The following is a 57671-nucleotide window of genomic DNA, read 5'->3' as shown; positions in this document are numbered from 1 at the left end:
GGGGCGCTCACCATGCTGATGCCGACTCCCGCAACCAGCTCCGATCTCGATATTTCCCCCGCCGGTAGCCAGACCGTCACGGTCTATCACGGGGATAACCTCTGGACGATTGCTGAAGATATTGCCCCTGGCCTCGACAGCCGCGATGTCATCAACCAGATTATGGAAATCAACGACCTCACCACCGCCAAGCTGGTTCCCGGCCAGAAGCTGGTTGTGCCAACCTATACCAAGTAAGCAGGCAGTCTGGGCTATCTGGGCTCGGGCGTGCCAGGCTTTGAAACAAAAATGCAGAGCATGGGGCCGGTCGGTACACTGAGGGAGTGACTGAAACTTCCTACACCCTCGACGCCCTGCCCCTGCGTGATGACCTTCGCGGCCGTTCCCCCTATGGGGCACCCATGATTGACGTTCCGGTAACCCTCAACGTCAACGAGAACACCCACCCCATGCCGCAGGATGTTATCGACGCCATCACCCGGGATGTAGCTCAAGCGGCGGTGACCCTCAACCGGTACCCTGACCGCGAGTTCGACACCCTGCGCGAGGAACTGGCCTCCTACCTGGGCCACGGCCTGACCCCTGCCCATATCTGGGCAGCTAACGGCTCTAACGAAATCCTCCAGCAGATTATGCAGGTTTTCGGTGGCCCCGGTCGATCAGTCATGAGCTTCGTGCCCACCTACTCCATGTATCCCCTGCTGGCAGACGGAACCAACACCGCCTTTATCGCTGGCCACCGGGCCGATGACTACTCCCTGACCAAAGAATCAGCCGTCCAGCAGATTCAGGAACACCAGCCCAATATCGTCATTCTCTGCTCACCCAACAACCCCACCGGCACCGGCCTGGACCTAGAGGTCATTGAAGCGGTCTACGAGGCAGTCTACGCCTACGGGGGTATCGTCGTCGTGGACGAAGCCTACGCAGAATTTGCCCAGGACAGGTCTAAGAACGCCCTGACCCTACTCCCGGGCCGCCCCCACCTGATCGTAACCCGCACCATGTCGAAGGCTTTCGCCCTGGCCGGTGCCCGCCTGGGCTACTTTGCGGCAGACCCGGCCGTGGCCGACGCCGTCCGCCTGGTCCGCCTGCCCTACCACCTCTCCGCCGTCACCCAGGCCACCGCCGTGGCTGCCCTACGGCACCGCACCCAGCTGCTGGCAAACGTCGACGACATCCGCTCCCAGCGCGACCGAATTGTTGAACATCTCACCAGCCTTGGTCTGGAACCGGCAGTCTCTGATTCCAACTTCGTCTTCTTCGGCGGGCTCAAGGACGAAAAGGCCGCCTGGTCCTACCTGCTGGAACAGGGCGTCCTGGTCCGAGATAACGGGATTCCCGGCTACCTGCGCGTCACCGCCGGAACCAAGGACGAAACCACCGCCTTCCTAGACCACCTAACCGACTACATCAACCGGTTCGAACGCTAGGCCCGGCCCCGGCCCCCGAACCCTAAAAACATCACCAGAACCCCCCCCACGTGAAGAGGTAACCATGGCAGTACCCACCACCAGCTCCACCGGCCTTGGCCCCCGCATTGCCAAGATGGAACGCAGCACCAGCGAGTCCTCCGTCAGCGTCGAAATCAACCTCGACGGCACCGGCGTCTCAGACATCGACACCGGCGTTCCCTTCTATGACCACATGCTCACGGCCCTGTCCAAGCACTCCCTGATTGACATGACCATCAAGTGCTCCGGCGACACCCACATCGATGTCCACCACACTGTTGAAGATACCGGCATCGTCCTGGGTGAGGTACTCCGCCAGGCTCTGGGTGATAAGGCCGGGATCCGCCGCTTCGGTACTGCCACCGTCCCCCTGGACGAAGCCCTGGCCTCCGCCGTCGTTGATATCTCTGGCCGCCCCTACCTGGTACACACCGGGGAACCTGCCGGTTTCGAATACCACCTGATCGGCGGGCACTTCACCGGGTCGATGGTGCGTCACGTCTTTGAGGCCTTTGCCTACCATGCCGGTATCTGCCTGCACATCACCCTGCTGGGTGGCCGCGACCCCCACCACATTGCCGAAGCCCAGTTCAAGGCCCTGGCCCGCGCCCTGCGCGAGGCTGTTGAGCCTGATCCCCGCCACGCCGGTATCCCCTCCACCAAGGGGGCCCTCTAAATGGTTGAGGCGCAGCAGAAGCCGACCGTCACCGTCCTCGACTACGGGGCCGGAAACGTGCGCTCGGCCGTCCGGGCCCTGGAAGAAGCCGGGGCGCATGTGGTTCTTTCCCGCGCTGAGGCCGATGTCTTGGGTGCCGACGGGCTCCTCGTTCCCGGTGTTGGTGCCTTCAAGGCTGTCATGGACGGCCTGCGCCAGGCAGACGCTATTCGCATGATCGGACGCCGGGTGGCCGGTGGCCGCCCCGTCCTGGGTATCTGCGTGGGCCTGCAGGTCATGTTCGAAAAGGGTGTTGAGCACGGAATCGAAGCCGACGGCCTGGGCGAATGGCCCGGTACGGTAGAGAAGCTCAAGGCCGATGTGGTGCCCCACATGGGCTGGAACACCGTGCGGGTGCCCGAGGGCTCCACCCTCTTCAAGGGCATTGAAAACGAACGCTTCTACTTCGTTCACTCCTACGGGGTGCAGGACTGGACCTTTGACCAGAACAACGAAGCCATGTTGCCGCCGCAGGTCACCTGGGCCAACCACGGCGGTGACTTCATTGCCGCCGTTGAAAACGGCCCCCTGGCTGCCACCCAGTTCCACCCTGAGAAGTCAGGGGAGGCCGGGATCCGTCTGCTCAAGAACTGGATTGCCTCCCTGCCCGTCACCGGCCGTCTTCCCCAGGAGGGCTAGGCCGATATGTCAGCAACAACCTCTGGCCTGCTCCTGATGACTGTGGGCATGATGTTTGTGGGCGGCGCCTACTCCTTCTATAAGCAGAAAATTACCTGGGTCGCCCAGGCTGTGCTCCTGCTTGTTGGCCTGGCCTTTGCCGGTTACGGCCTGTATGTAGTGATGAACTACAGCTCATAAAATTGACCTCTGATTGAATAAACCCCTAGGAGAACACATGACTCAGCGACTCGAACTCCTTCCCGCTGTTGACGTTGCCAACGGCCAGGCTGTGCGCCTGGTGCAGGGCGAGGCCGGTTCTGAAACCAGTTACGGTTCCCCCGTTGAAGCTGCCCTGGAGTGGCAGAACGCTGGTGCTGAGTGGCTGCACCTGGTTGACTTGGACGCTGCTTTTGGCCGTGGCGATAACATTGCGATCCTCACTGAGGTCGCCCAGGAGCTGTCCATTAAGATTGAGATGTCTGGTGGCATTCGTGATGACGAGTCCCTGGAGCGGGCCCTGTCACTGAACCCGGCCCGTATTAACCTGGGGACTGCTGCCCTGGAGAACCCGGAGTGGACCCGCAAGGTGATTGCCCAGTATGGGGATGTCATTGCGGTGGGCCTGGACGTGCGCGGGGAGACTCTGGCTGCCCGTGGCTGGACCCAGGAGGGAGGCAACCTCTGGGAGGTCCTGGATCGTCTGAACGAGGACGGCTGTGCCCGCTATGTGGTCACTGACGTCACCAAGGACGGCACCCTGCAGGGCCCCAACCTGGAGCTGCTGCGTAAGGTGGCTGAACGTACCGATAAGCCCGTGGTGGCTTCTGGCGGCATTGCCACCCTCGATGACATTGCTGCCCTGCGCACCATGGTGCCCTTCGGCGTGGAGGGTGCGATTACCGGTAAGGCCCTGTATGCCGGTAAGTTCACCTTGGGCGAGGCCCTGGACGTTGCAGGTCGCCCCTAGTGACTGACTTTTCTGATCGCGTCCACCGCGCCCATACCCATGGGCACGGCAACCCCGGAGACCCTAGTGCACCCCGCCGGGAGCTTCCTGCCCATATTGCTGCCCAGCTGGCGTCCGCCGGTCAAAAGACCGATACCGGGGGCCAGCCCTGGGAGGGGCGCAACCTGGGGGAGGGCACTAGCCACACCCACCAGTTCCCCGGCGATGACGGCAGAACCGACCCCGCCCTGCAAAAAGTTCTCGATGCTTTCGCCGCTGGCGAGGTCGATGAGGTGGCCGTGGTGGATGCCCTGCGGTCGGTGCGGATTTTTGCCCCGGTGGTGGCCCAGCTGTCGCAGGCTGAGATTACGGAGCAGGGGCTGGTGTCAGATAAGGAATCTGACATGGCCCTGGTTTCGATTCAGGCCCCGGATGGGCGTAAGGCCCTGCCCGTTTTTACCCATGTGGATGCCCTGACCAGCTGGCATGATCTGGCCCGCCCGGTAGCGGCTGATATGCGGAAGACAGCCCTGTCTGCGGTGGAAGATGAGAACCAGCTGATTGTGGTAAACCCGGGGGCACCCCTGACCTTTGTGGTGCGTCGTCCGGCCTTTTGGGCGATTGCCAAGGGGGAGCCCTGGGTGCCGTCCTACCGGAACCCGCAGGTCGCTGAGATTCTTTCTGACCTGGTGACGCCCCTGCCGGGTGTTGTGGCTGTTGAGTTGGCTCCCGGGGCGGGGGTCTATAGCCAAACGGAGGACGGCCGGGTGCTTGCCGGTGGCGGGCACGGGCCGGAACTCAAGATCACCCTCAAGCTCCTGCCCGGACTAACCCAGGAACAGGTTAACCGTACGGTCGCTACCCTGCAGCAGGGCCTGGCCGAGCACCGGTACCTGGCTGAGCAGGTTGATTCGGTGCAGATTTCCCTGACTTCAGCCTAGGGGCCAGCCTTGTCGATACAGGAAAGACGCCACCTGCCTTAGCCGCCGTGTGAGGCGGTAGGGGCGGTGGCGTCCTTCTTTCCTTAAAAGCTGGTGTCTTAGAAGACGGGGCCGGTGAATTTTTCGCCGGGGCCCTTGCCGGGTTCGTCGGGAATGATGGAGGCTTCGCGGAAGGCCAGCTGGAGGGAGCGCAGGCCGTCGCGTAGGGGAGCGGCGTGCTGGGAGCCGATTTCGGGGGCGGCTGCGGTGACGAAGCCGGCGAGGGCAGTGATGAGCTTGCGGGCTTCATCGAGGTCCTTGAGCTCGTCGGCGTTGTCTTCGGCGGCCAGGCCGCACTTGACGGCGGCGGCGCTCATGAGGTGGACGGCGGCGGTGGTGATGACCTCGACGGCGGGCACCTCGGCGATGTCGCGCATTTGGGCGTTGACTTCTTCGATCTGCTCGGCGGTGAGTCCGTCGGGGAGGTTCTGCTCCTGGGCGTCGCCTGGGGTTTCTTCAAAGCGGTAGCTGGTTTCGTTGCTCATAGTTACTAGAATCTCACACCTTTCCCCGCGACCGTGAATCAGGCGTCACACGCCATTAACCCTTGATAATCTGGCCATAACCCAGTAATGTTAAGGCCTGTATGCAAGCGGAACTTCTGTTCCCACCTGCTCCACCGCGCTAGGTGGTCGGGTTACTCCCCAGTGTTCCTCCCTGGCTTATCAGGTGGGCGGACGGCAGGGCGGCGGGTAACCGCGTCCTTGCCCCGGCGCTGGGGTTGGGTTTTGAGTCCCCGTTTGCTTGCCGCAACCGGGGGCTTTTTGGTTCCCACAGAAATTCACGGGGGTTTACCCCCAATAAGCAACAGGAGCTTTGTCATTAGCGATCCACGCATCAACGACCGTATTCGCGTTCCGGAAGTCCGCCTTGTCGGCCCCGGCGGTGAACAGGTTGGTATTGTCCGTGTAGAAGATGCACTGCGTCTTGCTCAGGAGTCTGACCTCGACCTGGTTGAGGTTGCCCCGAACGCTAAGCCGCCTGTGTGCAAGCTGATGGACTTCGGCAAGTACAAGTACGAAGCCGCAGTGAAGGCACGTGAATCTCGTAAGAAGCAGGTTAATGCTTCTTTGAAGGAAATTCGTTTCCGCCTCAAGATTGATACCCATGACTACGAAACCAAGGTGGGACACGCTCGTCGTTTCCTCGCCGGTGGTGACAAGGTCAAGGCTATGATTCAGTTCCGTGGTCGTGAACAGCAGCGCCCCGAGATGGGTGTGCGTCTGCTCGAGCGTATGGCTAATGACCTGGTGGAGGTCGGCACTGTTGAGTCGAACCCCCGCGTTGATGGTCGTAACATGGTGATGGTTCTTGCCCCGCTGCGCGGTAAGCAGGAGGCTCGCCGTGAGAGCCAGAAGCAGGGCGGTCGCAAGGGTCGCGAACGCATCAACACCACTGAGGCTACTCCTGTGACTAATTCGCTGGCTGATGCTATGCCGGCTGAGTTGAAGGCGCAGGCGCAGGCCGAATAAGGAACTGTTTGGCGATTGGGTGCGTGCTCGTGTAGGGTTGCGTGCTTGGTCGTCGTCCGTTGCTTGCGGGTTCTCTTGTGGGACGCGTAGGGGGCGGGCAGATCACCCTTGTAAACTTCCCTACCTGTTAGGGTTGTTAGTTTTTCAGTTCCTCACCCTGTGATTGGGGTGGGGGTAGAACGATAAGGAGAATCGGCTCATGCCGAAGCAGAAGACCCACTCTGGTGCTAAGAAGCGCTTCAAGCTCACCGGTACTGGCAAGGTTAAGCGCCAGCAGGCCAACCGCCGCCACTACCTGGAGCACAAGTCCTCCCGTCTGACCCGTCGTCTGGCTTCTGACCAGATCGTAACCGGCGGTCAGGCTAAGGTCATCAAGAAGATGCTGGGCAAGTAAGCTCTTACTTCTTCGTGAAGCTTCGCCCCTTGTGGGCGCACCAAAAGTAGATATTTTCTCTCCTGCACCAGCGGTTGTTTGAGCTGGGTAGGACATAGACGTTAGGAGACACACGTGGCACGTGTGAAGCGCGCGGTTAACGCGCATAAGAAGCGCCGAGTAATCCTTGATCGTGCATCAGGCTACCGTGGCCAGCGTTCACGCCTTTACCGTAAGGCTAAGGAACAGGTCACTCACTCACTGGTATACAGCTACGACCACCGTCGTAAGAAGAAGGGCGACTTCCGTCGTCTGTGGATCCAGCGTATCAACGCAGCTGCACGCGCTGAGGGCCTGACCTACAACCGTTTCATCCAGGGCCTGAAGGCTGCTGAGGTTGAGGTTGACCGTCGTATGCTGGCTGAGCTGGCTGTTAATGAGCCTGCTGCTTTCTCAGCTCTGGTTGAAATCGCTAAGAACAACCTGCCTGAGGACACTTCAGCTCCCAAGGCTGCCTAAGTCTTTTTAGGTTTGTCTTTCCCCATCTAGCAGGTGGGGTGCGGACGCCGCCTCCCGCTTTCCTGCCCCTGGGCAGGGGAGCGAGGGGGTGGCGTCCTTGTATTTTTGCGGTATCTGTTGGGGCTGGAGCGTCGGGCACACAGCGAACGCCCACCAGATTCTCGCAGTGTCTACGCCTATGATGGGCGCAGCGAGAGTCTGGTGGGCAGTCAGATTCTTAGCGGGGTCGTCCACTGATAAGTAGAGGGCCCTGACTGCCCATAGCTGGGTTGTTAGGGTAGTTCCTTTTTCTTGGCTGGAAAAGAAATACTGGTACCTTACCTGTAAATTTCTCGTCTATGCCCTACCTTGAGCACCAATATGACCAGTTCCCCGTGTTCTACTTCGTAGATAATTCTGTAATTTCCTGTGCGGATTCGGAGTTCACCGGCACCACCCTTGAGTTGAATTGCTCCCTGAGGGTAGGGGTTGCTCTGGAGGGCTTCTATTGCTGTGATTATTTGTCGGGCTGCCTGCCGATCCAGCTTCTTGAGGGTTTTGGCTGCGGTAGGGGTATAGGTGATGGTGTAGGTCATGGACGCCGGTTACAAGCCAAGTTCTTTGAGTAGATCCTCGTGACTGATTCTTTCATTCTCTGAGCGTGCTTTTGCGGCGTCTGCGATATCGGCCTGGTCTTCGAGGGCTTGGATGGCGCGGTCAAAAAATTCAGGGGATACCACAATGGCCCGGCGTTTTGTCCCGCGTGAAGTGAGCTCTACGGGAGCTTTTTGTGCTGCCGCAATGTAATCGCTTTGATTGGCACGGAACTCTGAGAGGGTTGCTGTAGTCATGATTTAAAAGTACATCTTGTACAAGATGGTTTCAAGGGGGGGAGCTATTTCTGTATTGAAAAGCCCACCCCGTTATTGTCCGTGGGAGGACGGCGGCGGGGTGGGCTAGACGCCGGAATTAGTGCTCAAAAGAGGTCTGAATGGCTACCTGTATTGAGCAAGACGAGAACCAGCTGATCCTCAATGCGTTCATATATAAGTAGCCAGTCTGGTTCGATATGGCACTCGCGGGTATCGGCGTAGTTTCCAGTGAGCGCGTGGTCTTTGTGTTTTGCGCTGAGTTGCTTGCCCTCGGCGAGAGCCTCAACAATATCGGTGAGTTTCTGAAGGTCTTTTCCACGCTTTTTAGCGGCTTTTAGACCCTTTTTGAAAGCATTGGTGGTGATGATCTCGTATCTCATAGGTCGTCAATGAGAGTTTTGAATTCCTCGATCGACCTAATCCGGGGAGTGTTTGGGTCCTGGGCGAGCCGACGCCCTTCTTCGATGGCAGCAATAGTTGTCGCGTTGAGGTAGGGGCGCCCAACGGTGAAAGGTATTCTTCTTTCGCGAAGGGCCTGCTTCATGAACATGTTGATTGCTGTAGACATGTTTAGACCTAGTTCGTTGAAGAGTTCCTCTGCCTGGCGTTTAGTCTCTTCGTCGGTTCTAACGCTAATGGTGGTGCTCATAGTCGCTCCTTTCTTGCATTTGTGCGACATAGTTCTACATTAGCAGGAACTCATTAATGATTGAAGAGTCATCAGGTTCGAGGAAATAGGTGAGCAAAAAGCAAGTATGAGATGCTCGAGGCGCTTGGGCCATGGTGTGCCGAAGCTTGTCTGCTGACAGAAAAAGCCCACCCCGCTTTCGTCCGTGGGCGGACGGCGACGGGGTGGGCTTCTGCGCTACCTGAAGTGTGCGGTGGGCTGGGGCCTTGTTAGTTGACCCAGGTAATGACCTCTTCTGCGGGCTTGCGGGTCTGGGGCCAGGGGAGTTCTTCGGTGCGGTAGCCGAGGGCGAGCATAGAGACGATGCCTTCGGTTGCGGGGTCGATGATGCCGTGTCCAGCCAGGAGGGCGTTGGCCTTGTCGGCGTTGAAGCCTTCGATGGGGCAGGAGTCAACGCCGATGAGAGCGGCTGCGGTCATCATGTTGCCCAGGGCAATGTAGGTTTGCTTGGCGGCCCAGTCGAAGAGGGCTCGGTCGGTGGTGAGCCCCATGTCGTTGACCTGGAAGCTCTTGTAGGTTTCGAGGGCCTTAGCGTGGTCTTCGGGGGAGAGGTTACGGGAGGCGAGTGACGCCTGCATATGGGGGCCGTCGTGCTGCATGTTGCGGTTGGCGAGGAGCAGGATGAAGTGGCTTGCGCCGCCGAGCTGGCGGGCTGCACCCCCAGCTGAAGGGTTTGAGAGCTTCGCGGATTTCGGGGTTTTGCAGGACGACGAAACGCCAGCCTTGGGCGCCGACGGAGCTGGGGGAGAGGCGGGCGATTTCGAGGATGTAGTTGATGTCGTCGTCGCTGATTTTCTTCTCGGGGTCGAAGAACTTGATGGCGCGACGGCGATGGGCGGCGTCGAGGACGAGCTACTTGATGTCTTGGTTCTGCACGGGCTGTACCTTTCGTTGTGGAGCTGGTGGATGCTTACACGTCAACAAGAAGGGGAGGGGGTTTATTCCGGGGGAGGGGAGCCAGTAATGCACTGCAGGTATCTGGGCTAGAGAGATATCAGATATCTGAAACAGCAAATGGTTCCTTAACCAAAATGGCAATGAAAAATTCATGGGGACTTCCCTACTAGAATTTGAGTAGGAACTGGAACAGGTGGGTATGGCTAGTTGAGCTTTACCCACCGGAAAGAAAGACTAAATGAGTCAGGAACTTGAGCGGGCAGAGTTGCACCGTGCCCTATGGAAAATTGCGAATGACCTGCGCGGTAGCGTCGATGGGTGGGACTTCAAACAGTATGTTTTGGGGTTCATGTTCTACCGCTTTATCTCGGAAAACCTCACGGCTTACCTTGATAGCGAGTTAGAAGAGGGCGAGTCCAGTTACGCAACCCTGACCAATGTCGAGATTGCTGAGAACCCGGAGGCTATCGAAGATACAGTTGAGGAAAAGGGCTTCTTTATCTTCCCCGAGGACCTTTTCGAGAATGTTCGTCAACGCGCTAACCATAACAATGACAACCTGAATGAAGAACTACAGGACATTTTCAAGCGTATTGAATCCTCAGCTAGTGGCATTCTGAGCGAAGAAGATAACAAGATTCGTGGTCTTTTCGATGACCTGGATGTTAACAGTAATAAGCTAGGGTCTTCTATTCCTAAGCGGAATGACCTGTTGCGGAAGTTGCTCAATGAGGTGGGTAACTTCAAGTTGAGTAGCTTCGCTGATTCCCATAACGATACCTTTGGTGACGCTTATGAGTACCTGATGGGTATGTATGCTTCAAGTGCGGGTAAGTCGGGCGGTGAGTACTATACCCCGCAGGCTGTGTCTGAGTTGCTGGCGCATATTGCTGTGGCGGGTAAGGATAAGGTTAATAAGGTCTATGACCCGGCCTGTGGTTCCGGTGGCCTGCTCCTGAAGTTTGCCAAGGTCTTGGGTAAGGAAAACGTCAAGGAAGGTTTCTTTGGGCAGGAGATTAACCTGACTACCCGTAACCTGGCTGTTATCAATATGTTCCTGCATGACCTCAACTATGCGAACTTTGATATCGCCCACGGGGATACCTTGCTTGACCCGGCCCACCGCGATATTGAGCCTTTTGAGGCGATTGTGTCGAACCCTCCCTATTCTGTGAAGTGGGAGGGTGACGCTAATCCCCTGCTGATTAACGATGAGCGATTCGCTCCGGCTGGTGTGCTGGCTCCTAAATCGAAGGCTGACCTAGCCTTTACCATGCATATTTTGCACTGGCTGGCAGAGAACGGAACGGCTGCCATTGTTGAGTTTCCCGGTGTGCTGTACCGCGGGGGAGCGGAGGGCAAGATTCGTAAGTACCTGATTGATGGTAACTATGTGGACGCCGTGATTCAGCTTCCGCCGGACCTCTTCTTTGGCACCACCATTGGCACCTGCATTATTGTGCTCAAGAAGTCGAAGAAGGATAACAAGACTCTCTTTGTGGATGCCTCGGCCCTTTTTGAGCGGTCAGGTAATAAGAACACTCTGACTGAGGCCCACCGCCAGCAGATTTTGGATGCGCTCGCAGGGCGTCAGGACGTAGACTACTTCGCCCAGCTGGTTGATAACAGCACTATTGCTGAGAACGACTACAACCTTTCGGTATCCTCCTATGTTGAAGCTGAGGACACCCGTGAGGTCATCGATATTGTTGCGCTGAATGCTGAGATCGAGCAGATTGTTGCCCGCCAGGCTCAGTTGCGTATTGAAATTGACGCTATCGTGGGAGAACTCGAGGCAGGTGTAGACCATGAGTAGGATTGCTGAGCTCATTGAAGAACTTTGCCCAAATGGAGTTGTTCATCTATCGATGGGGGCAACTGGAACCTTTACGCGAGGCAGCGGTATTCAAAAGAAAGACTTCCTTGAACAAGGATTTCCTGCAATACATTACGGTCAAATATTTACTCGATACGGGTTGTGGGCCTCAGAAACTTACATTTTTGTTGACGAAGCAGTTGCTGGTAAATCTAAGCTAGCGCAACCTGGTGATGTTGTAATCGCTACTACAAGTGAAAACGATGAAGACCTTGCTAAAGCAGTTGCATGGATAGGTAATTCGCCGGTTGCTGTAAGCAGCGATGCTATGATTTACTCTCCAGAAAACCTTAATCCAAAATTTGTTTCTTACTTTCTAAACTCGACAGACTTTCAGAAGCAAAAAGAAAAATTTATTACCGGAACAAAGGTTAGAAGAATATCATCACAGAACTTTTCTAAGATTAAAATTCCTGTGCCACCGCTGGAAATTCAGGAAGAAATTGTTAGAATATTAGATAGATTCACCTTGCTGGAGGCTGAGCTGGAGGCTGAGCTGGAGGCACGGAGAAAGCAGTATGCCTTTTATCGGGATTCTCTCTTGAATTTTGAAAATAGGGGGGGGCAAGATGATGTGCCCTGGAAATGTTTGGCGGATATTTCATTTATCGGTACGGGTTCTAGGAACACAAACCAGGCTACTTCAGAAGGCAAATACCCATTTTATGTGCGTTCGCAAACGCCACTCGCAATTGACTTCTTTGATTTTGATGAGAAGGCGATTATTACAGCAGGGGATGGCGTTGGTGTTGGTAAGGTTTTCCACTATCAGGATGGAAAATATGCTCTTCACCAGCGAGCCTATAGAATCGTTATTCAAGATCCCAGCGTCGAGCCAAAATTTGCGTTTTATTATATTCAAAATAACTTCAAGCGTTATCTCGAAAAAACAGCTGTCCACGCTTCTGTAACTTCTTTGCGTAAACCTATGTTTGAAAAGTATCAAATTCCAGTTCCTTCAGTAGGTGATCAACAAAGGATTGTTAAAATCCTGGATAAGTTTGACGACCTGGTCAACGACATTAGCTCCGGCCTACCCGCTGAAATCGCTGCCCGTCGCAAACAGTACGAGCACTACCGCGACAAGCTCCTCACCTTCAAAGAACTCCAACCAGAAGCCGCCTAAGCCCCCCCAGCACCGTCGCCCCGGCCCACCACACCCCACAGGCCAGCCGGGGCGACACCGTCCTTACCCCACAACCACACGCCTCTGAACCAGCCACGAAAGAAAAACCATGGCCATCAAGCACAACCCAGCCCACACCATTACCCCCATCCTGCTCACCGAAGAGCACACCGTCGCCAGCGAAATCCCCGTCACCGCCAACCAGGAACTCACCTACCAAACCGAAGCCCAACTCGAAGCCCAACTCATCGCAACCCTCCAAGGCCAAGCCTACGACTACCTCCCCCTCCACACATCAGACGACCTTAAAAACAACCTCCGCACCCAACTCGAAAAACTCAACAACCACCAGCTCACAGACACCGAATGGGAACGCTTCTACACCACCGTCGTAGCCAACCCCACCGCCAGCCACACCGACAAAACCGAAATCATCCAACGCGAGCCCATCCAACCCTGCGTCCTCGACGACGGCACCATTAAAAACTTCAAACTCATCGACCGCCGCGACATCCACAACAACACCCTGCAAGTCATCAACCAATACGTCACAGACGGGGGAGCAGCCCCAAACCGCTACGACGTCACCATCCTGGTCAACGGCCTACCCCTCGTCCACCTAGAACTCAAACGCCGCGGTGTTGAAATTCAAGAAGCCTTCAACCAGATTCGCCGCTACCAGAAAGACTCCTTCTGGGCAGACACCGGCCTCTACGACTACATCCAAATCTTCGTTATCTCCAACGGCACCAGAACCAAGTACTACTCCAACACCGTCCGCTACAAACACGTAGACTCCCAACGATCACAGCGTCGCCGTCGCCAAGCTAGCGCCGACTCCTTCGAATTCACCAGCTGGTGGGCCACCGACAACAACAAACGAATCAGCGACCTCATCCCCTTCGCAAAAACCTTCTTCGCCCGGCACACCCTGCTCAACATTCTCACCCGCTACTGCGTCTTCACCGTCGACAAAGACCTCCTGGTCATGCGGCCCTACCAAATCGTGGCCACCGAAAAAATCCTGCGAAAAATCCTCATCGCCACCAACTACAAAAAACAGGGAACCATCGACGCAGGCGGCTACATCTGGCACACCACAGGATCCGGCAAAACCCTCACCAGCTTCAAAACCGCCCAGCTCGCCAAAGACCTCGACACCGTACACAAGGTCATCTTCGTCGTTGATCGCAAAGACCTGGACTACCAGACCATGAAGGAATACGACGCTTTCCAAAAGGGCGCCGCGAACTCCAATACCTCAACGAAGATCCTCAAAGGTCAGCTTGAAGACCCCGGGGCCCAAATCATTATCACCACTATTCAAAAACTCGACCAGTTCATCAAGAAGAACCCCGGCCACCCCATCTTCGCTGAACCCGTCGTCCTTATCTTCGACGAATGCCACCGCTCCCAATTCGGTGACATGCACACCGCAATCACTCGCAACTTCAAGAAATACTTCATGTTCGGGTTCACCGGCACCCCCATCTTCGACGCCAACGCTAAAAAGAGTGGGAACATCAAACTCCGTACCACCCAGGATGCCTTCGGCGAAAAACTGCACACCTACACCATCGTCGACGCTATCGGTGATAAGAACGTGCTGCCCTTCCGCGTCGAATACAACAACAGCGTCAAACAAGCAGAAAAGGTTGACGACGCAGAGGTATACAGTATTGCCACTGAAGCTGCTATGCGCTCACCCGAACGCATTAAACCCATAGTGCGCTACATTCTCGACCACTACGACCAAAAAACAAAGCGCAACGAAACTTATCAGCTCAAAGACAAGCGCCTTGAAGGGTTCAACTCAATCCTGGCCACAGCCTCCATCGACGCAGCAAAGGTCTATTACAACGCCTTCCAAACAGAGCAACAGCAACGGCTAGAAGAGCACGGCATAGAACCCCTCAAAGTCGCAATCATCTACTCTGCCGCACCACACAACGACGACACCGATGACTTCCTAGCAGAGGAATCACTGAACCCCAGCGAGCTCGATATGGGCTCATTCATGTTCCTGCAAGACGCCGTATCTGACTACAACCAAATGTTTAATCGGTCATTTGATCTCTCAGGCGACGGTTTTGATAGGTACTACAAAGACGTCTCAAAGAAAATGAAAAACCGGGAACTAGACCTACTTATCGTGGTCAATATGTTCCTCACCGGCTTTGACTCAAAGACCATCAACACCCTGTGGGTCGATAAAAACATGAAATCCCATGGCCTGATTCAGGCATTCAGCCGAACCAACCGCATTCTCAACTCGGTCAAAACCTACGGCAACATCGTCTGCTTCCGAAACCTCGAAACCGAAACCGACGAAGCACTCGCCCTCTTCGGCAACAAAGACGCCCGCGCCACCGTCCTGCTCAAACCCTACGCAGACTACCTCGAAACCTACCGAGAAAAACTTGACCAGCTCAACAAAGACTTCTCCCTAGAAAGGCTGAGCTCAGGAGAACTAGGCGAACAAGCGCAGAAAGAATTCGTCAAACTTTTTGGCGAGGTGCTGAAACTCCGCAACATTCTCTCAGCCTTTGACGAATTTGAAGCTGACGACACCCTAGCCCCACGCGACGTGCAAGACTACCAATCGCACTACCTCGATATCTACCGCACAATGCGCGATCTTAGCGAGAACAACCCTGTAGATATCACCGAAGACCTTATCTTCGAAATCGAACTCATCAAACAGGTTTCGGTTGGCGTTGACCATATTCTCATGCTGGTCAAGCAGTACCAGCAGAGCAACGGAACCGATGAAGAAGTCCGTTCCCAGATTAACCGTGCCATCGATTCAAGCCCCACCCTGCACAACAAAAAGGACCTCATCGAAGACTTCCTGAACAAGGTCTCCTTCGACAAGGACGACGTGCAGGGCGAATGGAAGAAGCACATTCAGGAACAATCAACTGCTGAACTCGACAAAATTATTGAAGAAGAAAAACTAAACCCAGAGCCAACCAGAGCTTTCATGGCTGACGCCTGGACATCTGGCGAACTCCCCGTGCATGGGGAACGTATCGGTCGACTGATGAAGGCCACCGGCTCCCGCTTTGCCAAGCCAGCTCATGGTGAAAGCCGCGCTACCCGAAAGGAACGCCTCATCAAGCGTCTACAGCGGTTCTACGAGCGATTCAGCGAAATCATAAGCTAGGTATACCTTCAGTTTTAAAGAGATCCAGCCCGCTACCACCTCTTAGAGGTGGTGCGGGCTGAACGGTTAAGAAAAGACTACCAGCTAATTCGTTAGCCAAGCTAATGATCCCCGTAATGAGTTCGGCAGGCATAAATAATCAGGACGGTACGCCCGTCAAGCTCAGTAACCTCGTAGACCAGTCGATGCGTCTGATCAATTCGTCGCGACCATAGCCCAGAGAACTCCCCTCGCAAGGGCTCAGGTTTCCCGATACCAGAAAATGGTCCGTTCCGTGTGATGTCCTTGATGAGGGCATTGATACGTTTAAGAGTCTTTCGATCTTCAGACTGCCAGGAAACATACTGCTCCCAGGCTTCATCTGACCACAGCTTATTCATCAATAAGCTCGCGTTCTGTGAGATTACCTCCCTTAACCTGAGCAACCGACCGGCGCAACATGCTCACATTGGCCTCGGAATAAAACGGGTCTATCGATACCTCAAAGGGAATCCTCTGCTCCCTAGTCATTTTCTTCGCAAACATCGAAAAGGCAGCAGAAACCGTAATTCCCAGCTCCTGACACAAGACCTCAAGGTCCCTCTTAGTCTGCTCATCCAAACGAACATTCACCACGCTAGTAGCCATAGCGTCCACCTTTCGTATATTCAACGTGTACTCATTGTATGCCTTTTAGTGGTAACTGGAAAGGGTGCTGCCCATACCTTACAGCCCTCCCCACCCCACCGCGTCCTTCCCCACAAACCCACAAGCCAACAAACAAGCCGTGAGACAATAGACCCTATGGATTTCAAAGAACGCCTCAGCACCCCCGTCGTCATGGAAAACCCCCAGGCAGACCGTGTCAAAGACATCGCTAAACTTGCCACCCGGGTAGCCCGCACCAAAACCGGGCACTTCCTGGTCGAGGGGCCGCAGGCCGTCCGCGAAGCCCTCAAAGCCCACCAGGCCAAGCCCCTGCTCGACGCCGTCTACATCACCGAACGCGCATACGACCGCCACCCCGACATCGTTGACCTGCTCGAAGACGTCCACGGCACCCCCACCCCCGAGCCCGGCCGCAAGGTCTTCATGCGCATGGTGACCGAGCCCGTCCTCGCCGCCATGGCCGAATCCGTCAGCCCCCAGGGCATCATCGCCGTCGCCTTCCAGAACGACATCGCCCCCTCCGACATCTGGGGTGAGGGAGCCATCAACCCTAAGCTCATCGCCGTCCTGGCCCGCGTACAAGACCCCGGCAACGCCGGCACCATCCTGCGCGCCGCCGACGCCGCCGGCGCCGACCTCATCGTCACCACCAAGGGTGCAGTTGACCTCTACAACCCCAAGGCAGTGCGCTCCACTGCAGGCTCCCTCTTCCACGTGCCCGTTATCCAGGGCATCGACCTCGAAGACTTCGCCGAAGATGCTAAGGCTCAGGGCATCGGCGTCCTCGCAGCGGACGGCTACGGCCGCGTCTCCCTCGATGACCTCCAGGACGCCGCCTTCGCCCTGCGCAACGGCGTCGAACCCCGCAAGAAGGTCAAGTACGACCTGGCCAAGCCCACCATGTGGCTCTTCGGCAACGAGGCAGCTGGCCTGAGCGACGAAGAAAAAGCCGCCGCCTCCCTGCGCGTGGCCGTGCCCCTGCGCGGGGCCGCCGAATCGCTGAACGTCGGCATGGCAGCTGGCGTCTGCCTCTTCGCCTCGTCTCTGGCGCAGAACCGCAAGGGCGACTAGTGGGGGAGCGCACCAATACCGTCTACCCGGTGCAGGTGGTCGGGGCCGCCATCGTCGATTCTTTGACCAGCCCTACCCGCCTGCTAGTCGGCCAGCGATCGGCCCCGCCCGCGCTCGCGGGTCTGTGGGAGTTTCCCGGCGGCAAGGTCGAACCCGGCGAGGCCTGCGAGGACGCCCTGCTGCGCGAACTTCGTGAAGAACTGGGCATCACCGCCCGGCTCGGTGCCGAAATCACCGGCCCCCACCCCCAGGGCTGGGTGCTGAACGAGAAGGCCGCTATGCGGGTCTGGTTCGCAGACATTACGGACGGACGCGCCGCCGCCCTTCAAGACCACGCCGAGTTGCGCTGGGTTCAGCTTGATGCCACGGTGCTGGAGCTGCCCTGGATTCCCGCTGACTTCCCTATCGTCGAAAAACTACTAGCAGAACCCAGCGCCCCCTAAACCGGCAGGCACCCAGGGCCACCCGCTTGGCCCCGGCTATCTCCCCGGCTGTTCATAGGGCAGACGGCCCCCAGCAACCTGCCCGTCTTTGCACTAAACTATTGTCTTGATGCCCTGGGCGCGGAAAGCGCCCGTTCCAGACAATGTGAAGAGAAGTACACATGACTGAATCTTTGCCCGAGGTGCCCCAGAACCCCACACCCTTCCAGGTGCTGGCCAACATCCGCGCCATCCTCGAAAAAGACCCCGAAAACGGCCTAGCAACCGTCCGCGACGCCTTCGCCGCCGAGTTCGAACGCGCCCAGAAAGAAATCGCCGAACAAACCCCCACCTTTGAAGAACTCAAGCGCGTGCGCCTAGACTTCACCGGCGACAAGGCCGGCTTCACCCTGGCAAACAAGCAAATGCGCGACCTCGCCAAGGAACACAAGGCTGAGGTCGGCAAGATCATGGGCCAGGTGCGAGGCCGCCTCACCAAGGCTCTCGAAGCCCGCAATGCTGAGCTAGAAGAAGAGCGCGACGCCCGCATTCTCATTGAAGAAGCAGTGGACGTTACCGCCCACACCCCCCGCCGTCGTATCGGTGGCCGCCACCCCATCAGCGTCCTGCAAGAACAAATGTGCGACATCTTCGTCGGCATGGGCTGGGAAATCGCCGACGGCCCCGAACTCGAATCAGAGTGGTACAACTTCGACTCACTGAACTTCAAGCCCGACCACCCGGCCCGCGAACTGCAAGACACCTTCTTCGTAGAGCCCACCAGCGCCCACCTCATGCTGCGTACCCACACCTCCCCGGTGCAGATGCGCTCCCTCCTTGAACGTGACCTGCCCCTCTACGTCGTCTGCCCCGGCCAGGTCTACCGCACCGACGAACTCGACGCCACCCACACCCCGGTCTTCCACCAGATCGAGGGCCTGGCCGTCGACAAGGGCCTCACCATGGCCGACCTCAAGGGCACCCTGGAGCACATGGCCCGCGCCATGTTCGGCGAAGAAGCTAAGATTCGCCTGCGCCCCAACTACTTCCCCTTCACCGAGCCCTCCGCAGAGCTGGACGTCTGGCACCCGGACGCCAAGGGCGGCCCCCGCTGGATCGAATGGGGCGGCTGCGGCATGGTCAACCCCAACGTGCTCCGCGCCGCCGGTGTAGACCCCGAGGTTTACTCAGGTTTCGCCTTCGGTATGGGCATCGAACGCACCCTCATGTTCCGCAACGGCGTGCAGGATATGCGCGACATGATTGAAGGCGACGTCCGTTTCTCACAGCAGTTCAAGATGGAGATCTAACCCAATGCGAGTACCCCTTTCCTGGCTGCGTGAATACGCGCCCGTCCCGGCCGACGCACGCGCCGAAGATGTTATGGCTACCCTGGTCAAGGTTGGCCTGGAAGAAGAAGACGTTCACCGCCCGACCGACGAGCTGACCGGCCCCATCGTGGTGGGTCAGGTGCTCTCCATGGAGCCCGAAACCCACTCTAACGGCAAGACCGTGAACTGGTGCCAGGTGCGCGTTGTGCCCGAGGGCCAGAAGCAGACCCTGACCGGTAAGGGCATTGAAGAGTCCGGCGTGCAGGGCATTATCTGCGGCGCCCACAACTTCAAGCCCGGTGACAAGGTTGTCGTGACCCTGCCCGGCGCTGTGCTGCCCGGCGGGTTCGCCATTACCGCCCGCAAGACCTACGGCCACAAGTCAGCCGGTATGATCGCCTCCGTCAAGGAGCTCGGCATCGGCGAGGACCACGGCGGTATTCTGGTGCTCTCCACCCTGGGGCTTGACCCCGAGGTCGGCACCGACGCCATGGAACTGCTGGGCCTCTACGACGAAGCTGCTGAAGTGAACGTCACCCCCGACCGTGGCTACGGCTTCTCCATTCGCGGTATCGCCCGCGAATACTGCCACGCCACCGGCAACGACTTCGACGACTTCGTCCTCGACCTGGCAGCCAAGGCCTCGGCCGCTAACTCCTCCGGTGTGCCCGTCACCCTGACCGACTCAGCTCCCATTCACGGTAAGGACGGCGCCACCCGCTTCGTCACCCGCACCGTCACCGGCGTGAACGCTGCCGCCCCGGTGCCCACCTGGATGTCCTCCCGCCTGCGCCTGGCAGGCGTCCGCTCCATCTCCCTGCCGGTTGATATCTCCAACTACGTCATGCTGGAAACCGGCCAGCCCCTGCACTTCTACGACGCAGATAAGCTGGCAGGCGGCATTACCGTGCGCCGCGCCCAAGCTGGCGAGAAGCTCATCACCCTGGATGAGAAGGAACGCGAACTCCACCCCGAAGACCTGCTGATTACCGACGAATCCGGCCCTATCGGCCTGGCCGGTGTCATGGGTGGGGCCTCCACCGAGGTGTCTGACTCAACCACCACCATCGTCATTGAAGCCGCCCGCTTTGACGAGGTCTCCATCGCCCGCACCGCCCGCCGCCATAAGCTCTCATCAGAAGCCTCCAAGCGCTTCGAGCGCGGCGTCGACCCCCAGATTCAGGCAGCAGCTGCCCAGCGTGCCGTTGACCTGCTGGTTGAACTGGCTGGCGGCACCGCTGGCGAGGGCGTGACGGACGTCGGCGGCAGCTTCGAGCCCACCGTCATCACCCTGCCCGCCGACTACGCCGCAGGCCGCATCGGCATCGACTACACCCAGGAGCAGATTGTTGGCTCCCTGGAGCAGATTGGTGCCAGTGTTGAGGTCACTGAGGGCTCCTACCAGGTCACCGTGCCCTCCTGGCGCACCGACCTGGGCGCCAAGGAAGATTTGACCGAAGAAGTTGCCCGTCTGGTTGGCTATGACCTGATTCCCTCCACCCTGCCCGTGGCCCCTCCCGGCCGTGGCTACACCGTCGAGCAGACCCTGCGCCGTCGGGCCCTGAACGCCCTGGCTGCCTCAGGCTTAACCGAGGTCTTCGCCTACCCCTTCGTCTCCGACGAAGACAACAACCTCTGGGCAAGCCCCGTAGCCGGTGAAAAGGTGGACTCCATCCGCCTGGCCAACCCCATCTCCTCCGCCGAGGGCTGGATGCGCCGTTCCCTGCTGCCGGGCCTCACCCAGGTGCTCTCCCGCAACCTCTCCCGCGGCTTCAAGAACCTGGCCATCTACGAAACCGGCTCCGTCTTCATCCCCGGCCCCCAGCTGGGTTCAGCCTCCATTCCCGGCCTGGGCGTCAAGCCCGCCGACGAGGTCCTGGCCGATCTCAACGCCGGTATCCCCAGCCAGCCCCGCCACATCGCCGGCCTCTTCGCCGGTGCTGAGCACGAGGAAACCCCGGGGGCAACCGCCCGCGCCTTTGACTGGCGCGACGCCCTGGATTCCGTCCTGCTGGTAGCCGACGCCGCAGGCGTGAAGCTCACCGCCGAAAACGGCGAACACCAGGCTTTCCACCCCGGCCGCACCGCCGTCCTCAAGAACGCTGCCGGTGACGTCATCGCCTACGCCGGTGAACTGCACCCCAAGCTCCTGGCCAAGCTCAACCTGCCCGAGCGCACCAGCGCCTTCGAGCTCAACTTCACCGCCCTGATCGCTGAGGCAGGCGAGGCAGTGCAGGCCACCGGCATCTCCGGCTACCCGGCTGCCAACCAGGATGTCGCCATGGTCGTCGATGCCGCAGTTCCGGCCGCTGACGTCGCCGCCGCCCTGGCCGAGGGCGCAGGGGAGCTGCTGGAGGACGTCCGCGTCTTCGACGACTACCGCGGCACCGGTATCGAAGAGGGCAAGAAGTCCCTGGCCTTCGCCCTGCGCTTCCGCGCCACCGACCGCACCCTGACCGCCGACGAGGCCTCCGCAGCCCGCGAGGCAGGCGTCGCGCTCGCCGCCGAACGCTTCGGAGCCACCCAGCGGGCCTAACCTCGGCCCGCTTCCAGGCCAGGACGCCGCCACCCACCACTTCTGCCCCTGGCAGGGGAGGAGGGGGGCGGCGTCCTGGCCTTTAACCTGAAGAAGTCTCAACCCTGGGCTGAAGATTTGCTGATAGCTGTCTCAAAAGAATGCTCAGTAGGCTACAAAAGGCTAGAATGGGTATCTACCCTACCCGCCAGCGACCTGTACCGGCGAGCGTCCTGGCCCTACCCGGCCCCAGCGCGAGGGCCTCTTGACTTGGGCCTACAAAGATGGCCAACCCCCACAACCCCTGGAGAAGCACCGTGAGCGACCAGCGAAACCTCGACGAACAGTACACCACCGGGGAAGAAGCCCGTAACGATGACTTCTTCACCTTCACCGAGGGCGATGAAGAGGGCATCTACGACGAACCTCGCGGCCCCCTTGTCCCCAAGCTGGCAGCTGCAGGCATCATGCTGGTTGCGACCGTCCTGGCCCTCATCTTGCTCATCGGTGGTGTGCGGACCTTCAACGAGGCCCGCGCTAATGAAGGCTACGAGAACCGCTCCTGGGTGATGACTGGCACCCTTGAGGAGGCAACCCGCGATCTGCAGTCGGATAGCAACGTCGGTATTTACACCGGCACCCTTCCCCAGGATGAAGCCCTGGCCGGGAAGACCTTTGTGTCTGACATTGCTGACCCTGCCGCTGTTAGCCCTGGTGCTTCGGTGAAGTTCCGCGGTAGCCAGACGGGTACTGTGAAGGCTGATTTCCCTGAGACGGTGGACGCCCTGCTGGTGCAGGTGGGTGACGGCCAGTTGACGGTGGCTCGTACTGGTCATGAGGGCACCTTGGTTCCGGTGACGAGTGATACGGTGGGGGACCAGAAGCGGGCGGCTATGATTCGTTTGTTGGGTGCGATTCTGGTGTTTGGTGCTGGTGTGGCGGGTACCTTTATGGTGATTCGTAAGCGCAAGTCCGCGTCCCTCTAAACACTCCGCTCCTTTCCCTAGGTACCATCTAAATCGGAAAAGACCACCAGTCCAGTGGTCTTTTCCGTTTTAAATGGTCCTTTCCTGGGGGAGGGGTGGCGCTGGGTTCACATGACGAAACGTAATGCATAAATATTTACTGTTATGTAAAAACATGCAAAAATAGGCCTATGACTATTACCGTAGCTGTCACAGGTGCCACCGGGTACGCCGGTGGCGAGATCCTGCGCCTTCTGGCCACCCACCCCCATGTCGAGGTGAAAACCGTCGCCGCCCACTCGTCCGCAGGTCAACGCCTGGGCGACCTGGCCCCCCACCTCCGTGCCTACGCCGACCTGGTCGTCGCCGACACCACCGCCGAGGCCCTGAGCGGGCACGACGTCGTCTTCATGGCCCTACCGCACGGGGCCAGCGCCGCCATCGCCGCCCAGCTACCTGAGAACACCCTGGTCATCGACGCCGGGGCCGACCACCGGCTTGAGGACGGCGAGGCTTGGGTTAAGTTTTACGGGTCCGAGCACTCCGGCACCTGGCCCTACGGCCTGCCCGAGCTACCCACAGCCACCGGCAAGCAGCGCCAGAACCTGGCGGGAACCAAGCGGGTTGCTGTTCCCGGCTGCTATCCCACCGCCTCCATTCTGGCCCTGGCCCCCGGGTTCGCCGCTGGCCTGCTGGAGCCCACCGACGTCGTCATCGTCGCCGCCTCAGGTACCTCCGGGGCGGGGAAGAGTCTCAAGCCCCACCTGCTCTCAGCAGAAGTCATGGGTGGCATGAGCCCCTACGGGGTGGGCGGTTCCCACCGGCACACCCCCGAAATCGAAGAAAAACTGACCCAGATCGCAGGGGAGCAGGTGCAGATTTCCTTTACGCCCACCTTGGCCCCCATGCCGCGAGGGATCCTGGCTACCGCTACCGCCCGCGTCCGCCCCGGCGTGACCGAAGCCCAGCTCCGAGAAGCCTGGCAGGCAGCCTACGCCGACGAAAAGTTCGTCCACCTGCTGCCTGAGGGCCAGTGGCCCACCACTAAGAGCGTGCAGGGATCTAACCACGCAGAAATGCAGCTGGCCTTCGACGAGCACGCCGGGCGCGTGATCGTCACCAGCGTTATCGACAACCTCGCTAAGGGCACCGCAGGTGGTGCCATCCAATCAATGAATATCGCCCTCGGCCTGCCTGAAAATGCAGGTCTGCTGCAGGAAGGACTTGCACCGTGACCCAGCACCACATCGATGGAATTTCAACTTTTGGCGTGACCTACCCCCGGGGTTTCCGCGCGGCTGGTGTGCCCGCAGGTATCAGCACGGTAGACGGCAAGAAGGACGTTGCCGTGGTGGTCAATGACGGCCCTGACAAGAATGCCGCTGCCGTCTTCACCACCAACCGGTTTGCGGCTGCCCCTGTGCTGTGGAGCCGTCAGGCGATTACCGACGGCCGGGCGGACGCCGTGTTGCTGAACTCCGGCGGGGCCAATGCCTGCACCGGGGCCCCGGGTTTCCAGGACGCCCACGAGAGCGTCGAATACCTGGCTGAGCTGCTGGACGTTTCAGCCGGGGACGTGCTGGTCTGCTCCACCGGTTTGATTGGTCAGCGCCTGCCCATGGAGAACCTGAAGGACGGCGTAGCCCGCGCGGTTGCGGCCCTGGGGGTGAGCCCGGAGTCGGGTACTGATGCCGCTGAGGCGATTATGACCACCGATACCGTCTCTAAACAGGCTGCGATTGAGGTTGAGGTTGAGGAGGGCGGCTCCTACCTGATTGGTGGCATGGCCAAGGGGGCAGGCATGTTGGCCCCGGGCTTGGCGACCATGCTGGTGGTAGTGACGACGGACGCCCTCATCTCACCTGAGAACCTGGACACCGCCTTGCGGGAGGCCGTGCGCCTGAGCTTCAACCGGGCCGACTCAGATGGCTGTATGTCAACTAATGACACCGTGATCCTGATGAGCTCCGGCGCTTCAGCCATTGAGCCTGACCTGGGCACTTTCACCGAGGCCCTGACCAAGGTGTGCCAGGATTTGGCCCTGCAACTCATTGGCGACGCCGAGGGCGCCAGCCACGATGTTCACGTGCGTACCCTGAACGCCGCCACGGAGGCGGAGGCTGAAGAGGTCTCCCGGGCCGTGTCCCGCTCCAATCTCTTCAAGACCGCTATTTTCGGTAACGACCCTAACTGGGGCCGTATTCTCTCCGAGGTCGGCACTACGAGCGCCACGTTTGAACCTGAGAATGTGAACGTCACCATCAACGGGGTGCAGGTCTGCACCGGCGGCGGGATCGGGGAGGACCGCTCCCTGGTTGACCTTGCCGCGCACCGCAAGGTCACGGTTGAGATTGATTTGGGGGCCGGGGAGCACGAAGCTACCATCTGGACCAACGATCTCACCCACGACTACGTCCACGAAAACTCCGCCTACTCCAGCTAAACCCAAGGAAAGGGAAAACCCACCGTGGCAGAGCAGAATAACGCCCAGGCCCGTTTCGATACCGCCCAAGATAAGGCTAGAACCCTCATGGAGGCCCTGCCCTGGATCCAGCAGTTCCGGGGGAAGGTCATGGTCTTCAAGTACGGCGGTAACGCCATGATTTCTGAGGACCTTCGTGCGGCCTTTGCGGAGGACATGGTCTTCTTGCGTACGATCGGTATCTGCCCGGTGGTGGTTCACGGCGGCGGCCCGCAGATTACGGCCATGCTGGACAAGCTGGGTATTGAGAGTGAGTTCCGTGGCGGGCTGCGGTACACGACCCCCGAGGCTATGGACGTCGTCCGTATGGTGCTGACGGGCCAGGTGGCCCGCGAGCTGGTGTCCCTCATCAACGCCCACGGCCCCTACGCGGTGGCTATGAGCGGGGAGGACGGCGGCCTCTTGCGGGCCCGCCGGATTGGCACCGTGGTGGACGGCCAGGAGGTCGACCTGGGCCTGGTGGGCGAGGTCGTGGGCGTCAACACCACCGCTATTATGTCCATGATTGAGGCCGGGAAGATTCCGGTGATTTCGTCCGTCGCCCCGGAAATGCACGACCCAGAAAAGTACCCCGACCACTCCCACGGCCTGGCCGGGCTGACCGGCGAGATCCTCAACGTCAATGCTGATACCGCAGCCGCCGCCGTCGCTGCCGCCCTGGGAGCTGAAAAGCTGGTCGTCCTGACCGACGTGGAGGGCCTCTACGCCAACTGGCCGGACAAGGATTCGCTGATTTCCTCCCTGACCGTCTCTGAGCTGCGCGAGATGCTACCCTCCCTGGTGTCGGGCATGATCCCCAAGATGACGGCCTGCCTGCAGGCGGTTGAGCACGGGGTGCCTCGTGCCTCCATTGTGGATGGCCGTCTGCCCCACTCGCCCCTGCTCGAAATTTTCACCGACCGGGGTATCGGCACCCAGCTCACCCCTGACGACGCCCAGGACGCCCCCTGGCACCACCCGGCCCCTGATTTTCAGCTCAAGCCCGTCACCTACTAGGAACCCACCATGACCCAAGAAACTCTTCTGGCCGACTACCGGCATGACCTGCTCGGCGTTTTTGGTGACCCCAGCCTCGTTTTGGTTGAGGGGCAGGGTTCCCGCGTGACCGACGCCAACGGGAAGGTCTACCTGGATTTGCTGGGCGGTATTGCCGTCAATGCCCTGGGCCATGCCCACCCGGCCTGGGTGCAGGCCGTGAGCGACCAGGCCGCTACCCTGGCCCACGTCTCTAACTTTTTCACCACCCCGCAGCAGATTTCCCTGGCCCAGCGGCTCCTACGCTACCTGGGTACTGATGAGGGTCGTGTCTTCTTCTGTAACTCCGGTACCGAGGCCAATGAGGCCGCCTACAAGCTGGCCCGCCGCCACGGCAACCTCACGGGCAAGGGCACTATCCTGGCCCTGGATCACGGCTTCCACGGCCGCACCATCGGGGCCCTGTCCCTGACCTGGAAGCCCGCCTACCGCCAGCCCTTTGAACCTTTGCCTACCGGTATCAAGCACATCCCGGCCACCCTCGAAGCCCTGGAAGAAAACCTGACCGACGACGTCGCTGCCCTCATCATCGAACCTATCCAGGGGGAGGCGGGCGTCCTGCCCCTGCCCGAGGGCTACCTGACCCGCGCCCGCGACCTCACCCGCGCCCGCGGGGCCCTGCTGATCGTGGACGAGGTCCAGACCGGCATGGGCCGCACCGGCCGCTGGTACGAGCACTCCCGCGAACTCACCGGCGAGGCCCTGCCCGACGCCATCACCCTGGCTAAGGGCCTGGGCGGCGGCTTCCCCATCGGGGCCATGATTGTGGTGGGCGACGAGAACGCCACCACCCTCGAAGCCGGTATGCACGGCACCACCTTCGGCGGCAACCCCCTGGCCACCGCCGCAGCCAGCGCCACCCTGGACGTCCTTGAAACTGAGGGCCTGCTGGCCGCCGCAACCGAGCGGGGGGCCACCTTCCGAGCCGCCATCGAGCAGGTCGAAGGCGTGGAGGCAACCCGTGGGGCAGGCCTGCTGATTGGGATCGTCCTTGAAACTGATACGACGGACGGCGGCGCCCCCCTGGCACCTGCCTTTGTGGTAGTTGCCCGCACGGCAGGCTTCATCGTCAACGCCCCCGACGCCCGCACCGTCCGCCTGGCCCCGGCCCTCACCATCACTGACGCCGAACTAGCCGAGTTCACCGCCGCCTTCCCCCAGATCCTGGCCGAGGCCCGAAAGAACTAGAGACGAAGCCACCCCAACCTGCCGGGTAAACCTACACCCTATACACAAACTGCATAAATATCAGAAACTATGCATATAATTGAAGTTCAGCGGCCACCCCGGCCCAAACACCAAGGAGACATCGTGGTCCGTCACTTCCTCAAAGACACCGACCTCACCCCCGCCGAACAGGCCCAGGTCCTAGAACTCGCAGCAGCCATGAAAGCAGACCGCTACGGCTTCAAACCCCTAGCAGGCCCGCAGACCGTCGCCGTCCTCTTCGACAAGACCTCAACCCGCACCCGCTTTTCCTTCCACGCCGGAATCGCAGACCTCGGCGGCAACCCCCTGATCGTCAACCCCGGCGAAGCCCAACTCGGCCACAAGGAATCCGTCTCAGACACCGCCCAGGTCATCTCCCGCATGGTCTCCGCCATCGTCTGGCGAACCTACGCCCAGGCAGGCCTAGAAGAAATGGCCGAAAACTCCCGCGTCCCCGTCATCAACGCCCTCTCCGACGACTACCACCCCTGCCAAATCCTGGCCGACCTACAAACCATCCAGGAACACAAGGGCCAGCTTGCAGGCCTCACCATGGTCTACCTGGGCGACGCCGCCAACAACATGGCCAACTCCTACCTGCTGGGCGGCGCTACCGCAGGTATGCATGTGCGCGTCGCAGGGCCCGCAGACTACCTGCCCGCCGACTCCGTCGTCGTCGAAGCCCAGCAGCGGGCAGCCGAAACCGGCGGCTCCATCCTCGTCACCACAGACCCCGCCCAAGCCCTCGCAGGCGCCGACGTCGTCATCACCGACACCTGGATCTCCATGGGCCAAGAAGACGAAAAAGAAGCCCGCGCAGAAGTCTTCACACCCTACACCGTCAACGCCGACGCCATGGCCCAGGCAGCCCCCGACGCCATCTTCCTCCACTGCCTACCCGCCTACCGAGGCTACGAGGTCACCGCCGACGTCATCGACGGCCCCCAATCCGTCGTCTTCGACGAAGCCGAAAACCGCCTCCACGCCCAAAAGGCCCTGCTCACCTTCCTCCTGGTGGAATCCGGCCTCGCCACCGACGCCCGCACCGCCCTCTAAGCCCAGACCCCTACGAACCACACCACCTACCCACCCCTGTCTACCTGAAAGAACAGAATGGCTATTCCATCAACAAAGACCGCACGACAGGCCCGCATCATTGAGGTCCTGCAAACCCACCGGGTGCGCTCGCAGGCTGAGTTGGCCCAGATTCTGACCGACGACGGACTGAAGGTGACCCAGGCAACCCTGTCCCGGGACCTGGTGGAGATCGGGGCGGAGCGGGTGCGCGACGAGAAATCGGGGCTGATTTATGCGGTGCCGAACCACCCGGTGCGCCGCAGCTCCCAGGACGGCCCGGACGCCCGCCTAGTCTCCCTCTTCAAGGAACTGCTGGTGACGGCTGAAGCCTCAGCCAACCTGGTCATTTTGCGGACGCCCCCCGGTGCGGCCCAGTTCCTGGCCTCAGCGATTGACCAGGCCGGGATCGAGCCGATTCTAGGTTCAATTGCCGGGGATGACACCGTCATGGTGATTACCCGCGACCCCGTCGGCGGGCAGGACGTCGCCAACCTCTTCCTGGAATGGGCCGCCTAGGCGGTGCCAGGTGAGTAGTTCAGCCTAGAACAGCGCAGAGCCCCCGGTCTTCATGGTGAAGACCGGGGGCTCTGCTACTACCTCAGTGTGCGGGTGCAGGTCTGCTGGCCTGGCGTGGCCTAGTGCCGGGTTAGGCGTCGAAGAGTTGTTTCATCTCGTCGAGGTTGAAGAATTCTGCCACTTCTGCGGGGGTTTGGACGCCGAGGGTTTCGTCAGCTCCTGCGTCGAGCAGGAGGCGGGCGATGGGGAGGTTGTTGCGGAAGGCGGCGCAGACGAGGGCGGTTTGGCCTCGTTCGTTGAGGCGGTCGAGGTCGGCTCCTTCGTTGATGAGGAGCTGGACGAGGTCGATGTGCTCGTGGTAGGCAGCCAGGATGAGGAGGGTGTCGCCCTTGCCGTTGGTGAGGTCGACGGGGACGCCCTGGTCAAACAGGGATTTGAGGGCTACGGGCTTGTTGTCCCGGGCCAGGTCAAAGACGGAGTTGAGGAACTCGATCTCCTGTTCGCTGAGGCCGGTTTGTGCTTCTGTCATACCTTCACTTTCTCAGAGAGTGGGGGTTTTCTGCAAGCTTGTGGGGGCTGTGAGTGGGGTGGGCGGCCTTATTTGGACTGGGCGTTGAGCGTGGTGGGTGTGACCTGTATGGCAGAATGGGCTGAGTTGTTCCCTGTGACGAAAGGCTGTGTGCGTTGGTTCTTGCTTCTGGTGATCGTGATGGTTCTGCGAATCTTGCGGCCCTGTTGGCTGCCCGGGCTGAGGATGATTCTGTGGCCTTGACCTGGGTGGGGGGTGAGTTGAGTTACCGGCAGGTGGTTGAGCTGACAGGGTCTGCCCGGGTGTGGTTGGCAGAGCGTGGGGTGGGCCCGGGGGACCGGGTTGCCCTGGCCTTGCCGAATGTTCCGGCTATGGTGGCCCTGTATTTTGCGACCCTGTCTTTGGGGGCGGTGGCTGTGCCTTTGCACCCTTTGTTGGCTGCCCGTGAGGTGGCTTTTCAGGTTCAGGACGCTGGTGCCCTCCTGCTGGTGGCTGGGGCGGGGACGCGCGTGGCTGAGGAGTCTGACCAGGTGGCTGAGGCGGTAGGGGAGGGCACCTGCTTGGAGGTTCTGGCCCTGGAACCTGACTTTGGGCCTGCCCCTGTTGAGGGGTGGCAACCGTCCCCGGTGGCGCCGTCCGACCCCGCTGTTCTGCTCTATACCTCGGGCACGACCGGGGCCCCTAAGGGCGCTACCTTGACCCACGCGAATATGCTCTCAAACGCTACGACCTGCGTGGATGTTTTTGGTTTTACCTCTAGCGACGTGATTTTTGGGGGCCTGCCCCTTTTTCATGCCTTTGGGCAGACGGTGTCGATGAATGCGGTGGTGGCTGCGGGGGCAGCGATTGCCCTGCTGCCCCGGTTTTCTCCGGGTGGGGCAGCCCAGCTGTGCGCGAGTGCCGGGGTGACGGTACTGGCGGCTGTACCGACCATGTATAGTGCCCTGGCCGCCCACCTGGCCACGGATCCTGCCGTGGCGGGGCAGCTGCGGGGGGCGATTCGTTTTGGTATCTCGGGCGGGGCTGCCCTGCCGGCGTCGGTTCACGCGGAGATTGAGAAGCTCGTGGCTTTCCCCATCTATGAGGGTTATGGCCTGAGTGAGACTGCACCGGTGGTGAGCTTCAACCAGGCGGAGTTCGGCCTGGTCATTGGGTCTGTGGGCAGGGCCCTGCCCGGGGTCCAGGTGCAGGTGCGTGATAAGGACGGCACCGCCCTGCCTGCCGGGGAGCCGGGCCAGCTGTGGGTCAAGGGACCCAATGTCATGGCTGGTTACTGGGGTAACCCGGAGGCCACCGCCGCCGTCATGGACGGCGACTGGTTCGCCACCGGCGACGTCGCCCGCCTGGATTCTGAGGGCAATATCTTTATCGTGGACCGGCTCAAGGACATGATTCTGCGGAACGGTAACAGTGTTTACCCGCGTGAGATTGAGGACGTTCTCTACACCCATGAGGGGGTCCGTTTAGCTGCTGTGGTGGGCCAGCCCTCAGAGTCTGTGGGTGAAGAGGTTGTTGCTGTGGTCGTGCCCCGCGAGGAGCTGGACGAGGAGGGCCGGGCCGGGCTGCTGGCGTCCTTAGATGCCCTGGCCCGTCAGAACCTGGCAGCCTATAAGTACCCCCGCCGGTATGTGCTCAGAAGTGAGCTGCCCTTGGGGCCCACCGGCAAGATCCTCAAGCGGGTTTTGGCTGATGAACTGGCTGAAAACCCAGCCAACTAACCCAGCTCTCTCACCCCGAATCTAACCGGCCTGCCGTCCGTAACGAAAGTACGTAAGCCCCTGCCTCCCATCAGATGCTCAAGATGGTGGAAGGCAGGGGCTTACTGGTTGAGGGGGAGCCGTGGCGCCGGGGCCGCCGGGTTAGGCGACCTGGCCCATGGCGCGGCGGGTGACCATGTTGGCGCTCAGGGAGGCGCCGAGCAGGATCATGCGGAAGGTGCGTTCGGCGGAGTCGGTGAGCAGTTCTTCACCGTTGACGAGGGCGTCTTCCAGGTCCATGGGGAGGGGGATGATGGAGGCGTAGGCGTCGATACCGGCTTCGTGGACCTTGTAGGCTTTCTTGCCGATGGAGCCTGCCAGGGCGAGGACGGGGGCCCCGGTGCCCTGGGCGCGGGAGGCGATTTCGGCAGGTACCTTGCCCTTGGGGGTCTGGAAGTCGATGGCGCCTTCAGCGGTGACGATGAGGTCGGCGTGGGCGATTTCTTCGTTGAGGTTGATGCCTGCTAGTCCGGAGTCGATGAGGGCTTCGAAGCGGGGGGTGAGTTCTGCCCCGATGAAGGCCATGCCTGCGCCGAGGCCGCCGGAGGCGCCGGTACCTGCGCCGGTGTGGAAGTCGATGGATCCGGGGGTGCCGGTCATTTCTGCGTGGGTGACGGCGAGCAGGTCGGCCCAGTGGGTGAGGGCGGCGTCGAGCTGTTCGACCTGTTCGGGGGTTGCGCCCTTTTGGGGGCCGAAGATGCGGGCGACGCCCTTGGGACCGGTGAGGATGTTGTGCTGGTTGAGGGCCAGGACGATGCGGGTCTCAGCCAGGCGGGGGTGCAGGCCGCTGTAGTCGATGGTGGCAGCTTCGGTCAGGTGGGCGCCGCCGAGGGGGATTTCCTGGCCGTCGGCGTTGAGGATTCGGGCGCCGAGGGCGGAGAGGGCACCGGCGCCGCCGTCGGAGGTACCGGAGTCGCCGCAGCCGACGAGGACGGTGTGGACGGCGGGGTTGTCGAGGGCGGCTGCGATGAGCTGGCCGACGCCGTAGGTGGTGGTTTCTGCGGGGTTACGCAGGTCGGTGGGGACGAGGGAGAGGCCGGCTGCTGCTGCCATTTCGACGACGGCGACGCCTTCCTGCCCGCCGCCGAGCAGGGCGTAGTGGGAGCGGACTTCTTGGCCTACGGGGCCGGTGACGGTGGTGTGGATGATTCGGCCGCCGGTGGAGCCTGCCAGCATTTTGGCGGTGCCTTCGCCGCCGTCGGGGATGGGCATGGTGATGGTGTTGACGCCGGGGATGACGCGGCGGATTCCGGCTGCGATGGCGTCGGCGACGACGTCTGCTTCGAGGGAGCCCTTGAAGCCGGAGGGGGCGATGAGGATGCGCTGGGGGATGGTCATGGACATGGTGTTTCTCCTTTGGGGTTGGTGGGCGCTTCCGGTGTGTGGGTTCTGCCAGCCGGTTTGGGGCCGGTTTTTGGGTGCAGAAAGGGAAGCTAGTGTCCTGTTTGGGTGAGGATGCCCGGTGTTTGGGTTGGTTGACGTGAAGTTTTAGAGGTAGAGGGGCAGGCCCATTGCTGGCCAGATGTAGAAGGCGAATCCGGCGATGAGGGCTGAGTGCAGCGGGGCGAGCCAGATGCTGAGTTTGAGGAGGTCAGCTGAGGTGTAGGTGGTGTGCCCGTCGATGGAGGCGAAGAGGGCAACCGGCTTGGCGCTGGAGGTGAGGGTGTGGCAGAAGCCTGCTGCTGCGGTTGAGATGAAGGCTGCTGCGACGGGGTTGACGCCCAGGGGGATCGCTGCGGTGATGATCAGGGGGACGAGCACGGCTGAGCGGGCGCTGCGGGACTGGATGACCAGATGGGCGACGGTGGAGAGGGCAATGACGAGCAGGACGAAGGCTGCTGCACCGCCGCGTCCCATCCCTGAGACCGGGGCGAAGATCGCTTCGGCCAGCCAGGTGGCGGCACCTGAGTCTGAGAGGGCGGTGCCGATGGCCAGGGTGGTGGCCATGAAGACCAGCATGGGCCAGGGGGCTTTTTTGAGGGCGGGGCCGAGTTTGACGGCTCCGAAGACGGGGGCTGAAGCTGCCAGGGCGCCGAGGACGGCGACGATGACGGGGTCCAGGCCGTGGAAGGATTCGGTGCACCAGAGGGCGATGGCGATGGCCAGGGTGAGGGTGATGTTCTTTTCAGCCTGGGTGAGGGAGCCTCGTACGGGGGTGGATCCTTCGGTTTCGAAGTCGGCCAGGGTGATGTGGATTCGCTTGTCGTCGCCGTCGCGGGTGGGGAAGAGGATGAAGACCAGTTCGGTGACGAGCAGGGAGGCTGCGAGGCCGAGGCCGGAGCCGAGGACCATCCATTCGAGGAAGCCGATGGTTTCGAGGCCGTAGGCTGCGAGGATTTCAGCGGTGACGAGGTGGGCGCCTGCGCCGATGAAGGAGGCGACGGCTGAGACGAGGATGGTGGAGGGGGCCAGGATCCCGAGGGCCTTGATGAGTTTGGTGCGTTCGGGCATGGCTTCTGCCATGGCCTGGTAGATGGGCAGGGCCAGGGCGGCGCGGCCGGAGGGGGAGGGCACCAGGTAGACGGTGAGGAAGAGGGCTAGGTTGTAGAGGTGGGCGAGCTGGCGGGGGGTGCGGGCTAGGGCGACGAGGCGGGCGGTGAGGCGTCGGGTGAGGCCTGAGGCGGTGAGGGCCTGGGCCATGACGACGGCTGCGACGAGGAGCCAGACGGCGCTGGTGCCGAAGGAGGCGGTGAACTGGTCGGTGGTGATGATTCCGGTCAGGACCAGGGCGACCGCTGCTGCCAGGGAGACGTAGGTGTCTGAGAGGGGGGAGAAGACCCAGGCCCAGATGGCGAGGATGAAGATCGCTAGGGTGAGGGCTCCTTCGAGGGTGAGGGATTCACTGGTGATTCCGGTGTAGCCTGTTCCTGCGATGAGGAGGACGGCGACGAAGAAGGAGATGAGGAGCTTGTTGGTGATGAAGCTGGGCTTGGTGACGGGGCGCTCGTCGAAGAGGGCGGGCGCTTCTGCCGTGGGGGCGGTGGAGGTGTAAAGAATTTTCATCATACGAATCGGTATCCTGCCCCTCGGACGGTGACGATGTAGTCGTCGCCGATTTTCTTGCGGAGGGCGCGTATATAGACGTCTACGATGTTGGAGCTGGGGTCGAAGTCCATGCCCCAGACCTGGCCGAGGAGTTGTTCGCGGGAGAGCACCTGGTTTTTGTGGCGCATGAAGGTTTCGAGGAGGGCGAACTCGCGGCTGGTGAGTTCGGCGCTGGTGCCTGCGACGGTGACTTGGCGGGAGAGGACGTTGAGGGTGAGGTCGCGGTGGGAGAGGGTGCTGGCTGAGGTTTCTTCGCGGTTGGTGTCAAGTAGGCGCAGGCGGATGCGGGCGAGGAGTTCAGCGAACTGGAAGGGCTTGGTCATGTAGTCGTTGGCTCCGTTTTCGAGTCCTTCGAGGGTGTCTGAGACGGAGTCGCGGGCGGTGAGCATGATGATGGGGGTGGTGATGCCGTCGGCGCGGAGGGATTTCATGATGGTGAAGCCGTCCATGGAGGGCAGGCCGACGTCGAGGATGATGAGGTCGAAGTCGCTGACTTTGGCGAGGGCGTAGGCGCTGCGGCCGTCGTCGATGAGGGTGGAGGTGTAGCCTGCTGACTTGAGGCCCTTGACGATGAAGGATGAGATGCGGGGATCGTCTTCAACGATGAGGATATGGCTCATGGTGGTTGTCTTTCTGGTGGGCGCCAGCTAGGCGGTGAAGGTGTTGACTTCGGTGTCGATTTTGGGGTTGGTGTTGCCTTCGGGGGCGGGGACGGTGAGGCCGAAGATGGAGCCGTTTTCGTCGTCGGGTTGGGCGATCCAGACGGAGCCGTTGTGGGCTTCTGCAATGGATCGGACGATGGCCAGGCCGAGTCCTGCTCCGATGGAGTGTTTGGTGGCGGTGGCCGGGTTCTTCTTGTTGTTGCGTTTGAAGCGTTCGAAGAGGGTGGCTGCATCTTCTGGGGAGACTCCGGGGCCTCGGTCGCGGACCCAGAGGTTGAGGACGCGGTTGTCGCCGGTTCCGTCGAAGGCGGATCCGAGGGAGATGGTGGTTCCTTCGGGGGAGTACTGGGCGGCGTTGGCGCAGAGTTGAACGAGGGCTTGGGTGATGCGCTGCTCGTCGAGGTTGGCTTCGCCTTCTGCGATTTCGGAGATGGCCCAGTGGTGGTTGGTGAAGGCTTGGACCTTGGAGTCGAGGGTGATCATGAGGTCGGCGACGTCGACGGGGTGGGGGGAGACGAAGTCGGGGCGTTCTGATTTTGCGAGGGTGAGCAGGTCTGAGACGATGCGGGCCATGCGTTCGAGTTCGTCGTCGACGAGCATGAGGGTTTGGTTTTGTTCCTCGGTGCGTTCCATGAGTTCGAGGTGGCCGCGCACGATGGTGATGGGGGTGCGGAGTTCGTGGCTCACATCGTCCATGAACTGGCGTTCGATCATGGCTGATTCTTCCAATCGGTCGAGCATCTGGTTGAAGGTGTGTCCCATGGCTGCTACGTCGTCGTCGCCTTTTACGTGGACGCGGCCGCTGAAGTTTTTGTCGTTGATTTCTTGGGCGACGGTTCGCAGGCTGCGGATGGGTTTGGTGATGCGGCTTGCGACGATCCAGGCGATGAGGACGCTGAGAATGACTCCACCAACTCCTACCCAGATCATGGTGATCATGGTGTGTTGGGCGGCTTCGAGTTCTGGCTGGATGAATTCGACGACGATGAGGTTGCCGGTTTGGGTGCCGGCGTCAGTGTTGAGTGTGATGTCTACCTTGCCCCAGTGGATGGGGCCGGCGGGGGTTTGCTCAATGCCGGAGGTGTTTGGGTTTTGGGTGATTGAGGCGAGTAGTTCGGTGTCTTGGTCGGGGTGGTAGCTCTGGTCGTGGGCGTAAGTTTTTTCTTCGAGGCTGATGACCTGGGTGGGGGTGACGCCGATGATTTCTTCCCGGTAGCCGGTGGCTTGGCGGTTGATGAAGGAGGTGAGCATGGCGTCGAGGCCGGTGAAGGGTTGGGCGGTGGCTGGGTCGACGCCGATGTCTGAGAAGTTCCGGAATTCGGTGATTTCGGATTGGATGCTGGCGTCGGCGTTGGAGCCTACTTCGTTGATGAGGATTCCTCGGACGACGAAGATGAGGCCGGTGACGATGATGGTGACGATGAGGACCATCCAGGCGATGATTCGCAGGCGGACGGAGCCTGAGTATTGTTTGGGTGCTTTGCGTTTGGGGGCGCGGGGGGCGCTGGTTTTGTTAATCATCGCCGTCGTCGCCTCCGTCGTCCCAGCCGTCGTCGTCCCAGCCGTCGTCATCGCCGGGGGCTGGCGCGGGGGCCGGTGCCGGTGCTGGCGGGACGTAGACGGGGGCGGGTGCGGGTGCTACTTCGACGGGTGCGGGGGCAGGTGCGGGGGCTACTTCGACGGGGGCCGGAGCGGGTGCCGGGGCTACCTCGACGGGGGCCGGGGCGGGTTGCTCTACAGGAGCGGGTGCTGCTTCTTCTGCGGGGGGTGCTTCCTCTGCCGGGGCGGGTGCCGGTTCTTCAGCGGGTGCTTCGGTGGGCTCGGCGGGGGCCTCGGTAGTGGGGGCGTCGCTGGGCTCGGCGGTGGTTGCTTCGCTGGTGGGGGTGGCTGATGTGGTGGGGGAGCTGGTGCGGTCAAGGACGATGGGTTCAACCTTGTCGCCGAGTTGGCCGCGGAAGCTCATCATGAGGGTGAGCAGGGCGACGACGGCGATAGCTGCACAGAGCAGGATTCCGAACATGTATTTCTTGAGCATGGTTCTAGTCTGTCAGCTGTGTTTAAAAGTTCTGTGAGTTTTCCATTAAGGTTTTTTCATGTTGGTGGTGGTGCTTACTTGAAGCGGGTTTTGCTTCGGGGGAAGATGAAGTATGTCGTGTGCCGACCAGACCGTTTTGCATAATTATGTTAGTCGGTGCATAATTATTGATAGACGTGCGGGTAACCCCCGCTCCCGCGTGAACCTATATCAAGGAGACCCATGAAAGAGCGCATCGTCCTGGCCTACTCAGGCGGCCTAGACACCTCAGTTGCTATCGGCTGGATCGGCGAAGCAACCGGAGCTGAAGTCATCGCAGTAGCGGTCGACGTAGGCCAGGGTGGCGAGGACCTTGAGACCATCCGCCAGCGAGCCCTCGACTGCGGCGCTGTAGAAGCCTACGTTGCAGACGCCCGCGATGAATTCGCAAGCGACTACTGCATGCCCGCCCTCAAGGCTAACGCCCTCTACATGGACGCCTACCCCCTGGTATCTGCAGTCTCCCGCCCCGTCATCACCAAGCACCTGGTAGCAGCCGCCAAGCAGTTCGGCGCCACCACCGTTGCCCACGGCTGCACCGGCAAGGGTAACGACCAGGTCCGTTTCGAGGTTGGTATTCAGACCCTGGGCCCCGACCTCAAGTGCATCGCCCCCGTGCGTGACCTGGCCCTGACCCGCGAGAAGGCTATCGACTACGCAGAGAAGAACAACCTGCCGATCGTCACCACCAAGAAGAACCCCTTCTCTATTGACCAGAACGTCTGGGGTCGCGCGGTTGAAACCGGCTTTCTGGAAGACATCTGGAACGCCCCCACCAAGGACGTCTACGACTACACCGACGATCCCACCTTCGCCCCGACCCCCGACACCGTCGTGATCTCCTTCAAGGAAGGTATCCCTGTAGCTATTGATGGCCAGGCTGTTACCCCGCTTGAGGCGATCGAGATCATGAACCGCCGCGCCGGTGCCCAGGGCATTGGCCGTATCGACATTGTCGAAGACCGCCTGGTTGGCATTAAGTCCCGCGAAATCTACGAGGCCCCCGGCGCTATGGCCCTCATGGCAGCCCACAAGGAACTCGAAAACGTCACCATTGAACGCGAGCAGGCCCGCTTCAAGAAGATGGTCGGCCAGCGCTGGACCGAACTGGTCTACGACGGCCAGTGGTTCTCCCCCCTGAAGAAGTCCCTGGACGCCTTCATCAACGACACCCAGAAGATGGTCAACGGCGATATCCGCATGGACCTGCACGGTGGCCGCGCCGTTGTGACCGGCCGCAAGTCAGAGACTTCCCTCTACGACTTCAACCTGGCCACCTACGATGAGGGTGACACCTTCGACCAGTCCATGGCCCGCGGCTTTATCGAAATTTTCGGTATGTCCTCCAAGGTCGCTTCAGCCCGCGACCAGCGCCTGGGCCTCTAAACCCAGCTGTGCCCCAGCCGCCCTACCGACCGCGTCCTTACCCCGCTGTGGGGTAAGGACGCCGGTGGGCGGCTTTTGCCGTATTCCGCCCGTTTTTCTCAACCCGCAAAGGTAAAACTTATGTCTGCTGATAAGCACGGTACTAACGACGGCGCCCTCTGGGGTGGCCGCTTCGCTGGTGGCCCTTCTGAGGCGCTTGCTGCCCTGTCTAAATCAACCCAGTTCGACTGGCGTCTAGCCCCCTACGATATCGCCGGTTCCCGCGCCCACGCCCGCGTCCTGGCTAAGGCCGGCCTGCTGACCGACGAGGAACTGACCGGCATGATTGCCGCCCTCGACCAGCTGGACGCCGACGTCCGCTCCGGCGCCTACACTCCGGCTGAGTCGGACGAGGACGTCCACGGCTCCCTCGAAAAGGGCCTGATTGAGCGGGCAGGGGCCGACCTCGGCGGTAAGCTCCGCGCTGGCCGCTCCCGCAACGACCAGATCGCAACCCTGGGCCGCATGTACCTGCGCGACCACGCCTCCATCATCGCCACCGGCGTCCTGGCCACCATCGACGCCCTCATCGCCCAGTCCGAGACCCACCCCTACGCCCCCATGCCCGGCCGCACCCACCTGCAGCACGCCCAGCCCGTCCTGCTCTCCCACCAGCTGCTAGCCCATGCCTGGGCGCTATCCCGCGACCTTGACCGCCTGATTGACTGGGACAAACGCGCCGCTGTCTCCCCCTATGGCTCCGGGGCGCTCGCGGGCTCTTCCCTGGGCCTGGATCCCGAAGCTGTAGCTGCTGACCTGGGCTTCAACTCCGCTACCCACAACTCCATTGACGGAACCGCTTCCCGCGACGTCTATGCGGAGTTCGCCTGGATTGCCGCCATGATCTCGGTGGACCTCTCCCGTATCTCCGAAGAGATTATTCTCTGGGCTACCAAGGAGTTCTCCTTCGTGACCCTGCACGATTCTTTCTCGACCGGCTCATCGATTATGCCGCAGAAGAAGAACCCCGATATCGCTGAACTTGCCCGCGGTAAAGCCGGCCGTCTGATTGGTGACCTCACTGGTCTGCTGGCAACCTTGAAGGCCCTGCCCCTGGCCTACAACCGCGATTTGCAGGAAGATAAGGAGCCGGTCTTTGATGCCATTGACCAGCTGGAGGTCCTGCTGCCCGCAGTCTCCGGCATGATTGCCACCCTCACCTTCAACACTGACCGTCTGGCTGAGCTGGCCCCCCAGGGTTTTGCCCTGGCGACGGACGTGGCCGAGTGGCTGGTGCGCGAGGGTGTGCCTTTCCGTGTGGCCCACGAACTGGCCGGTGAGGCTGTGCGCGTCTGCGAAGAGAAGGACTGCGAGCTGTGGGACCTGACCGACGAGGATTACCTGGCCATTTCCCCGGCCCTGCACGCTGGCGTCCGCGAGGTGCTCACCGTTGAGGGGTCGCTGAATTCTCGTAGCGCCCAGGGCGGCACTGCCCCGTCTGCTGTTGCAGCCCAGCTGGAGGTGCTTAAGAGTGAGCTAGAACCTGCTCGTGCTTTCGCAGCCCGCCCCCAGGTCATCAGCTAGGCTAAGAGCATGATTAAGCCCGTTGATTCTTCCCTGCCCCTTGAGAAGCAGATTCCTGCTGCCTGTGCGCAGATTCAGGACTACCCCAAGGAGGGCATCCTCTTCTACGACGTGACCACCCTCTTCGCTAATCCGCAGGTGTTCCGGGCGTCTATGGAGGAGCTTGCCCGCCGTTTCGAGGGCCAGTTTGATATTGTCGCTGGTGTTGAGGCGCGTGGCTTTTTGATGGCTTCGGCGATTGCCTACATTGCGGGTACCGGCGTCATGACGGTGCGTAAGGCTGGTAAGCTGCCGCGCGATACCTACATGAAGGAATACTCCCTGGAGTATGGCCAGGCTGCGATTGAGATCCATAAGGACGATATCCCGGCAGGTTCTCGTGTGCTGTTGGTGGACGACCTGCTGGCTACCGGCGGCACCCTGGAGGCAGCTACCCATTTGATGAAGATGGCTGACCTTGAGGTGGCTGGTATTGGTGTGCTCTTGGAGTTGGACGGCCTGGGTGGCCGCTCTGTTCTTGAGCCCCACCGCCTCGAGGCCCTGTCCCTGGTAGCTGAGTAGGTTCCTGCCTTTCTGCCTCATCTTTTCTGAGTCCGCACTGGTGGCCTGCCCGCCGGTGCGGATTTTTGTGTCCTTTTCTGCTGGCCATGCCCGTGAGGCCCTGCGTTTTCCCCTTGGATCTTTGGCGCAAACAGCGGGTTTGGTGGGCTTTTAAGATTCGCGGATGCGGGTCAGGGCAGGGGGTAGTAATGAGCGAGGAGGACGTTCTGTAGCGGTCCAGTTGGTGGAAAAGTTTCCGATTGTAGACTCGCTGGATTTTTTCTGAAAATATCCTTGCCAAAGTTGGGGGGGGGGGGGGGGTAATTTTGAATTATCACAAAAAATCGCACTGCCAATGGGCTGAACTATGAGGCTTATTGTATTCTTTGGAGGAACAATGCAGAATCATATTTCTTCTGTTGCTGGTGGTTTTGTCTCCACAACCCTTTTGAAAAGGTGCTGTTGAAAACTTGATGATATCGCCTGCGAAGATTATATTGTTGAGTTTAATAATAACGCCTCTCAGCTAGAGGAAACAATCAAATCGTTGACTGAAGAAAATGATTTCTTTGAATGCTTCCTCGGTTATGGTTGGTGGATTTTTATAATTGAATTCAAATATTACTGTGGCTTTTCAGAAGCTGAGTATGGTTTTGGGGAAACATGAAAAAAGCTGGCGTTTCAACCGATTGCTATGCTCAAATAATTAAAGTACGAGGGGTAACTTGTTATGAAACAATATAGGGCTTTATTGTCCACTGCTGTTGTTGCAGCGGTATTATTAACTTCATGTTCAGCTGGGGAATCTAATAATTCCAGCGCAGAATCAAGTTCTTCATCAACTAGCCTAGCCGCTACTTCCACTAATTCTCCGTCCAGTGGTTCGTCAACTGAAGGTACTGCGTCTCCATCTTCTACAGGAGCGAGTGGTGGCCAAACTGCTTCAAATGGGAATATGTCTAGCTTGCTGACTGCAGTAGAATCAGTGGAGAATCTTTCAAACGGGGCCGTGCGGAAATTTTCTGCGTCAGGGTCTATTACCGACTTTAATCAAAACCAGGTATTGATTCTAAATAATAAATCTTCTGTTTCGTATGTAGCAAAGGTTTCCTTGGATAGCGGCGCAGAAGAGCAGAAGATAGATATTTCTGATGCCGAAGTTCCAGAGGGATATCAGCTAATTCAGATATTAGACGCTGCGTTCGTTGGAGATTCCATCGTGCTGAGATACGAAGCAAATGAGGGTGCCGATAAATACAACTCGGGTGAACTTATCAACGCTGTTGCCCAGTTTTCTGCTGATGGTAAGCAGGTAGGAAAGACTATCTTTACTAGGGATAACCCGCTTTCACCTTCTTATGGTAATGCCCCATGGGTTGCAGGCGTCCCTGGGGAATCCATCGTTTTGACAGTTCCAACTGAGCTAAATTTCTCGGATGGGGCTGCGCAGGGAAACGTGGCAATCTTTGAAGGTGGTAAGGAACCTCGGTTGCAGACCCTTCAGGAACCTGAGTTTAGCCAGCCACACGGTTTGGTTGATGGAACTTTAGTAGCGCTTTCGAGCGAATCTCAGGTGCCAGGTATGGTTGCCTCAACTCAGGTTGGCGAAGATAGCTACATTACCTTAAAAAAGTTGACCCATTTTCTGGTAAATCAAGCTAACTATGCAGATCCATCGTCAGGGAGCGAATTGCCAATTCCTCGAAATCGTACTTCCTTGGCACAGCCAGATTATGTGAATGGATACTGGTGCGATCAAGCTGGCAAGGTTTATGACCTAACGACTGGTGAAAGCCTAGACTATGGCGATGTTGTATGTGACGCTGTTACAGAGGATGGAACGGTGCTAGGGCGTAAGGGTAGTAAATCTTTGCCAGTTATTATTACAAAAGATGGAACCATCATTGATTTGCCGTCAGAAATTCGTGGCGCAGGCTTTATAAGCTCTAAATACTTTATTAGTGGGTCAGAAATCTATCAGTATTCAATCGAAAAGTAGTTGAAACCTATGTCTGAACAAAATCAAAATAATTCATCTCAGTCACAGCCTAATCCCTATCAGCAGGCTCCTCAGTTTCAGGAGCCAGTGGTTGACGCCTTTGGAAATCAGATTCCTTTTGATGCTAAGTCAAGCGTATCAACCATGAACTACCTGTCAATTTTGTTTGGTATTATTCCGGCATTCTTTTACTGGCTTTCCAACAAGGATAAGCCTGGATACGGATTTGTGAGAGTTAGTGCTGCAAATACTTTCAACTTTGCTTTGCTTGTTGTGATCGTAAATACGGTACTTGTCTTCATCCCCTTTGTTGGATGGATATGTGCTCTCGGTTTCTGGATTTTTGCGATTACTCGCTATGTTAAGGCTGCCTCTGAGGCTAAGCGTGGCATGATTGCAACTTTTCCGATAAAGATTCCAGTATTGAGCTAGAAGCGCATACTGAGTTTCCCTGGCCTGGTTTTTTGTGAAACCAGGCCAGGCTATTTTTATGCCTTGTTTAGATATGCTGAGTTGTGCTCTTTTTTGATGCTTACTTGGAGCTTGCCTTGCGCAATCTTCACCGAAGCCTTGTGATGGGCTGTTGATTGTCCGCCCTCACGAGAGAACTGAGTGTCCGGTTCTGTGTGGTGTGCTGTCTATATGCTGAGTGCTCAAGATGACCTGCCAGTTGTACAATGGGTTGTACAAGAAAGGTTGTGCTGTATGAAAACTATGACGTACTCAGAATCCCGTGCCCGCTATGCAGAGGTTATGGAATCTGTTATCAATGACCGTGAGGAAGTGGTCATTACGAGGGTGGGGCATGATCCTGTTGTCATGCTGTCCTTGGAAGATTACGAGTCCCTTAAAGAAGCTGCTTATCTCACGCGCTCTCCCCAGAACGCTCGTCGAATTTCAGAGTCGATTGCACGGCTTAAGGCTGGGCTGGGGGAGGAGCATCAGCTGATTGAAGAGTAAGCCATGAAGATTGTGTGGGATGAGAACGCCTGGGAGGATTACCTCTGGTGGCAACAGCAGGACCGCAAGATCCTTAAACGTATTAATTTGCTGATTAAAGATATTGCCCGTAACGGGCATGGGGGCATAGGCAAACCGGAGGCCCTTAAGCATGATTGGTCTGGGTTTTGGTCGCGGCGGATTACAGATGAGCACCGGCTCATTTATGCGATCACAGATTCCACCATTTTGATTGCCGCCTGTAGATACTACTACTCGTAGGGAGCTTGGCGGTGTCAGGCTCTAGGGTAGGGGAGTGGGCCGGTTATTCTGGTGGTATCACTTTTTACGCACACACACTTTAAGGGGTATTGATGCGCCGTCATCTTTTTGCGTCTGTGGGCCTGGTGGCCCTGCTTGGTTTGACTGCTTGTGGGGTAGGTTCCAACCAGGCTGATTCTTCTGCTTCTGTTTCTGCATCGGCTTCACCGTCGGTTTCTGCTTCTGTAACCGCTTCAGCGTCGGCTTCAGAATCTCCGACTGCCGCCGAGTCCCCAGCAGCGCCGTCTGCTGAGCCCACGGTTGCGGCAACTCCCGAGCCAACAGCTGCTGCTCCGTCGTCCCAGGCTCCTGTCGCCTCTCAGCAGCTTGCTGCCCCGGGTACTAACTGTGGGGTCGCGGACGCTTCGCGCACCACGAATAGTGTTTATGTCTTTGGTGGCCAGGTGTCGTGTGATGAGGCTCTGTCTACGATGAGGGCTTTTTTGCCGAGCATGACCGACAACATTGGCGCCCAGGGCCCTGGTTCTGCTGAGATTGGTGGTTTTACCCCAATGAGCGAGCGTGAAAGCCCCGTCCGTGAGGGCGGGGATGAAACGCGACATTACCCACTACCATGATAGAATGTAAGCATGACTACCCACACTGTGAAACGCGCCTACAAACGCCGTTTCTACCCCACCGAAGCACAAGCAGCAGAGCTGATACGTACCTTCGGTTGCGTCCGGGTTGTCTATAACAAAGCCCTGCACTACCGCACCAACACCTGGTACGAACAAGGTGAGCGCGTAAGCTACGCCCAAACAGATAAGGCATTGACCGGCTGGAAGAAAGAGCCTGAACTAGCTTTCCTTAATGAGGTTTCCTCCGTCCCCCTGCAACAGGCCCTACGGCACTTACAAACTGCCTTCTCTAACTTTTTCGAGGGCAGAGCCAAATACCCTAAACGTAAGACCCGCAGGAAATCACGCCTATCAGCGACCTATGTTAGAACCGGGTTCAGAGTCAAAGACGGGTCTATCTACCTAGCCAAAATGAGTGAACCCCTCACCCTCGCTACAGGGGACAACCCTGTACCCTGGGAGGGTGTCTCAAGCGTCACCGTCACCTGTGATAGCGCAGGGCGCTGGTTCATCTCAGCTTTGTGTGAAACTGAAATAGCTCCCCTACCTACAAGGGGTAAAACCGTAGGAATTGATCTGGGCGTCAAAGACGCCCTGGTGCTCTCAACAGGTCAAAGACTCAACCCCACCGACGTCTATGACCTGCCCGCCAAAAACAAGCGCGTCACCCGCTATCAGCGTGCCCTCTCCCGCAAGGTCAAAGGGTCAAAAAACTGGGAAAAAGCGAAACTCAAGCTCTCCCGCGCCCACGCTGCCGCCCGGGACGCCAAAACCGACTGGCTGCACCAAACCACCACCACCCTAGTTCGTACCTATGACGTGATCTGCATTGAAGACCTTAACGTCTTAGGTATGACCAAAGCAGCCCGGGGTAAAGGCCGAGCCGCTAAGGCTGGGCTGAATCGGTCAATCCTTGACCACAACTTCGCCCAGTTCCGCACCCTACTGGAATACAAGGCTCAGTGGTACGGCAAACAGGTGGTAGCTATCGACCGGTTCTTCCCCTCTTCTAAACGCTGCAACACCTGCGGTGTAGTGCGGGAGTACCTGTCCTTGAGTGCTCGTTTTTGGACGTGCAAAGCCTGTGGCACCCGGCTAGATAGGGATATAAACGCTGCGCAGAATATCCACGCCGCGGGGCTCGCGGTGTACGCCTGTGGAGATGGTGTAAGACCTGCCAAGAAACCCCTTGCGGGGTTCAAGGGTGGGCTGTCATTGGTGAAGCAGGAAACTCCTGGTAGTGATGCCGGGAACCTCCTTCCGTAAGGGAGGGGAGGAAGTCAGATTAAGACCTGGAAGGTCAGCATGGATCCTGTGAATGGTGTCCGAGTTGAAGAAGGCGGCACTCAGCAGGGCCTGCCGGCTTCAACTGAGGCGCGGTCTCTGGATGTGGGTACGACTATTAACTTTTTGGGTTTCTCATGTCAGCCTCTGAGCACTGAATCTATTACGTGTGTTGGTTCTTCTGGCCATCAGTTTACGATTTCTCCGGCTGGTGTCACCCAGCCGTAGCGGTTGGTGTGTTCCTGGTTTGAGGACGCCCCCACCCGCCTGCCCTGCCCGGGGCTGGTGGGTGGGGGCGTCCTTTTTTCTTGTGGTGGGTGCGGACAGGCCTGCGGTTAGTGTGTTTGTGATGGGGTGGGGGTGCTGGTTGGGCGGGTAGACAAGTTGGGCGTGTCCTGTCTTGTCAGGGGTGGGCAAGGGGGCTTTCGGTAGGGTAAATAGTTTTTCCGGCCTGTCTATTAATGTGTTTATTCTGACCTTGCAATGCTGCATGTAACTCTTGACGCGGGGGGGGGGGTAGCTGTAGGGTGAACTCTGCAGGGAATATCTTGCGAATCATGATGGTCGGGTTTCCATGGTTGCTCCTGGATTCCCGAGGGCCCCTAAGGGGCGCCCCTTAGGGGGCCTTTTCCATCGGGGAACTCATTCGCTTGATTCCCCTATTCCTTGCACTCACTTGACATCTACATTAGAGAAGGTCTTTTACCTTGACTAAGAGCAACTCAAAGAAGCGTGCTGCCCAGAAAGTTTTTTCTGGCGCTGCCCTATTTAGTCTTGCCCTGGGCGCTTCAATTTCTGCAGTGCCCGTAACTGTTCCTCAGGCCTATGCCGTTGAGAACATTGATTACACCAACCCTGATTCTCTGAGTGGCGTATCGGGTACCTGGCACCTGCCCACTGACACCGGCACTGTTGGTACCACCACCGAACGCCTGGACGCTGCCGCCAATGAAGCCTACATCAAGAACAATGATGTTACTGTTCCTGCAGGCTATATTGCTGATCCTGTGGACGGCCGTGAAACCTTCGGTATTGTTTTGCTCGACGAGCTAAACGATACTAATGCTGATTACAATGAACGTAACGGCGTGAATTACTACGTCACTTCCTCAGCTGATCGGAATATTGGCCCCGGCACTATCTTCGTTAATCTGGTGGATAAGAACACCAATACCATTGTTCGGTCTTTTGAACTGAATGAGGGGGATGCCAACGTTCCTTTGGGGCTTACTGATGCACTGAGCCCTCAGCTTGGGGATAGCTTTTTCACCCTGAACTACGATGTAACCTACGCTGCTGACGGTTCTGTTGCAGGGCGTGAATTCCGTGTTAAGTCTGCCGCGGGTAGCGATGCTAACCACATCACTATTATTCTCAATAAGGCTAATCCTAGCGGTGAAGGCGCTGCGAGTAATGCCCCTGTAGTTCAGGTTCCTACTCCGGCTACCCAGACTGCTTCTTACAAGGTAGTGGGTACCCATGAGTTGCTAGCCCGCTACACCCAAACCGGTGGTTACACAGGTGACCTTTACGCAATCGCTGGCCCTGTAACCTTCGATAAGTATGAGCTGGTAGAGTCCCCGACCCTCTCAGCAGATGCCAAAATTCTGGCTACTGACTATGCACTTGGGGTCACTGCAGATACTATCCAGTCCAATACCCGCCGTACCCGCACCGTCGTTGAGCCTGATGGCTCAATCGTTGTTAAGGTTTACTACCTCAACCCCGAAAGCCCTAACCTGGCTACCCTCTACGGTAAGGACACCGCCAACGGCGGTAACGCGCTGAGCGACGCTACCAATGAGGACGACTGGAAACTGATGTATGAGTCCCAGCCTATTGCTCCTGACTCCTGGAACTCGGTTGCTTCAGAACCTAAGGTTCACAGCTGGGAGGTTAATGGCGAAAAATACAGCTACCGCGCAGTTGTCACTAACTACGATGACCTTTCCGCAACCGGTCTGCTGAGCACCACTGCTGGTCTTGTATCAGACCCGACCTACGCACGGGTTGCTAATGACCAGCGTCCTGCCAAGGCTCTTGGTATTGATGATTTCCGTGTAGGTGGCTTTAACTGGTCCCTCCGTAACGGTAACGCCAGGAACGAGCAGCACGTCACCTACTGGTACGCCCCCAAGGGCGACGTTGACGTCTACTACGTCGACGAAAACGGCAATGAGATTAAGGCTAAGAACGACCTCGTCTCCTACGGCGCCACTGACTCTGCCTACGACGCCACCAGCGCAGACGTAAAGCCCCAGTTCATTACCGGCGCCGACGGCAAGGTCTACGAGTACGTAAAGGTCGATACCGACGGCCTACGTCCTGTTACCGAAGGCAAGGAGGGCAAAGACGAACACGGCCGCACTTACGCCGCCGCCACCAGCGAGACCGGTACCGTCCAGCAGAACACCGTCCAGGAGCTGACCTACGTCTACAAGGAAGTCAAGTCCTCCGTCACCGTCAACTACGTTGACACCGAAGGCAACGTCATCAAGGATTCTGTTGTCGACACCACTGACGCTTCCGTTGGTTCTTCTTACGACACCAACGACAACAAGCCCACCGAAATCACTGTTGACGGCGTCAAGTACGTCCTGGTTCCCTCCAAGACCACCGCTCAAGTTGGTACCAATGACCCTGTCAAGAGCGACGGAACCGGCACTGTAGCCCAGGATCCCACCCAGGTCACCTACGTCTACCAGAAGGTTGGTAGCTGGGTACCCCAGATCCCTGGTGTCCCTGTAGGTGAAGAACCTAAGATCGAGTACCCCTTCGATCCTGAAAACCCGGATCAGCCCATCACCCCCACCCCGGACAACGTCATTCCTTACGTTCCCGGTTACACTCCCGTTGACCCCAACACCAACGATCCTCTCGTTCCTGTTGACCCCAACGACGAGTCCAAGGGCTACATCCCCCCGACCACCACTACCCCCGGTAACGACACCTTCATTCCCTATGTAGAGAAGGATCGCGGTTCAGTCGTCGTCAACTTCATCGACACCAAGGGCAACATCATCCAGGCCCCCGTGACCGATGAAAACTCTGTCTACGTCGATACCCCCTACGACACCACCGATCAGAAGAAGGACACCATCACGGTGACCAACCCTGACGGTAGCGAAACCGAGTACCGCCTGGTCCGCACCGACGGTAACGAAACCGGTAAGGTCGTTGAGGGCGTCACCTCCGTGACCTACGTTTACGAAAAGGTTGAGTACGGTACCGTCGTCGTTAACTACGTCGACACCAAGGGCAATGTCATCAAGACCCAGGTCGAAGACACCGCCCGTACCGAAACTGGCGCTGCCTACGACACCACCGACAACAAGCCTGCCGAAATCACCACTGAAGACGGCTCCCGCTACGTCCTCGTACCTTCTAAGACTGAAGGCACCGAGACCGGCACCGTCGTTGCTGGTGAAACCGCTGTCACCTACGTCTACCAGAAGGTAGCCAGCTGGATCCCGCAGCTTCCCGACGGCAGCACCCCCGAGATCCCCTACCCCTTCGATCCCAACAACCCGGATCAGCCGGTAACCCCCACCCCGGATACCGTCATTCCGTACGTACCCGGGTACACCCCTGAGGACCCCAACGGCGAGCCCCTGAAGCCCGTCGACCCCGAGGACCCCTCAAAGGGCTACATCCCCCCGACTCCTTCCAACCCCGGTGAAGACACCATCATCACCTACGTGAAGGACCAGGGCTCAGTCGTCGTCAAGTACGTCGATGAGGCCGGTAACGAGATTCAGGCACCTGCCACCGATACCGCCACCACCGACATCCTGGACGCTAACGGCAAGCCCGTCACCTACGACACCACCGACCTTAAGCCCGAGACCATCACCGCCGCTGACGGTACCGTCTACGAGCTCGTCCCCACCAAGACCGAAGGCACCGAAACCGGTAACCTGGCCAAGGGCGAAACCGTTGTCACCTACGTTTACAAGAAGGTTGAAACCGGCTCCGTCACCGTCAAGTACACCGACCTTGAAGGCAACGAAATCTCTGCCCCCGTGGTAGACACCGCTGCTGGCACCAAGGCTGGCACTGCCTACGACACCACCGACAACAAGCCCAACACCATCACCACCGCTGATGGCAAGGTCTACGAGCTGGTCCCCAACCTGACCAAGGGCAACGAGACCGGCACCGTCACCAACGGCGAAACCGTTGTCACCTACATCTACCGCGAGGTCACCCCCGCTGTTGCTACCGGTGACGTCATCGTCCACTACAAGGACGTTGAAGGCAACGCCATCAAGACCTCCGTCCTGGACACCAACAACGCCAACGTTGGTACCGGTTACGACACCACCGACAACAAGCCTGAAACCATCATCACCACCGATGGCAGCAAGTACGTCCTGGTACCCTCCAAGACCAAGGGTGCCGAGACTGGCGACGTCGTTGAGGGCGTCACCGAGGTGACCTACTTCTACCAGAAGGTCGCAAACTGGATCCCCCAGATCCCCGGCGTTCCCACCGAGGACCTGCCCCAGATTCCTTACCCCTTCGATCCCACCACCCCGGATCAGCCTGTGGTTCCCGGTGACGGCCAGGTCATTCCTTACGTTCCCGGTTACACCCCTGAGGACCCCAACACCGGCGAGCCCCTGAAGCCTGTCGATCCTGAGGATCCCTCAAAGGGTTACATCCCGCCGACCACTAATACCCCCGGTGTTGATACTCCGATTCCTTACGTCAAGGATGAAACCCCTGCCCCCGCTACCGGCAACGTTGAGGTCAAGTACATCAACACCGCTGGTGAAACCATCAAGGCAACCGTTACTGACACCGCAGGCGCTGCTGTCGGTACCGCCTACGACACCACCGACAACAAGCCTGAGAGCATCATGCTTGCAGACGGTACCCGCTACGTCCTGGTTCCCTCCAAGACCCGCGGTGCTGAAACCGGTGAGGTCGTTGAAGGCACCACCACCGTCACCTACGTCTACCAGAAGGTCGCCAACTGGATTCCCGAAATCCCTGGCGTGCCCGTAGATGAGCGTCCGGTCATTCCTTACCCCTTCGATCCGACCAACCCGGATCAGCCGGTAACCCCCACCCCGGATACCGTCATTCCGTACGTTCCCGGTTACACCCCTGAGGATCCCAACACCGGCGAGCCGCTGAAGCCCGTCGATCCTGAGGATCCCTCAAAGGGTTACATCCCGCCGACCACCAACACCCCCGGCAAGGACACCCCCATTCCTTACGTCAAGAATGAGGAACCCCCGGTAGAGGTCAAGACCGGTAACGTCGTGGTTCACTTCCAGGACACCGAGGGCAACACCCTCAAGTCCTCCACCACCCTGGTTTCTGACTCACCCGTTGGTGGCAAGTACAACACCACCGGCACCAAGGCTGAGGAAATCATCACCGCCGACGGCACCCGCTATGTTCTGGTTCCCACCAAGACCATCGGCTCCGAAACCGGTGAGGTAGTTGAAGGTACCACCGAAATCACCTACATCTACCAGAAGGTCGCTAACTGGATTCCCCAGATCCCCGGTGTTCCCACCGAGGACCTGCCCAAGATTCCTTACCCCTTCGATCCCAACAACCCGGATCAGCCGGTAACCCCCACCCCGGATACCGTCATTCCGTACGTACCCGGGTACACCCCTGAGGATCCCAACACCGGCGAGCCCCTGAAGCCCGTCGATCCTGAGGACCCCTCAAAGGGTTACATCCCGCCGACCACCAACACCCCCGGTGTTGATACCCCGATTCCTTACGTCAAGGACGAGCCTGGCACCCCTGATGCCAAGACCGGTACCGTCAAGGTGACCTACAAGGACGTTGATGACAACCCCATCCCCGGCCTGAACCCTGTGACCGATACCAAGGACGGCGCAGTGGGTACTGACTACTCAACCAAGGATCACAAGGTCACTGAGGTAACCCTGGAAGACGGCACCCGCTACGTCCTGGTTCCCTCCCTGACCGAGGGCGCTGAGGACGGCCAGGTCGTTGAGGGCGAAACTGTTGTCACCTACGTCTACCAGAAGGTGGCGAACTGGATTCCGCAGCTTCCCGACGTTCCGGTTGAGGATCTGCCCAAGATTCCTTACCCCTTCGATCCGTCTAAGCCCGGTGATCCGATTGTTCCCGGTGACGGTAACGTGATTCCTTACGTTCCTGGTTACACCCCGGTTGATCCTAAGACCAACGAGCCCCTGAAGCCCGTTGATCCTGAGGATCCCTCAAAGGGTTACATCCCGCCGACTACCAACACCCCCGGTGTGGATACCCTGATTCCTTACATCAAGAACGATCCCAAGGATCCTGCTCCGGTAGATCCTGAGCAGCCGGGTGAGCCGACTGAACCTACTCAGCCGACTGAGCCCACTGAGCCTACTCAGCCGACCAACCCCGGTGAGCCCACTCAGCCCACCCCGGTTGATCCCACCAACCCGGCTGACCCCGGTCTGCCTAACCAGCCCATTACTCCGGTTGATCCCAGCGACCCGGCTAACCCCGGTGAGCCCACTCAGCCGACTGAGCCGACCAACCCCGGTAACGGCGGTACTGGTGGCAACACCGGCGGTTCGACCGGTGGTAACACTGGCGGTTCAACTGGTGGCAACACCGGTGGCTCCACTGGCGGTAACGCTGGCGGCTCAACCGGCTCAACCGGTTCCTCCAGCACCACCCCGGCTCCTAAGTCCACCTCCGGCAGCCTGGCCCACACCGGTGCTGAAGTTGGTGCCCTTGCTGGCGCTGGTGCCCTGCTGATGGGTCTGGGTGCTGTCCTGACCCGTCGCGGCCGTCGCAAGAAGGATTCTGAGTAACCAGGATCCTCTGGCCGCCAGCTAGCTACCGGCTAGTTGGTACCGGCGAATGACAAGACCCCCGGTCGTTCCCCTCTGTGAGAGGTGGATGACCGGGGGTTCCTTGTATCTAGCCCCGGTGGGAGGTGGGGGCTCCTTCGCTACATGGGCAAACCAGCGCTTCCTCTTCCCCCTGCCCGCCTGCCCTGCCCGGGGCTGGTGGGTAGGGGCGTCCTTCTCTTTAAGGGGGTGGCGGGTATAGAATAGAGGGCTTGAATTATCCGCGATGAAGGGTTCCCTCTTGACCGAGAACACAGCCGCTACCGGCGAGCAGACTGCTGCTGACACAGCCTACGAGGCCCAGCTGGCAGAAGAACGAGCCTACGTGAATAAGCTCTACGCCCGCCTGGACGAGCTCCGAGACATTAACGAGAAGAAACTCAAGAGCACCCGCAAGAACCAGGCTGTGGGCAGCCACCAGAACCGGTCTGAGCGCGACGCCTACGCCCAGCACTATGAGGACCGCCTGGCCCAGTACAACGCCGTCGACCACCGCTTAGCCTTCGGCCGTCTCGACCTTGAGGGCGACCTCGTCCGCTACATCGGCCGAATCGGCTTGGCCACGGAGAGCCATGAGCGCCTGCTCATTGACTGGCGTGCCCCCGAAGCTGGTACCTTCTACCAGGCCACTGCTTTTAACCGGCAGGGGGTGCGCCGCCGCCGCCACCTCATGCTAGAACGTCGTGAGGTCACCGGCTTTGAGGACGACGTCCTCGACTCAACCCTGCTGGCTGAGGGCGAGGAGAACCTGCACGGGGAAGGTGCCCTGTTGGCTGCCCTGAACCGCAAGCGCACCGGCCGTATGGGTGATATCGTGGCCACTATTCAGGCTGAGCAGGACGCCATGATTCGCGCTGATTTGGCGGGCGTCCGCGTCGTGCAGGGTGGCCCCGGTACCGGTAAGACTGCTGTGGCCCTGCACCGTGCCGCCTACCTGCTTTACACCTTCCGCGAGCGTCTCAATAATGCGGGTGTCCTGGTGGTGGGCCCCTCGGCCTCCTTCATGTGGTACATCGAGCGGGTTCTGCCTTCCCTGGGCGAGACGGGCGTGGTCATGTCTTCCCTGGCTACCCTCTACCCCGGTGTGAAGGCTGTGCCTGAGTCTGACCCAGCGGTGGCCCAGGTCAAGGGTGATTTGCGGATGGCTGAGGTTATCAAAAAGGCTGTGGCTGACCGCCAGAAGATTCCGGCCAAGCCCATCACAATGTATGTTGAGTCGACGCCGATTGAGCTGACCCCCGGTATGGTTAAGCATGCCCGGAACACGGCGCGTTCAACGGGTAAGCCCCATAACGAGGCCCGTGAGACTTTTGTGAAGATCCTGCTGAAGGAGCTCACCGCCCAGCTCAATGAGAAGCTGGACGCTGCCGCTGGCCGTCCGGTGGACCGCCCCTACCTGGAGGACGACGTCCGCGCCTCGATGGACGTGCGCCGCGCCATCAATCTGCACTGGCTGCCCCTGGCCCCTGAGACTCTGGTGCGGTCCTTGTTCGCTAAGCCGGAGTACCTGCACAGCGCAACCGCTGGCGTCCTGTCTGAGGCTGAGCGTGATGTGCTGGCCCGCCCCTCCTCCCTTCCTTTTACTGAGGCTGATGTGCCCCTGCTGGATGAGGCTGCTGAGCTCTTGGGTGATTTTTCCCAGGTGGCGGGCGCGGCGGCTGCCGCCCGGGCTGAGGCTGACCACCAGGCCAACCTTGAGAATGCCCGCAAGGCCCTGGAGAACGTTGATCAGCAGCTGGCTGACATGGGTGTGGACGGCGTGGTCACGGCTGAGCAGATTGCTGAGTTGAATGAGGAGCGCGGCGAACGTATGACTGCCGCCCGGGCTGCCCAGGCTGACCGTACCTGGGCTTACGGGCATGTGGTGGTGGACGAGGCCCAGGAGCTTTCCCCCATGCAGTGGCGTCTGCTCATGCGCCGTTGCCCCATGAAGTCGTTCACGGTGGTGGGTGACATTGCCCAGGCATCGTCGGCTGCTGCTTCCCAGTCCTGGGCGCAGGCTCTTGAGCCTTTTGTGGGGGAGCGGTTTACCCTGGACGAGCTGACCGTTAACTACCGTACCCCCGCCCAGATTTCGGACGCGGCCGTGGCGGTTGCCCGTGCTGCTGGCCTGGATATTTCTGCCCCCCGCGCGGTGCGTGAGGGCAAGTGGGCGCCGTCCGTCCGTGTTGTGGGTGAGGACGGCCTCTACCCGGCTGTGGTGCAGACGGTCAGCGAGGAGCTGGCCCACCCTGGTGGCGGTTTGATTGGTGTCATTGTGGCTGAGGAGCGTTACCGGGAGACTGCCCTGGCGATTGCTGCCGAGCATAAGGGCAAGCTGGGCACTTCTGCTTCTGCCCTGGAACACCAGGTACTGATTTTGACCCCCTGGGAGGCTAAGGGCCTGGAGTTCGACACTGTGATTATCGTTGAGCCTGCCGACCTGGTGCGTGCAGCTAACGGTTCGGTGGGGGATTTGTATGTGTCCATGACCCGCCCCACCCAGCGCCTGCACCTGCTGGCTTCTAGCCAGCTCCCGGCTGGTCTTACCCCCACGGAGTAAACTGCTTCGGCCTGTTTGGGGTAAGGACGCAGCCCCTCCTTCCTGCCCCTTGCTGGTTTCTAGCCAGCTCCCAGCCGCTCTGGCTCCCCACCGAGTAGTTTGTTCTGGCTCAGTGTGTGTAAGGACGCCGCCCCCTCCTTCCTGCCCCTTGCTGGTTTTTAGCCAGCTCCCAGCCGCTCTGGCCCCCACCGAGTAGTTTGTTCCGGCTCGGCTCGTGAAAGGACGCCACTCCCTCCTTCCTGCCCCTAGGCAGGGGAGTGGGGGAGTGGCGTCCTTTTTGTCTCTCAATCAGAGAACATTCTGGCGCTTTGGGGTGGAGGGCTATGGGTGAACTGGTACGGTTGTAGGTGGTAATTGGTTTACCGTATTTTGTTCGTATCTAACCAGGAGTAACCGTGTCTGAAGAGACTCTTGCAGCTCAGCACAACGATGATTCCTTTGAGAATATCTGGCAGGAATTGAAGTGGCGTGGCTTTGTGCACGTCAGCACCGATGAAGAGGCCCTTGAGAAGGCGCTGGCTGAAGAGACTGTGAATTTCTATATCGGTTACGATCCCACCGCTGCTTCTTTGCACTTGGGCCACCTGGTTCAGCTGCTGCTCATGCGTCGTTTGCAGCTGGCTGGCCACCGCCCCTTCGGGCTGGTCGGTGGCGCTACCGGTCTGATTGGGGATCCCCGTCAGACGTCTGAGCGTGTGCTTAACTCCCGCGATGTGGTGGAGGGCTGGGTGACCCGTCTGCGTGGCCAGATTGAGCGTTTCTTGTCCTTTGAGGGTGAGAATGGGGCCCAGATGGTCAATAACCTGGACTGGACCAGTGAACTATCTGCCATCGATTTCCTGCGTGAAATTGGTAAGAACTTCCGCGTGGGCACCATGATCAAAAAGGAAATCGTAGCTAAGCGCCTCAACTCTGAAGAGGGCATTTCCTACACCGAGTTCTCCTACCAGATCCTGCAGGGCAATGACTTCCTGGAACTCAACCGCCGTCACGGCGTGACCCTGCAGTGTGGTGGCTCTGATCAGTGGGGCAACCTGACCAGCGGCACCGAGCTGGTCCGCAAGGTCACCGGCAAGTCTGTCCACGCCCTGGGCACCCCGCTCATTACTAACTCTGACGGCACCAAGTTTGGTAAGTCTGAGGGTAACGCTATTTGGCTGGATCCTGAGATGTGCTCACCCTATGCCTTCTACCAGTTCTGGCTGAACACTGCGGACGCTGACGTAGCTGACCGCCTCAAGGTTTTCACCTTCAAGACCCGCGACGAGATTGCTGCCCTGCAGAAGTCTGTTGAAGAGGAACCCTTCAAGCGCCTAGCCCAGAAGACCCTGGCCTACGAGGTTACTTCTCTGGTCCACGGCGTTGAGGCTACCGAAAAGGTCATCGCTGCGTCTGAGGCCCTCTTCGGCAAGGGCGATTTCGCTGCCCTGGACGAGGCCACCCTCAAGGCCGCTACCGCCGAGCTGCCCCACGCGGTACTTTCAGCAGACCAGCTGGATATGGTAACTGTGCTGACCGAAACCGGGCTTTCTGCTTCTAAGTCCGAGGCCCGCCGCACCCTTAAGGAGGGTGGCGCTGCCATCAATAATGTCAAGGTCCAGGGTGAGGACGCCGTGCTGGTCGACTCTGATCTGCTGCTGGGCAAGTACGCTGTGATTCGCCGAGGCAAGAAGAACATGGCTGTTGTTGAGCTAGCCTCCTAGGCCCTGCTTCCTCAGCTGTACCGGTGCGGACGCCCACTCCCCACTTTCCCTATAAGGGAAGGACGGAGTGGGCGTCCGTTCTGTCTACCCCGGTGTTCTCGGTGGATAGGGCAGTGGGTAGAGGGGGTGTAGCTAGCTTTCTGAAAATTTTTTTTGAGAAATTTTAATCTGCTGTTCACTAGGGGATATACCTGCTTTTAGGTGGGTTTGAGTGGGCTTTTGAGGGGAAAATGCCTTGTTTGGGGTTGCGCACCCTCAAAAAAGTGCGTAGAGTATTACGAGTCGCTGAGGCACGGGGAACCGGCCAGAAGCGCAGAACAATCGAATAGTGCACCACAAGTCGAGTCGAGTAAGGCTCCCAGGGAGAAATAATCAAACTGGTTTTCGGGTTTGAAGCTAAGGCTTCGGAATAAAGAAAAGAGCTTGTGGCTATCGTCACGCTCAAACGAGTTGCGATGATGGAAAAAGCATTATAGACTGAATGAGTTGCCCAAACGAGGCAACGATAACTGAGAATGACCGATACGAAACACCGGCTGGGAATCACTGGCTAGGGTTGAGAATGCGGTTTGTTGCTTGAAAACTCAATAGCGTACCAATGTTATAAATAACATTCTTATCGTCCATCATCACACTAACACAACACCATGTTGTGAGTGATATGGAAATAGAACTGATACCAAATATTTATATAACACTGTGAGAAACCACTGGTTTCTCACTGAATTTGATAATCAATTGGTTTCAGATTCGTCAGCTTGAACCACACCTACCCCGTAGGTGAATGGTTCGCTAATCAATCGAGACTAGATCATCAAACGATTCATTTTTTCAACGGAGAGTTTGATTCTGGCTCAGGACGAACGCTGGCGGCGTGCTTAACACATGCAAGTCGAACGATGAAGCCCAGCTTGCTGGGTGGATTAGTGGCGAACGGGTGAGTAATACG

The 57671-nt window shown here is 59.0% G+C and carries 52 protein-coding genes and 1 rRNA gene (1 of these 53 running past the window's edge); 38 read left to right on the top strand and 15 right to left on the bottom strand.

Annotation, left to right across the window (positions count from 1 at the left end; genetic code table 11):
• The 7 genes from L7A15_RS04820 to L7A15_RS04790 all read left to right on the top strand — a co-directional run.
• Nucleotides 1-237, top strand: the 3' portion of a protein-coding gene (locus tag L7A15_RS04820; RefSeq protein WP_237208273.1) for a LysM peptidoglycan-binding domain-containing protein. It extends 120 nt beyond the left edge of the window; 237 of the gene's 357 nt are visible here — the last part of the coding sequence; its start codon lies off the left edge, out of view; the stop codon is at nt 235-237.
• An 86-nt stretch (nt 238-323) separates the two neighbouring features.
• Nucleotides 324-1433, top strand: a complete 1110-nt coding sequence (locus L7A15_RS04815; RefSeq protein ID WP_237208274.1) for a histidinol-phosphate transaminase — start codon at nt 324-326, stop codon at nt 1431-1433.
• A 64-nt stretch (nt 1434-1497) separates the two neighbouring features.
• Nucleotides 1498-2130, top strand: a complete 633-nt coding sequence (gene hisB / locus L7A15_RS04810) for an imidazoleglycerol-phosphate dehydratase HisB (protein ID WP_237189481.1) — start codon at nt 1498-1500, stop codon at nt 2128-2130.
• Nucleotides 2131-2808, top strand: a complete 678-nt coding sequence (hisH, locus tag L7A15_RS04805) for an imidazole glycerol phosphate synthase subunit HisH (protein WP_237189480.1) — start codon at nt 2131-2133, stop codon at nt 2806-2808.
• A gap of 6 nt (nt 2809-2814) precedes the next feature.
• Nucleotides 2815-2988 (top strand): hypothetical protein, encoded by a 174-nt coding sequence (locus L7A15_RS04800; protein ID WP_237189479.1) that lies wholly within the window; start codon nt 2815-2817, stop codon nt 2986-2988.
• A 37-nt stretch (nt 2989-3025) separates the two neighbouring features.
• Entirely contained in the window at nt 3026-3757 is a 732-nt protein-coding gene (gene priA / locus L7A15_RS04795) for a bifunctional 1-(5-phosphoribosyl)-5-((5-phosphoribosylamino)methylideneamino)imidazole-4-carboxamide isomerase/phosphoribosylanthranilate isomerase PriA (protein ID WP_237189478.1), read from the top strand.
• Nucleotides 3757-4677 (top strand): SseB family protein, encoded by a 921-nt coding sequence (locus L7A15_RS04790; protein ID WP_237189477.1) that lies wholly within the window; start codon nt 3757-3759, stop codon nt 4675-4677. Before priA ends, L7A15_RS04790 begins: the two co-directional genes overlap by 1 nt.
• A 98-nt stretch (nt 4678-4775) precedes the next feature.
• Here L7A15_RS04790 and L7A15_RS04785 read toward each other — a convergent pair whose 3' ends face one another.
• Nucleotides 4776-5201 carry a DUF1844 domain-containing protein gene (locus L7A15_RS04785; protein WP_237189476.1) on the bottom strand — a complete coding sequence of 142 codons (426 nt, stop codon included), beginning with the start codon at nt 5199-5201 and terminating at the stop codon, nt 4776-4778.
• A gap of 294 nt (nt 5202-5495) precedes the next feature.
• On the opposite strand from L7A15_RS04785, the gene infC reads away from it, so the two are divergent.
• From infC to rplT, 3 genes are all read left to right on the top strand, one after another.
• Complete coding sequence (gene infC / locus L7A15_RS04780; protein ID WP_237189492.1) at nt 5496-6188, top strand: translation initiation factor IF-3; 693 nt, start codon at nt 5496-5498, stop codon at nt 6186-6188.
• Between the two features lie 199 nt (nt 6189-6387).
• Nucleotides 6388-6582 (top strand): 50S ribosomal protein L35, encoded by a 195-nt coding sequence (gene rpmI / locus L7A15_RS04775; protein WP_135011425.1) that lies wholly within the window; start codon nt 6388-6390, stop codon nt 6580-6582.
• 114 nt (nt 6583-6696) lie between these two features.
• Nucleotides 6697-7080 (top strand): 50S ribosomal protein L20, encoded by a 384-nt coding sequence (gene rplT / locus L7A15_RS04770; RefSeq protein WP_135011424.1) that lies wholly within the window; start codon nt 6697-6699, stop codon nt 7078-7080.
• 317 nt (nt 7081-7397) lie between these two features.
• Here the strand turns inward: rplT and L7A15_RS04765 are convergent, their stop codons facing one another.
• From L7A15_RS04765 to L7A15_RS10660, 6 genes are all read right to left on the bottom strand, one after another.
• Nucleotides 7398-7655: a type II toxin-antitoxin system RelE family toxin gene (locus L7A15_RS04765; protein ID WP_237189475.1), complete on the bottom strand. Its 258-nt coding sequence runs from the start codon at nt 7653-7655 to the stop codon at nt 7398-7400.
• A gap of 9 nt (nt 7656-7664) precedes the next feature.
• Nucleotides 7665-7910 carry a type II toxin-antitoxin system prevent-host-death family antitoxin gene (locus L7A15_RS04760; RefSeq protein ID WP_237189474.1) on the bottom strand — a complete coding sequence of 82 codons (246 nt, stop codon included), beginning with the start codon at nt 7908-7910 and terminating at the stop codon, nt 7665-7667.
• Nucleotides 7911-8035: 125 nt separating this feature from the next.
• A complete protein-coding gene (locus L7A15_RS04755) occupies nt 8036-8311 on the bottom strand; it encodes a type II toxin-antitoxin system YafQ family toxin (RefSeq protein WP_237189473.1) in 276 nt (91 codons plus the stop codon).
• Entirely contained in the window at nt 8308-8580 is a 273-nt protein-coding gene (locus L7A15_RS04750) for a type II toxin-antitoxin system RelB/DinJ family antitoxin (RefSeq protein ID WP_237189472.1), read from the bottom strand. The genes L7A15_RS04755 and L7A15_RS04750 overlap by 4 nt, the downstream gene beginning before the upstream one ends.
• Nucleotides 8581-8828: 248 nt before the next feature.
• Nucleotides 8829-9197 carry a nitroreductase family protein gene (locus L7A15_RS10665; RefSeq protein ID WP_237218373.1) on the bottom strand — a complete coding sequence of 123 codons (369 nt, stop codon included), beginning with the start codon at nt 9195-9197 and terminating at the stop codon, nt 8829-8831.
• On the bottom strand, nt 9172-9396 hold the full coding sequence (locus L7A15_RS10660) for a nitroreductase family protein (RefSeq protein ID WP_272878646.1): 225 nt from the start codon (nt 9394-9396) through the stop codon (nt 9172-9174). The genes L7A15_RS10665 and L7A15_RS10660 overlap by 26 nt, the downstream gene beginning before the upstream one ends.
• 358 nt (nt 9397-9754) lie before the next feature.
• On the opposite strand from L7A15_RS10660, the gene L7A15_RS04740 reads away from it, so the two are divergent.
• The 3 genes from L7A15_RS04740 (at nt 9755) to L7A15_RS04730 (ending at nt 15684) form a co-directional block, all read left to right on the top strand.
• Nucleotides 9755-11332 (top strand): type I restriction-modification system subunit M, encoded by a 1578-nt coding sequence (locus L7A15_RS04740; RefSeq protein WP_237212320.1) that lies wholly within the window; start codon nt 9755-9757, stop codon nt 11330-11332.
• Nucleotides 11325-12518 carry a restriction endonuclease subunit S gene (locus L7A15_RS04735; RefSeq protein WP_237212319.1) on the top strand — a complete coding sequence of 398 codons (1194 nt, stop codon included), beginning with the start codon at nt 11325-11327 and terminating at the stop codon, nt 12516-12518. The genes L7A15_RS04740 and L7A15_RS04735 overlap by 8 nt, the downstream gene beginning before the upstream one ends.
• Before the next feature lie 109 nt (nt 12519-12627).
• Nucleotides 12628-15684, top strand: coding sequence for a type I restriction endonuclease subunit R (locus L7A15_RS04730; protein ID WP_237212318.1), 3057 nt, complete (start codon nt 12628-12630; stop codon nt 15682-15684).
• A 101-nt stretch (nt 15685-15785) separates the two neighbouring features.
• Here L7A15_RS04730 and L7A15_RS04725 read toward each other — a convergent pair whose 3' ends face one another.
• Both L7A15_RS04725 and L7A15_RS04720 read right to left on the bottom strand, forming a co-directional pair.
• On the bottom strand, nt 15786-16064 hold the full coding sequence (locus L7A15_RS04725) for a Txe/YoeB family addiction module toxin (protein ID WP_237212317.1): 279 nt from the start codon (nt 16062-16064) through the stop codon (nt 15786-15788).
• The gene (locus L7A15_RS04720; RefSeq protein ID WP_083093599.1) at nt 16057-16311 is read right to left on the bottom strand and encodes a type II toxin-antitoxin system RelB/DinJ family antitoxin; all 255 of its coding nucleotides are present in this window, start codon (nt 16309-16311) and stop codon (nt 16057-16059) included. The genes L7A15_RS04725 and L7A15_RS04720 overlap by 8 nt, the downstream gene beginning before the upstream one ends.
• Nucleotides 16312-16467: 156 nt before the next feature.
• On the opposite strand from L7A15_RS04720, the gene L7A15_RS04715 reads away from it, so the two are divergent.
• The 11 genes from L7A15_RS04715 (at nt 16468) to L7A15_RS04665 (ending at nt 28955) form a co-directional block, all read left to right on the top strand.
• Nucleotides 16468-17403: a TrmH family RNA methyltransferase gene (locus tag L7A15_RS04715; RefSeq protein WP_237212316.1), complete on the top strand. Its 936-nt coding sequence runs from the start codon at nt 16468-16470 to the stop codon at nt 17401-17403.
• Nucleotides 17403-17846, top strand: a complete 444-nt coding sequence (locus tag L7A15_RS04710; RefSeq protein ID WP_237189125.1) for a (deoxy)nucleoside triphosphate pyrophosphohydrolase — start codon at nt 17403-17405, stop codon at nt 17844-17846. The genes L7A15_RS04715 and L7A15_RS04710 overlap by 1 nt, the downstream gene beginning before the upstream one ends.
• 161 nt (nt 17847-18007) lie before the next feature.
• Nucleotides 18008-19135, top strand: coding sequence for a phenylalanine--tRNA ligase subunit alpha (gene pheS, locus L7A15_RS04705; protein WP_237189126.1), 1128 nt, complete (start codon nt 18008-18010; stop codon nt 19133-19135).
• A gap of 4 nt (nt 19136-19139) precedes the next feature.
• Nucleotides 19140-21692 carry a phenylalanine--tRNA ligase subunit beta gene (pheT, locus tag L7A15_RS04700; RefSeq protein ID WP_237212315.1) on the top strand — a complete coding sequence of 851 codons (2553 nt, stop codon included), beginning with the start codon at nt 19140-19142 and terminating at the stop codon, nt 21690-21692.
• 296 nt (nt 21693-21988) lie between these two features.
• A complete protein-coding gene (locus L7A15_RS04695; RefSeq protein ID WP_237189128.1) occupies nt 21989-22657 on the top strand; it encodes a hypothetical protein in 669 nt (222 codons plus the stop codon).
• Nucleotides 22658-22827: 170 nt separating this feature from the next.
• Nucleotides 22828-23871: an N-acetyl-gamma-glutamyl-phosphate reductase gene (gene argC, locus L7A15_RS04690; RefSeq protein ID WP_237189129.1), complete on the top strand. Its 1044-nt coding sequence runs from the start codon at nt 22828-22830 to the stop codon at nt 23869-23871.
• Nucleotides 23868-25079: a bifunctional glutamate N-acetyltransferase/amino-acid acetyltransferase ArgJ gene (argJ, locus tag L7A15_RS04685; RefSeq protein ID WP_237208288.1), complete on the top strand. Its 1212-nt coding sequence runs from the start codon at nt 23868-23870 to the stop codon at nt 25077-25079. The genes argC and argJ overlap by 4 nt, the downstream gene beginning before the upstream one ends.
• An 87-nt stretch (nt 25080-25166) precedes the next feature.
• Nucleotides 25167-26114 carry an acetylglutamate kinase gene (argB, locus tag L7A15_RS04680; protein ID WP_423816901.1) on the top strand — a complete coding sequence of 316 codons (948 nt, stop codon included), beginning with the start codon at nt 25167-25169 and terminating at the stop codon, nt 26112-26114.
• A 9-nt stretch (nt 26115-26123) separates the two neighbouring features.
• A complete protein-coding gene (locus L7A15_RS04675; protein ID WP_237189132.1) occupies nt 26124-27341 on the top strand; it encodes an acetylornithine transaminase in 1218 nt (405 codons plus the stop codon).
• 123 nt (nt 27342-27464) lie between these two features.
• Nucleotides 27465-28418 carry an ornithine carbamoyltransferase gene (gene argF, locus L7A15_RS04670; RefSeq protein ID WP_237189133.1) on the top strand — a complete coding sequence of 318 codons (954 nt, stop codon included), beginning with the start codon at nt 27465-27467 and terminating at the stop codon, nt 28416-28418.
• 57 nt (nt 28419-28475) lie between these two features.
• Nucleotides 28476-28955, top strand: coding sequence for an arginine repressor (locus L7A15_RS04665; protein WP_237189134.1), 480 nt, complete (start codon nt 28476-28478; stop codon nt 28953-28955).
• Nucleotides 28956-29085: 130 nt separating this feature from the next.
• Here the strand turns inward: L7A15_RS04665 and L7A15_RS04660 are convergent, their stop codons facing one another.
• Nucleotides 29086-29484 carry an ankyrin repeat domain-containing protein gene (locus L7A15_RS04660; RefSeq protein ID WP_237189135.1) on the bottom strand — a complete coding sequence of 133 codons (399 nt, stop codon included), beginning with the start codon at nt 29482-29484 and terminating at the stop codon, nt 29086-29088.
• A gap of 155 nt (nt 29485-29639) precedes the next feature.
• On the opposite strand from L7A15_RS04660, the gene L7A15_RS04655 reads away from it, so the two are divergent.
• Nucleotides 29640-31202: an AMP-binding protein gene (locus tag L7A15_RS04655; protein WP_237189136.1), complete on the top strand. Its 1563-nt coding sequence runs from the start codon at nt 29640-29642 to the stop codon at nt 31200-31202.
• Between the two features lie 141 nt (nt 31203-31343).
• Here L7A15_RS04655 and L7A15_RS04650 read toward each other — a convergent pair whose 3' ends face one another.
• The 5 genes from L7A15_RS04650 to L7A15_RS04630 all read right to left on the bottom strand — a co-directional run bounded on the left by L7A15_RS04650 (nt 31344) and on the right by L7A15_RS04630 (nt 36983).
• Nucleotides 31344-32585: a glycerate kinase gene (locus L7A15_RS04650; RefSeq protein ID WP_237189137.1), complete on the bottom strand. Its 1242-nt coding sequence runs from the start codon at nt 32583-32585 to the stop codon at nt 31344-31346.
• Between the two features lie 144 nt (nt 32586-32729).
• Nucleotides 32730-34247 carry an SLC13 family permease gene (locus L7A15_RS04645; protein WP_237208289.1) on the bottom strand — a complete coding sequence of 506 codons (1518 nt, stop codon included), beginning with the start codon at nt 34245-34247 and terminating at the stop codon, nt 32730-32732.
• A complete protein-coding gene (locus L7A15_RS04640) occupies nt 34244-34906 on the bottom strand; it encodes a response regulator transcription factor (RefSeq protein ID WP_237189139.1) in 663 nt (220 codons plus the stop codon). Before L7A15_RS04640 ends, L7A15_RS04645 begins: the two co-directional genes overlap by 4 nt.
• Nucleotides 34907-34933: 27 nt before the next feature.
• Nucleotides 34934-36469, bottom strand: coding sequence for a HAMP domain-containing sensor histidine kinase (locus L7A15_RS04635; protein ID WP_237189140.1), 1536 nt, complete (start codon nt 36467-36469; stop codon nt 34934-34936).
• On the bottom strand, nt 36462-36983 hold the full coding sequence (locus L7A15_RS04630; protein WP_237208290.1) for a hypothetical protein: 522 nt from the start codon (nt 36981-36983) through the stop codon (nt 36462-36464). The genes L7A15_RS04635 and L7A15_RS04630 overlap by 8 nt, the downstream gene beginning before the upstream one ends.
• Nucleotides 36984-37205: 222 nt before the next feature.
• Between L7A15_RS04630 and L7A15_RS04625 the strand changes: the two genes are divergently transcribed.
• From L7A15_RS04625 to L7A15_RS04565, 13 genes are all read left to right on the top strand, one after another.
• Nucleotides 37206-38408, top strand: a complete 1203-nt coding sequence (locus tag L7A15_RS04625) for an argininosuccinate synthase (RefSeq protein ID WP_237208291.1) — start codon at nt 37206-37208, stop codon at nt 38406-38408.
• Between the two features lie 120 nt (nt 38409-38528).
• The gene (argH, locus tag L7A15_RS04620; protein ID WP_237208292.1) at nt 38529-39971 is read left to right on the top strand and encodes an argininosuccinate lyase; all 1443 of its coding nucleotides are present in this window, start codon (nt 38529-38531) and stop codon (nt 39969-39971) included.
• A gap of 9 nt (nt 39972-39980) precedes the next feature.
• Complete coding sequence (locus L7A15_RS04615; protein WP_237208293.1) at nt 39981-40532, top strand: adenine phosphoribosyltransferase; 552 nt, start codon at nt 39981-39983, stop codon at nt 40530-40532.
• 934 nt (nt 40533-41466) lie between these two features.
• Entirely contained in the window at nt 41467-42510 is a 1044-nt protein-coding gene (locus L7A15_RS04610; RefSeq protein WP_237208294.1) for a hypothetical protein, read from the top strand.
• Nucleotides 42511-42519: 9 nt separating this feature from the next.
• Nucleotides 42520-42942, top strand: a complete 423-nt coding sequence (locus tag L7A15_RS04605) for a DUF4870 domain-containing protein (protein WP_237208295.1) — start codon at nt 42520-42522, stop codon at nt 42940-42942.
• A 273-nt stretch (nt 42943-43215) separates the two neighbouring features.
• The gene (locus L7A15_RS04600; RefSeq protein WP_237208296.1) at nt 43216-43470 is read left to right on the top strand and encodes a type II toxin-antitoxin system Phd/YefM family antitoxin; all 255 of its coding nucleotides are present in this window, start codon (nt 43216-43218) and stop codon (nt 43468-43470) included.
• Between the two features lie 3 nt (nt 43471-43473).
• The gene (locus L7A15_RS04595) at nt 43474-43731 is read left to right on the top strand and encodes a Txe/YoeB family addiction module toxin (RefSeq protein WP_237208297.1); all 258 of its coding nucleotides are present in this window, start codon (nt 43474-43476) and stop codon (nt 43729-43731) included.
• 92 nt (nt 43732-43823) lie between these two features.
• Nucleotides 43824-44348 carry a hypothetical protein gene (locus L7A15_RS04590; protein ID WP_237189574.1) on the top strand — a complete coding sequence of 175 codons (525 nt, stop codon included), beginning with the start codon at nt 43824-43826 and terminating at the stop codon, nt 44346-44348.
• A 12-nt stretch (nt 44349-44360) separates the two neighbouring features.
• The gene (locus tag L7A15_RS04585) at nt 44361-45617 is read left to right on the top strand and encodes an RNA-guided endonuclease InsQ/TnpB family protein (RefSeq protein ID WP_237189575.1); all 1257 of its coding nucleotides are present in this window, start codon (nt 44361-44363) and stop codon (nt 45615-45617) included.
• A 725-nt stretch (nt 45618-46342) separates the two neighbouring features.
• Complete coding sequence (locus tag L7A15_RS04580; protein ID WP_237208298.1) at nt 46343-52438, top strand: MucBP domain-containing protein; 6096 nt, start codon at nt 46343-46345, stop codon at nt 52436-52438.
• Between the two features lie 265 nt (nt 52439-52703).
• Nucleotides 52704-55019, top strand: coding sequence for a HelD family protein (locus L7A15_RS04575; protein ID WP_423817282.1), 2316 nt, complete (start codon nt 52704-52706; stop codon nt 55017-55019).
• A gap of 395 nt (nt 55020-55414) precedes the next feature.
• Nucleotides 55415-56722 carry a tyrosine--tRNA ligase gene (gene tyrS, locus L7A15_RS04570; RefSeq protein ID WP_237208300.1) on the top strand — a complete coding sequence of 436 codons (1308 nt, stop codon included), beginning with the start codon at nt 55415-55417 and terminating at the stop codon, nt 56720-56722.
• Between the two features lie 831 nt (nt 56723-57553).
• Nucleotides 57554-57671, top strand: a 16S ribosomal RNA gene (locus tag L7A15_RS04565); the annotation flags it as partial.

Source organism: Rothia nasimurium (assembly GCF_928391935.1).
In the GTDB taxonomy this organism is placed as follows: domain Bacteria; phylum Actinomycetota; class Actinomycetes; order Actinomycetales; family Micrococcaceae; genus Rothia; species Rothia nasimurium_D.
This window is presented reverse-complemented; position numbering and strand designations above follow the sequence as displayed.

Bases quoted from the DNA above. Each gene is read 5' to 3' on its own strand.
- L7A15_RS04630 (WP_237208290.1), bottom strand. From the start codon at position 36,983: ATGCTCAAGAAATACATGTTCGGAATCCTGCTCTGTGCAGCTATCGCC.
- L7A15_RS04595 (WP_237208297.1), top strand. From the start codon at position 43,474: ATGAAGATTGTGTGGGATGAGAACGCCTGGGAGGATTACCTCTGGTGG.
- L7A15_RS04615 (WP_237208293.1), top strand. From the start codon at position 39,981: ATGATTAAGCCCGTTGATTCTTCCCTGCCCCTTGAGAAGCAGATTCCT.
- L7A15_RS04640 (WP_237189139.1), bottom strand. From the start codon at position 34,906: ATGAGCCATATCCTCATCGTTGAAGACGATCCCCGCATCTCATCCTTC.
- L7A15_RS04660 (WP_237189135.1), bottom strand. From the start codon at position 29,484: ATGACAGAAGCACAAACCGGCCTCAGCGAACAGGAGATCGAGTTCCTC.
- L7A15_RS04665 (WP_237189134.1), top strand. From the start codon at position 28,476: ATGGCTATTCCATCAACAAAGACCGCACGACAGGCCCGCATCATTGAG.
- pheT (WP_237212315.1), top strand. From the start codon at position 19,140: ATGCGAGTACCCCTTTCCTGGCTGCGTGAATACGCGCCCGTCCCGGCC.
- L7A15_RS04765 (WP_237189475.1), bottom strand. From the start codon at position 7,655: ATGACCTACACCATCACCTATACCCCTACCGCAGCCAAAACCCTCAAG.
- L7A15_RS04610 (WP_237208294.1), top strand. From the start codon at position 41,467: ATGTCTAGCTTGCTGACTGCAGTAGAATCAGTGGAGAATCTTTCAAAC.
- L7A15_RS04635 (WP_237189140.1), bottom strand. From the start codon at position 36,469: ATGATTAACAAAACCAGCGCCCCCCGCGCCCCCAAACGCAAAGCACCC.
- L7A15_RS04585 (WP_237189575.1), top strand. From the start codon at position 44,361: ATGACTACCCACACTGTGAAACGCGCCTACAAACGCCGTTTCTACCCC.
- L7A15_RS04605 (WP_237208295.1), top strand. From the start codon at position 42,520: ATGTCTGAACAAAATCAAAATAATTCATCTCAGTCACAGCCTAATCCC.
- L7A15_RS04725 (WP_237212317.1), bottom strand. From the start codon at position 16,064: ATGAATAAGCTGTGGTCAGATGAAGCCTGGGAGCAGTATGTTTCCTGG.
- hisB (WP_237189481.1), top strand. From the start codon at position 1,498: ATGGCAGTACCCACCACCAGCTCCACCGGCCTTGGCCCCCGCATTGCC.
- hisH (WP_237189480.1), top strand. From the start codon at position 2,131: ATGGTTGAGGCGCAGCAGAAGCCGACCGTCACCGTCCTCGACTACGGG.
- L7A15_RS04735 (WP_237212319.1), top strand. From the start codon at position 11,325: ATGAGTAGGATTGCTGAGCTCATTGAAGAACTTTGCCCAAATGGAGTT.
- L7A15_RS04600 (WP_237208296.1), top strand. From the start codon at position 43,216: ATGAAAACTATGACGTACTCAGAATCCCGTGCCCGCTATGCAGAGGTT.
- L7A15_RS04650 (WP_237189137.1), bottom strand. From the start codon at position 32,585: ATGTCCATGACCATCCCCCAGCGCATCCTCATCGCCCCCTCCGGCTTC.
- L7A15_RS04720 (WP_083093599.1), bottom strand. From the start codon at position 16,311: ATGGCTACTAGCGTGGTGAATGTTCGTTTGGATGAGCAGACTAAGAGG.
- L7A15_RS04785 (WP_237189476.1), bottom strand. From the start codon at position 5,201: ATGAGCAACGAAACCAGCTACCGCTTTGAAGAAACCCCAGGCGACGCC.
- L7A15_RS04730 (WP_237212318.1), top strand. From the start codon at position 12,628: ATGGCCATCAAGCACAACCCAGCCCACACCATTACCCCCATCCTGCTC.
- argH (WP_237208292.1), top strand. From the start codon at position 38,529: ATGTCTGCTGATAAGCACGGTACTAACGACGGCGCCCTCTGGGGTGGC.
- L7A15_RS04715 (WP_237212316.1), top strand. From the start codon at position 16,468: ATGGATTTCAAAGAACGCCTCAGCACCCCCGTCGTCATGGAAAACCCC.
- argB (WP_423816901.1), top strand. From the start codon at position 25,167: ATGGAGGCCCTGCCCTGGATCCAGCAGTTCCGGGGGAAGGTCATGGTC.
- L7A15_RS10665 (WP_237218373.1), bottom strand. From the start codon at position 9,197: ATGCAGGCGTCACTCGCCTCCCGTAACCTCTCCCCCGAAGACCACGCT.
- L7A15_RS04800 (WP_237189479.1), top strand. From the start codon at position 2,815: ATGTCAGCAACAACCTCTGGCCTGCTCCTGATGACTGTGGGCATGATG.
- argC (WP_237189129.1), top strand. From the start codon at position 22,828: ATGACTATTACCGTAGCTGTCACAGGTGCCACCGGGTACGCCGGTGGC.
- L7A15_RS04740 (WP_237212320.1), top strand. From the start codon at position 9,755: ATGAGTCAGGAACTTGAGCGGGCAGAGTTGCACCGTGCCCTATGGAAA.
- L7A15_RS04760 (WP_237189474.1), bottom strand. From the start codon at position 7,910: ATGACTACAGCAACCCTCTCAGAGTTCCGTGCCAATCAAAGCGATTAC.
- L7A15_RS04675 (WP_237189132.1), top strand. From the start codon at position 26,124: ATGACCCAAGAAACTCTTCTGGCCGACTACCGGCATGACCTGCTCGGC.
- L7A15_RS04590 (WP_237189574.1), top strand. From the start codon at position 43,824: ATGCGCCGTCATCTTTTTGCGTCTGTGGGCCTGGTGGCCCTGCTTGGT.
- L7A15_RS04750 (WP_237189472.1), bottom strand. From the start codon at position 8,580: ATGAGCACCACCATTAGCGTTAGAACCGACGAAGAGACTAAACGCCAG.
- L7A15_RS04575 (WP_423817282.1), top strand. From the start codon at position 52,704: ATGAAGGGTTCCCTCTTGACCGAGAACACAGCCGCTACCGGCGAGCAG.
- L7A15_RS04625 (WP_237208291.1), top strand. From the start codon at position 37,206: ATGAAAGAGCGCATCGTCCTGGCCTACTCAGGCGGCCTAGACACCTCA.
- pheS (WP_237189126.1), top strand. From the start codon at position 18,008: ATGACTGAATCTTTGCCCGAGGTGCCCCAGAACCCCACACCCTTCCAG.
- L7A15_RS04755 (WP_237189473.1), bottom strand. From the start codon at position 8,311: ATGAGATACGAGATCATCACCACCAATGCTTTCAAAAAGGGTCTAAAA.
- priA (WP_237189478.1), top strand. From the start codon at position 3,026: ATGACTCAGCGACTCGAACTCCTTCCCGCTGTTGACGTTGCCAACGGC.
- rpmI (WP_135011425.1), top strand. From the start codon at position 6,388: ATGCCGAAGCAGAAGACCCACTCTGGTGCTAAGAAGCGCTTCAAGCTC.
- L7A15_RS04645 (WP_237208289.1), bottom strand. From the start codon at position 34,247: ATGATGAAAATTCTTTACACCTCCACCGCCCCCACGGCAGAAGCGCCC.